Source organism: Pseudomonas sp. BMW13 (genome assembly GCF_013357275.1).
In the GTDB taxonomy this organism is placed as follows: Bacteria; Pseudomonadota; Gammaproteobacteria; order Pseudomonadales; family Pseudomonadaceae; genus Aquipseudomonas; species Aquipseudomonas khazarica.
In genome coordinates this window covers 1-56,078 of the sequence record NZ_SUKD01000028.1, presented here as the reverse complement: position 1 = coordinate 56,078, position 56,078 = coordinate 1, and the positions used below count along the sequence as shown (strand labels likewise).

At 65.3% G+C, this 56,078-nt stretch carries 52 protein-coding genes and 1 pseudogene (1 of these 53 running past the window's edge); 29 read left to right on the top strand and 24 right to left on the bottom strand.

Translation table 11 applies throughout. From position 1 onward, the window contains the following. Positions 1-80, bottom strand: partial view of a glycerol-3-phosphate 1-O-acyltransferase PlsY gene (plsY, locus tag E4487_RS20100; protein WP_037055037.1) — the 5' end (the start) only. 490 nt of this gene lie to the left of the window's left edge; only the first 80 of its 570 coding nucleotides appear in the window; the start codon lies at positions 78-80; its stop codon lies off the left edge, out of view. 75 nt (positions 81-155) lie between these two features. On the opposite strand from plsY, the gene folB reads away from it, so the two are divergent. Both folB and folK read left to right on the top strand, forming a co-directional pair. Next, positions 156-512 (top strand): dihydroneopterin aldolase, encoded by a 357-nt coding sequence (folB, locus tag E4487_RS20095; RefSeq protein WP_037055034.1) that lies wholly within the window; start codon positions 156-158, stop codon positions 510-512. After that, positions 503-1,030 carry a 2-amino-4-hydroxy-6-hydroxymethyldihydropteridine diphosphokinase gene (folK, locus tag E4487_RS20090; RefSeq protein ID WP_175254209.1) on the top strand — a complete coding sequence of 176 codons (528 nt, stop codon included), beginning with the start codon at positions 503-505 and terminating at the stop codon, positions 1,028-1,030. The genes folB and folK overlap by 10 nt, the downstream gene beginning before the upstream one ends. Before the next feature lie 117 nt (positions 1,031-1,147). On the opposite strand, the gene E4487_RS20085 is transcribed toward folK, so the two are convergent. The 12 genes from E4487_RS20085 to E4487_RS20030 all read right to left on the bottom strand — a co-directional run bounded on the left by E4487_RS20085 (position 1,148) and on the right by E4487_RS20030 (position 15,958). Next, on the bottom strand, positions 1,148-2,377 hold the full coding sequence (locus E4487_RS20085; RefSeq protein WP_175254208.1) for a multifunctional CCA addition/repair protein: 1,230 nt from the start codon (positions 2,375-2,377) through the stop codon (positions 1,148-1,150). Positions 2,378-2,465: 88 nt separating this feature from the next. Beyond that, positions 2,466-2,978, bottom strand: a complete 513-nt coding sequence (locus E4487_RS20080; RefSeq protein ID WP_134676491.1) for a DUF4136 domain-containing protein — start codon at positions 2,976-2,978, stop codon at positions 2,466-2,468. Between the two features lie 61 nt (positions 2,979-3,039). Continuing rightward, on the bottom strand, positions 3,040-4,605 hold the full coding sequence (locus E4487_RS20075; protein ID WP_175254207.1) for a SpoVR family protein: 1,566 nt from the start codon (positions 4,603-4,605) through the stop codon (positions 3,040-3,042). Positions 4,606-4,615: 10 nt separating this feature from the next. After that, entirely contained in the window at positions 4,616-5,887 is a 1,272-nt protein-coding gene (locus E4487_RS20070) for a YeaH/YhbH family protein (RefSeq protein WP_037055025.1), read from the bottom strand. Between the two features lie 111 nt (positions 5,888-5,998). After that, the gene (locus E4487_RS20065) at positions 5,999-7,921 is read right to left on the bottom strand and encodes a PrkA family serine protein kinase (RefSeq protein ID WP_037055023.1); all 1,923 of its coding nucleotides are present in this window, start codon (positions 7,919-7,921) and stop codon (positions 5,999-6,001) included. Positions 7,922-8,205: 284 nt separating this feature from the next. Then, the gene (gene glpE / locus E4487_RS20060) at positions 8,206-8,535 is read right to left on the bottom strand and encodes a thiosulfate sulfurtransferase GlpE (RefSeq protein WP_037055022.1); all 330 of its coding nucleotides are present in this window, start codon (positions 8,533-8,535) and stop codon (positions 8,206-8,208) included. Positions 8,536-8,576: 41 nt separating this feature from the next. Then, on the bottom strand, positions 8,577-9,395 hold the full coding sequence (locus E4487_RS20055) for a symmetrical bis(5'-nucleosyl)-tetraphosphatase (RefSeq protein ID WP_175254206.1): 819 nt from the start codon (positions 9,393-9,395) through the stop codon (positions 8,577-8,579). Next, positions 9,395-9,775, bottom strand: coding sequence for a Co2+/Mg2+ efflux protein ApaG (gene apaG / locus E4487_RS20050; RefSeq protein WP_037055019.1), 381 nt, complete (start codon positions 9,773-9,775; stop codon positions 9,395-9,397). Before apaG ends, E4487_RS20055 begins: the two co-directional genes overlap by 1 nt. 29 nt (positions 9,776-9,804) lie before the next feature. After that, positions 9,805-10,614: a 16S rRNA (adenine(1518)-N(6)/adenine(1519)-N(6))-dimethyltransferase RsmA gene (gene rsmA, locus E4487_RS20045; protein WP_152489734.1), complete on the bottom strand. Its 810-nt coding sequence runs from the start codon at positions 10,612-10,614 to the stop codon at positions 9,805-9,807. 117 nt (positions 10,615-10,731) lie between these two features. Further along, a complete protein-coding gene (gene pdxA / locus E4487_RS20040; protein WP_175254205.1) occupies positions 10,732-11,742 on the bottom strand; it encodes a 4-hydroxythreonine-4-phosphate dehydrogenase PdxA in 1,011 nt (336 codons plus the stop codon). A 99-nt stretch (positions 11,743-11,841) separates the two neighbouring features. Continuing rightward, on the bottom strand, positions 11,842-13,134 hold the full coding sequence (locus tag E4487_RS20035; RefSeq protein ID WP_150606763.1) for a peptidylprolyl isomerase: 1,293 nt from the start codon (positions 13,132-13,134) through the stop codon (positions 11,842-11,844). Further along, positions 13,115-15,958, bottom strand: coding sequence for an LPS-assembly protein LptD (locus tag E4487_RS20030; protein ID WP_175254204.1), 2,844 nt, complete (start codon positions 15,956-15,958; stop codon positions 13,115-13,117). Before E4487_RS20030 ends, E4487_RS20035 begins: the two co-directional genes overlap by 20 nt. 124 nt (positions 15,959-16,082) lie before the next feature. On the opposite strand from E4487_RS20030, the gene E4487_RS20025 reads away from it, so the two are divergent. From E4487_RS20025 to E4487_RS20015, 3 genes are read left to right on the top strand one after another with little or no spacing between them, the layout of a single operon-like run. After that, positions 16,083-17,108 carry an aminoglycoside phosphotransferase family protein gene (locus E4487_RS20025; RefSeq protein ID WP_150606759.1) on the top strand — a complete coding sequence of 342 codons (1,026 nt, stop codon included), beginning with the start codon at positions 16,083-16,085 and terminating at the stop codon, positions 17,106-17,108. Further along, complete coding sequence (gene murU, locus E4487_RS20020) at positions 17,105-17,776, top strand: N-acetylmuramate alpha-1-phosphate uridylyltransferase MurU (protein ID WP_175254203.1); 672 nt, start codon at positions 17,105-17,107, stop codon at positions 17,774-17,776. The genes E4487_RS20025 and murU overlap by 4 nt, the downstream gene beginning before the upstream one ends. Next, positions 17,776-18,534 (top strand): DnaJ domain-containing protein, encoded by a 759-nt coding sequence (locus E4487_RS20015; protein WP_037055004.1) that lies wholly within the window; start codon positions 17,776-17,778, stop codon positions 18,532-18,534. The genes murU and E4487_RS20015 overlap by 1 nt, the downstream gene beginning before the upstream one ends. Here the strand turns inward: E4487_RS20015 and E4487_RS20010 are convergent. Further along, positions 18,531-19,514, bottom strand: a complete 984-nt coding sequence (locus E4487_RS20010) for an alpha/beta hydrolase family protein (protein ID WP_175254202.1) — start codon at positions 19,512-19,514, stop codon at positions 18,531-18,533. The genes E4487_RS20015 and E4487_RS20010 overlap by 4 nt on opposite strands. Positions 19,515-19,629: 115 nt before the next feature. Here E4487_RS20010 and E4487_RS20005 point away from each other — a divergent pair, with 115 nt between their 5' ends. From E4487_RS20005 to trpC, 17 genes and pseudogenes are all read left to right on the top strand, one after another. Then, complete coding sequence (locus E4487_RS20005) at positions 19,630-22,035, top strand: PAS domain S-box protein (RefSeq protein WP_175254201.1); 2,406 nt, start codon at positions 19,630-19,632, stop codon at positions 22,033-22,035. Next, entirely contained in the window at positions 22,032-22,661 is a 630-nt protein-coding gene (locus tag E4487_RS20000) for a response regulator transcription factor (protein ID WP_047589111.1), read from the top strand. Before E4487_RS20005 ends, E4487_RS20000 begins: the two co-directional genes overlap by 4 nt. Positions 22,662-22,991: 330 nt before the next feature. Beyond that, positions 22,992-24,089, top strand: a complete 1,098-nt coding sequence (locus E4487_RS19995; RefSeq protein ID WP_037054998.1) for an ABC transporter ATP-binding protein — start codon at positions 22,992-22,994, stop codon at positions 24,087-24,089. 52 nt (positions 24,090-24,141) lie between these two features. Further along, positions 24,142-25,173, top strand: coding sequence for an ABC transporter substrate-binding protein (locus E4487_RS19990; RefSeq protein ID WP_047589108.1), 1,032 nt, complete (start codon positions 24,142-24,144; stop codon positions 25,171-25,173). A 66-nt stretch (positions 25,174-25,239) separates the two neighbouring features. Further along, on the top strand, positions 25,240-26,487 hold the full coding sequence (locus tag E4487_RS19985) for an ABC transporter permease (protein ID WP_175254200.1): 1,248 nt from the start codon (positions 25,240-25,242) through the stop codon (positions 26,485-26,487). 172 nt (positions 26,488-26,659) lie between these two features. Continuing rightward, a complete protein-coding gene (locus E4487_RS19980; protein ID WP_037054990.1) occupies positions 26,660-27,487 on the top strand; it encodes an ABC transporter permease in 828 nt (275 codons plus the stop codon). Between the two features lie 105 nt (positions 27,488-27,592). Then, the gene (locus tag E4487_RS19975) at positions 27,593-28,636 is read left to right on the top strand and encodes an ABC transporter substrate-binding protein (protein WP_175254199.1); all 1,044 of its coding nucleotides are present in this window, start codon (positions 27,593-27,595) and stop codon (positions 28,634-28,636) included. Positions 28,637-28,693: 57 nt separating this feature from the next. Beyond that, positions 28,694-30,064, top strand: a complete 1,371-nt coding sequence (locus tag E4487_RS19970; RefSeq protein ID WP_150606745.1) for a sigma-54-dependent Fis family transcriptional regulator — start codon at positions 28,694-28,696, stop codon at positions 30,062-30,064. A gap of 177 nt (positions 30,065-30,241) precedes the next feature. After that, positions 30,242-31,390, top strand: a complete 1,149-nt coding sequence (locus tag E4487_RS19965) for an iron-containing alcohol dehydrogenase (protein ID WP_175254198.1) — start codon at positions 30,242-30,244, stop codon at positions 31,388-31,390. Between the two features lie 79 nt (positions 31,391-31,469). After that, the gene (locus E4487_RS19960; protein WP_037054986.1) at positions 31,470-32,849 is read left to right on the top strand and encodes a membrane protein; all 1,380 of its coding nucleotides are present in this window, start codon (positions 31,470-31,472) and stop codon (positions 32,847-32,849) included. A gap of 54 nt (positions 32,850-32,903) precedes the next feature. Further along, the gene (gabD, locus tag E4487_RS19955; protein WP_175254197.1) at positions 32,904-34,358 is read left to right on the top strand and encodes an NADP-dependent succinate-semialdehyde dehydrogenase; all 1,455 of its coding nucleotides are present in this window, start codon (positions 32,904-32,906) and stop codon (positions 34,356-34,358) included. Between the two features lie 193 nt (positions 34,359-34,551). Next, positions 34,552-35,226, top strand: coding sequence for a ribulose-phosphate 3-epimerase (gene rpe, locus E4487_RS19950; RefSeq protein ID WP_013717380.1), 675 nt, complete (start codon positions 34,552-34,554; stop codon positions 35,224-35,226). Further along, a pseudogene (locus E4487_RS19945) lies at positions 35,223-36,187 on the top strand (phosphoglycolate phosphatase). Before rpe ends, E4487_RS19945 begins: the two are co-directional and overlap by 4 nt. Positions 36,188-36,253: 66 nt before the next feature. Beyond that, positions 36,254-37,744, top strand: a complete 1,491-nt coding sequence (gene trpE, locus E4487_RS19935) for an anthranilate synthase component I (protein ID WP_037054981.1) — start codon at positions 36,254-36,256, stop codon at positions 37,742-37,744. 13 nt (positions 37,745-37,757) lie between these two features. Then, the gene (locus E4487_RS19930; protein WP_134676509.1) at positions 37,758-38,354 is read left to right on the top strand and encodes an aminodeoxychorismate/anthranilate synthase component II; all 597 of its coding nucleotides are present in this window, start codon (positions 37,758-37,760) and stop codon (positions 38,352-38,354) included. Further along, positions 38,351-39,397 carry an anthranilate phosphoribosyltransferase gene (gene trpD / locus E4487_RS19925; RefSeq protein ID WP_175254196.1) on the top strand — a complete coding sequence of 349 codons (1,047 nt, stop codon included), beginning with the start codon at positions 38,351-38,353 and terminating at the stop codon, positions 39,395-39,397. The genes E4487_RS19930 and trpD overlap by 4 nt, the downstream gene beginning before the upstream one ends. Further along, positions 39,394-40,233, top strand: coding sequence for an indole-3-glycerol phosphate synthase TrpC (gene trpC, locus E4487_RS19920; protein ID WP_037054975.1), 840 nt, complete (start codon positions 39,394-39,396; stop codon positions 40,231-40,233). The genes trpD and trpC overlap by 4 nt, the downstream gene beginning before the upstream one ends. Before the next feature lie 51 nt (positions 40,234-40,284). Here trpC and crp read toward each other — a convergent pair whose 3' ends face one another. Continuing rightward, positions 40,285-40,929 (bottom strand): cAMP-activated global transcriptional regulator CRP, encoded by a 645-nt coding sequence (gene crp / locus E4487_RS19915; protein ID WP_037054974.1) that lies wholly within the window; start codon positions 40,927-40,929, stop codon positions 40,285-40,287. Positions 40,930-41,164: 235 nt separating this feature from the next. Here crp and E4487_RS19910 point away from each other — a divergent pair, with 235 nt between their 5' ends. Further along, positions 41,165-41,587, top strand: coding sequence for an OsmC family protein (locus tag E4487_RS19910; RefSeq protein ID WP_037054973.1), 423 nt, complete (start codon positions 41,165-41,167; stop codon positions 41,585-41,587). 49 nt (positions 41,588-41,636) lie between these two features. On the opposite strand, the gene coq7 is transcribed toward E4487_RS19910, so the two are convergent. Together coq7 and E4487_RS19900 are read right to left on the bottom strand one after the other, a co-directional pair. After that, the gene (gene coq7 / locus E4487_RS19905; RefSeq protein WP_037054971.1) at positions 41,637-42,284 is read right to left on the bottom strand and encodes a 2-polyprenyl-3-methyl-6-methoxy-1,4-benzoquinone monooxygenase; all 648 of its coding nucleotides are present in this window, start codon (positions 42,282-42,284) and stop codon (positions 41,637-41,639) included. Between the two features lie 64 nt (positions 42,285-42,348). Continuing rightward, on the bottom strand, positions 42,349-43,182 hold the full coding sequence (locus tag E4487_RS19900; protein ID WP_175254195.1) for a formylglycine-generating enzyme family protein: 834 nt from the start codon (positions 43,180-43,182) through the stop codon (positions 42,349-42,351). 123 nt (positions 43,183-43,305) lie between these two features. Between E4487_RS19900 and E4487_RS19895 the strand changes: the two genes are divergently transcribed. Beyond that, on the top strand, positions 43,306-44,787 hold the full coding sequence (locus E4487_RS19895; RefSeq protein ID WP_037054968.1) for an AAA family ATPase: 1,482 nt from the start codon (positions 43,306-43,308) through the stop codon (positions 44,785-44,787). A 21-nt stretch (positions 44,788-44,808) separates the two neighbouring features. Here E4487_RS19895 and E4487_RS19890 read toward each other — a convergent pair whose 3' ends face one another. The 5 genes from E4487_RS19890 to hemJ all read right to left on the bottom strand — a co-directional run bounded on the left by E4487_RS19890 (position 44,809) and on the right by hemJ (position 49,327). Then, entirely contained in the window at positions 44,809-45,597 is a 789-nt protein-coding gene (locus E4487_RS19890; RefSeq protein ID WP_175254194.1) for an SDR family oxidoreductase, read from the bottom strand. Between the two features lie 35 nt (positions 45,598-45,632). Continuing rightward, a complete protein-coding gene (locus E4487_RS19885; RefSeq protein WP_175254193.1) occupies positions 45,633-46,568 on the bottom strand; it encodes a DUF805 domain-containing protein in 936 nt (311 codons plus the stop codon). Between the two features lie 98 nt (positions 46,569-46,666). Next, a complete protein-coding gene (locus E4487_RS19880; protein ID WP_175254192.1) occupies positions 46,667-47,929 on the bottom strand; it encodes an alanine racemase in 1,263 nt (420 codons plus the stop codon). Beyond that, positions 47,926-48,888, bottom strand: coding sequence for a nitronate monooxygenase family protein (locus tag E4487_RS19875; protein WP_175254191.1), 963 nt, complete (start codon positions 48,886-48,888; stop codon positions 47,926-47,928). Before E4487_RS19875 ends, E4487_RS19880 begins: the two co-directional genes overlap by 4 nt. A gap of 10 nt (positions 48,889-48,898) precedes the next feature. Next, on the bottom strand, positions 48,899-49,327 hold the full coding sequence (gene hemJ / locus E4487_RS19870; RefSeq protein WP_175254190.1) for a protoporphyrinogen oxidase HemJ: 429 nt from the start codon (positions 49,325-49,327) through the stop codon (positions 48,899-48,901). 133 nt (positions 49,328-49,460) lie between these two features. Between hemJ and argC the strand changes: the two genes are divergently transcribed. The 4 genes from argC (at position 49,461) to erpA (ending at position 52,058) form a co-directional block, all read left to right on the top strand. Next, the gene (argC, locus tag E4487_RS19865) at positions 49,461-50,495 is read left to right on the top strand and encodes an N-acetyl-gamma-glutamyl-phosphate reductase (RefSeq protein WP_037054957.1); all 1,035 of its coding nucleotides are present in this window, start codon (positions 49,461-49,463) and stop codon (positions 50,493-50,495) included. Positions 50,496-50,497: 2 nt separating this feature from the next. After that, the gene (locus E4487_RS19860; protein ID WP_231499336.1) at positions 50,498-51,235 is read left to right on the top strand and encodes a DUF6776 family protein; all 738 of its coding nucleotides are present in this window, start codon (positions 50,498-50,500) and stop codon (positions 51,233-51,235) included. After that, complete coding sequence (locus E4487_RS19855; protein WP_037054952.1) at positions 51,225-51,635, top strand: polymer-forming cytoskeletal protein; 411 nt, start codon at positions 51,225-51,227, stop codon at positions 51,633-51,635. The genes E4487_RS19860 and E4487_RS19855 overlap by 11 nt, the downstream gene beginning before the upstream one ends. A gap of 72 nt (positions 51,636-51,707) precedes the next feature. Beyond that, on the top strand, positions 51,708-52,058 hold the full coding sequence (gene erpA, locus E4487_RS19850) for an iron-sulfur cluster insertion protein ErpA (protein WP_004373465.1): 351 nt from the start codon (positions 51,708-51,710) through the stop codon (positions 52,056-52,058). 48 nt (positions 52,059-52,106) lie between these two features. Here the strand turns inward: erpA and E4487_RS19845 are convergent, their stop codons facing one another. Then, positions 52,107-53,198, bottom strand: coding sequence for an anhydro-N-acetylmuramic acid kinase (locus E4487_RS19845; protein WP_175254189.1), 1,092 nt, complete (start codon positions 53,196-53,198; stop codon positions 52,107-52,109). Between the two features lie 3 nt (positions 53,199-53,201). Further along, complete coding sequence (locus tag E4487_RS19840) at positions 53,202-54,629, bottom strand: peptidoglycan DD-metalloendopeptidase family protein (RefSeq protein ID WP_037054947.1); 1,428 nt, start codon at positions 54,627-54,629, stop codon at positions 53,202-53,204. Positions 54,630-54,810: 181 nt separating this feature from the next. Here E4487_RS19840 and tyrS point away from each other — a divergent pair, with 181 nt between their 5' ends. After that, positions 54,811-56,010, top strand: a complete 1,200-nt coding sequence (gene tyrS, locus E4487_RS19835; RefSeq protein ID WP_175254188.1) for a tyrosine--tRNA ligase — start codon at positions 54,811-54,813, stop codon at positions 56,008-56,010. Positions 56,011-56,078: the final 68 nt, after the last annotated feature.

The window sequence follows — 56,078 nt, the reverse complement described above, 5'->3', positions numbered from 1 at the left end:
CCGCCTGCGAGGCGACTGAGCAGGATGGCGAAGGACAACGAGCCGAGCAGATAGGCGAGGATCGCCAGAAGCCAGAACATGGTGGCCATTCCAGGGCATGGGGTGGGCCGATTCTAACGAGGTACGGCGCCCTTGTCGTGGCGCGGAGAGTGTGGGTGGACAGAGTATTTATCGAGGGGCTGGAGGTCGACACGGTGATCGGCGCCTACGATTGGGAGCGCGAGATTCGCCAGTGCCTGCTGCTGGATCTGCACATGGCCTGGGACAACCGCCCGGCTGCGGCCGGTGACGACCTCAACCTGGCGCTCGACTACGCCAGCGTTTCCACGCGCATTCAGGCGTTCGCCGCCGAGTCGCAGTTCATCCTGGTGGAAACCTTCGCCGAACGCCTGGTGCAGACCCTGATGGCCGAGTTCGACATTCCCTGGATACGCCTGAAGCTGACCAAGCCCGGCGCCGTGCCGGCGGCGCGTGGTGGCGTGGGTGTGGAGATCGAGCGCGGATGTCTCTGACTCGGGTCTTTCTCGGTCTCGGTAGCAATATCGAGCGCGAGACGCATCTCGTCGCCGGGCTCGAGGCGCTGGCCGCAATGCTCGGCAACATGCGCTGCTCGCCCGTGTTCGAGAGCCATGCCGTGGGCATCAAGAGCGGCAATTTCTTCAACCTGGTGGTGGCCGGGGACACCGAGCTGCCGCTGCTGGAACTGGACCGCCGGCTGAAGTTCATCGAAGCCGACAACGGTCGCTATGCCCCGGACCGCAAGGGCTTGCCGCTGGATATCGACGTGCTGCTGTATGGCGAGCAGGTGGGCAACTTCAACGGCCTGATCCTGCCGCGTGCCGAGATTCTCAAGAATGCCTTCGTGCTCTGGCCGCTGGCGCTGCTGGCTCCCGAGACCTGCCACCCGCTCGACGGCCGCTCGTTCGCCGAGCTCTGGGGCTCGGCGCAGATCGACCAGCAGCTCTGGCCGGCCGCCTTCCAGTGGCGTGACAGCGCGCTGACACCGGCCGAACTGCTGGCGTCCGCGTAGCACCGAACCCGGCTGCAAGTGCCTGGAGATGCCGTGCCTTGAGGCTACGGCGGGCGTTCGGTCGTAGCCGAATGGAATCCGCGACCTGCTCGCATGCCGCCCCGGATTGCATCCGGGCTAGGCTTGCTCGCGTTCCTTGTAGGCCTTGAGTGCGTTAAGGCGTTCGCGATTGAGCGCTTCACCCAGTTCAGCACCCTTGTAGCCCTTCTCCAGCAACGGCTTCACCGCTACCTGGCGCGCGACTTCGGCAGCGCCCAGCAGGTAGGCGGCCTGCGGATAGTCGCGTTGCTCCAGGCCCAGGCGCCCGCGTGCGTCCATCTCGCAGGCCGCGACGAATTCGGCGAAACGTTGCGGGCGGCGGAACACATCGAAGCGTTGCAGCAGCTCCAGCAGTGTCGAGGCGCGCAGTTCCCGCGCACGGTGGCCATGGGTATGGAACTCGCCAACCAGCAAGGCCAGCTCGGCGCAGTCGCGCGGCACCTTGCAGCGTTCGTTGATCGCCTGGATCAGGTTCAGCCCCAGGTGCTCATGGGCGATATGCCGTGGCCATTGCTCGGCCGGCGTCAGGCCCTTGCCGACATCGTGCAGCAGGCTGGCCCAGCGCACGCTCAGCGGCTGCTCATGCTCGGCACACTGTTGCAGCACGCTGAGTACGTGCACGCCGGTGTCGATCTCCGGGTGGTGCGCGGCTGGTTGCGGCACGCCGAACAGGGCGTCGACCTCAGGCAGCAGGGCCGCGAGGGCGCCGCAGTCACGCAGTACCTGGACGAACACATCCGGGCGCGGCTCCATCAGGGCGCGGGAAATTTCCTTCCAGCTGCGCTCGGCGGTGAGGTGCGCCAGTTCGCCGGATTCGGCCAGCTGGCGCATCAGGGCCAGGGTCTCCTCCGCCACGCTGAAGCCCAGTGGCGCATAGCGTGCGGCGAAACGGGCGACGCGCAGGACCCGCAGCGGATCTTCGGCGAAGGCCGGGGAAACGTGGCGCAGTACGCGCGCGGCAAGATCCCGCTGACCGCCGTAGGGGTCGAACAGCGTACCCTGATCGTCCTCGGCCATGGCGTTGATGGTCAGGTCGCGGCGGATCAGGTCCTCTTCCAGGGTGACGTCGGGGCTGGCATGAAAGGTGAAACCGCCGTAACCGCGCCCGCTCTTGCGCTCGGTGCGGGCCAGGGCATATTCCTCCCCGCTCTGCGGGTGGAGGAATACCGGGAAGTCCTCGCCGACCGGCCGATAGCCGAGCGCGAGCATCTGCTCGGCATCGGCGCCGACCACCACCCGGTCGATATCGGTGACCGGTCGCCCGAGCAGGCGGTCGCGCACGGCGCCGCCGACTTTGTAGATCTGCATGTCTGATCCTCCACTGAGCGCAGAGGATATCGAAGATTGGCCCGGGCTGCGTGGGCCCGAGCCGATTGGCTGCTGCTTGCGGCGCTGCCTATGGCGTGGCCAGGGGGATCTGCTCGGTCAGCGCCTGGGTGGCACGCTCCAGCAGCTCGGCGCTGTCGTGCGCCGGGCTCAGCCCGGTGCTGATCACGCCTTCCCAGAGGATGTCACCGTCCAGGTCGGTCAGACGCAGGCGCAGCACGCCGGTCTCGTCACGCAGGCGATGCATGGCCTGGTACGGGCCCAGAGGGTTGGGCGCAGGCGTGTCGACCTTGAACGTCAGCGGGCTGTCCTGCACGGCCAGCCAGTAGTAGACGCGCAGCTGGGGTGGACGGCTCTGGTGATAGCCGCGGGCGGACAGGCCGTGACGCAGCAGCTGAGGCAACTGGCGATAGCGCTCGGGAAAGGGAGGCTCACCCTCCAGGCTGCGCTGTGGGTCGATCAGTTCGTAGCTGTGTTGCCCGGCGAGCGAGGCATCGGCCGGGCTGAGGATGCGCGCCTGCGGCACGTGGCTGGCGCAGGTGGCCAGCCCCAGGCACAACAGGAGCACCAGAAAGATTCGCATGCGCTGTCTCTCGCGGAGTCTGCCTGCGATGCTGGTATCTGCTGCGATCTTCGGCAACCGATCAAATGGGTGGTATCACCAGATCCAGACGTGGGTACTCGCTGTCCCCCTCGGCGCTGCTGCGTGGCGGCACGTGCTGGGTGGTGATCAGCTGGTCGCCCTGGCAGACCTCCAGGTGGATATCGAAGCCCCACAGCCTGTGCAGGTGCTTGAGCACTTCCTCGGTGGAATCGCCCAGTGGCTTGCGGTCGTGCTGCTGGTGGCGCAGGGTCAGCGAGCGGTCGCCGCGCCGGTCGATGTTCCAGATCTGCACGTTGGGCTCGCGGTTGCCCAGGTTGTACTGCGCGGCGAGCAGTTCGCGGATGGTGCGGTAGCCGGACTCGTCGTGAATGGCCGGCACCAGCAACTCGTCCTTCTGGTCGTCGTCGAGGATGCCGAACAGCTTGAAGTCGCGGATCACCTTGGGCGAGAGGAACTGCAGGATGAAGCTCTCGTCCTTGAAGCTGGTCATGGCGAACTTGACGGTGGTCAGCCAGTCGCTGCCGGCGATGTCGGGGAACCAGTGCTTGTCCTCGTCGGTGGGCTCCTCGCAGATGCGGCGAATGTCACGGTACATGGCGAAGCCCAGGGCATAGGGGTTGATGCCGCTGTAGTAGGGGCTGTCGAATGGCGGCTGGTAGACCACGCTGGTGTGCGACTGCAGGAACTCCATCATGAAGCCGTCGGTGACCAGGCCCTCGTCGTACAGGTCGTTCATCAGCGTGTAGTGCCAGAAGGTGGCCCAGCCTTCGTTCATCACCTGGGTCTGGCGTTGCGGGTAGAAGTACTGGGCGATCTTGCGCACGATGCGGATCACCTCGCGCTGCCAGGGCTCCAGCAGTGGCGCGTGTTTCTCCAGGAAGTAGAGGATGTTTTCCTGCGGTTCGGCCGGGAAGCGTTTGCTGTCTTTCTCGCCGCCTTTGTCGGCGCTGCGCGGGATGGTGCGCCAGAGGTCGTTGATCTGTTTCTGCAGGTGCTCTTCGCGGTCCTTCTGGCGCTTGCGCTCCTCCTCGGCGGAGATCGGATAGGGCCGCTTGTAGCGGTCGACGCCGTAGTTCATCAGGGCATGGCAGGAGTCGAGCAGCTCCTCCACCGCGTCGATGCCGTAGCGCTCCTCGCACTGCATGATGTACTGCTTGGCGAACACCAGGTAATCGATGATCGAGCTGGCATCGGTCCAGGTGCGGAACAGGTAGTTGCCCTTGAAGAAGCTGTTGTGGCCGTAGCAGGCATGGGCGATCACCAGCGCCTGCATGCAGATGGTGTTCTCCTCCATCAGGTAGGCGATGCACGGGTCGGAGTTGATCACGATCTCGTAGGCCAGGCCCATCTGCCCGCGCTTGTAGCCTTTCTCGGTGGCGAGGAAGTGCTTGCCGTAGGACCAGTGGTGGTAGCCCAGCGGCATGCCGACCGAGGCGTAGGCATCCATCATCTGTTCGGCGGTGATGACTTCGATCTGGTTCGGGTAGGTGTCCAGCGCATAGCGTTCAGCGATGCGCGAGATTTCGCGGTCATAGGCGCGAATCAGCTCGAAGGTCCATTCCGAACCGGTGGACAGCGGTTCACGTTTCTTGGCAGTGGCACTCATGACTCGGCCCTCAGCTCACCAGACGACGCTGGAAGAGTTCGCGGAACACCGGGTAGATGTCCGCTGCGGAAACCAGTTGCTGCTGGGCGAAGCTGTCGGCGAACGCCTCGGCCACTTGCTCGTACTCGAACCACAGCGCCTGGTGCTCGCGTGGGGTGATCTCGACGTAGGTGAAGTACTGCACGAACGGCATGATCTGATTGATCAATATATCCCGGCAGATCGGCGAATCATCGTTCCAGTTGTCGCCGTCCGACGCCTGGGCGGCGTAGATGTTCCACTCGTTGATCGGGTAGCGCTCGGCCATCACTTCCTGCATCAGTTTCAGGGCGCTGGAGACGATGGTGCCGCCTGTCTCGCGGGAATAGAAGAACTCCTCCTCGTCCACTTCCTTGGCACTGGTGTGGTGGCGGATGAACACCACGTCGATCTTGTCGTAGTTGCGCTTGAGGAACAGGTACAGAAGGATGAAGAAGCGCTTGGCGATGTCCTTGGTGGCCTGGGTCATGGAGCCGGACACGTCCATCAGGCAGAACATCACGGCCTTGGAGCTGGGGTTGGGCTGCTTGGTCAGCAGGTTGTACTTGAGGTCGAAGGTGTCGAGGAAGGGCACGCGGTGGATGCGCGCGCTGAGGCGCTCGATCTCCGCCTCCACTTCCTGGATGTCGCCGAAGTTGTCCGGTTCTTCGCGGCGCAGGCGCTCCAGTTCGGCCTTGGCCTCGCGCAGCTTGGCGCGGCTTGAGCCGGATAGCGCGATGCGCCGGGCGTGGGCCGAGCGCAGGGTACGCACGATGTTGATGCGCGACGGATTGCCTTCGTTGCTGATGCCGGCGCGGACGGTCTTGAAGGTTTCGGCCCCGGTGAGGTGGCGCTTGACCAGGTTGGGCAGTTCCAGGTCCTCGAACATGAAGTCGAGAAACTCCTCCTGGGTGATCTGGAAGACGAACTCGTCCATGCCCTCGCCGGAGTTGCTCGCCTTGCCGCTGCCACGACCGCCTCCACCGCCCTGCGGCCGGGGGATGCGTTCGCCGGTGGTGAATTCCTTGTTGCCGGGGTGGACGATGGTCTGCTTGCCACCGCGCCCATGGTGCAGCACCGGCTCGTCGATGTCGCGGCCGGGAATGCTGATCTGCTCGCCATGCTCCATGTCGGTGATGGAGCGCCGGCTGACGGCTTCCTCCACCGCCTTCTTGATGTGCTCACGGTAACGCCGCAGGAAACGCTGGCGGTTCACCGTGCTCTTGTTCTTGCCATTCAGGCGCCGGTCGATCACATAGCTCATAGGCCCCTCCGGGGCTGCTTCAAGCTGCAAGCCACAAGCTGCAAGCAAGCGCCGGGCGACCAGCGCTTGCGTTCGTTCCGCCAGCTCGAAGCCTGGCGCTTGCCGCTGCCGTTATTGCGATTTGCGAACCCGAAGGTACCACTCCGACAGCAGGCGCACCTGCTTCTCGGTGTAGCCACGCTCGACCATGCGTTTGACGAAGTCGTTGTGCTTCTGCTGTTCCTCCTTGCTGCCCTTGGCGTTGAAGCTGATGACCGGGAGCAGGTCCTCGGTGTTGGAGAACATCTTCTTCTCGATGACCACACGCAGCTTCTCGTAGCTGAGCCAGGTGGGGTTCTTGCCGTTGTTGTTGGCACGGGCGCGCAGCACGAAGTTGACGATTTCGTTGCGGAAATCCTTCGGATTGCTGATGCCCGCCGGCTTCTCGATTTTCTCCAGCTCCTCGTTGAGGGCCACGCGATTGAGGATTTCGCCGGTTTCCGGATCGCGGTACTCCTGGTCCTGAATCCAGAAGTCGGCGTACAGCACGTAGCGGTCGAAGATGTTCTGGCCGTACTCGCTGTAGGACTCCAGGTAGGCGGTCTGGATCTCCTTGCCGATGAACTCGATATAGCGCGGCGCCAGGTATTCCTTGATGTAGCGCAGGTAGCGCTCGCGCACTTCGGCCGGGAACTGTTCCTGCTCGATCTGCTGCTCCAGCACGTAGAGCAGGTGCACCGGGTTGGCGGCCACCTCGTGCGGGTCGAAGTTGAACACCTTGGAGAGAATCTTGAAGGCGAAGCGCGTCGACAGGCCGTTCATGCCCTCGTCGACACCGGCGGCGTCGCGGTATTCCTGGATCGACTTGGCTTTCGGGTCGGTGTCCTTGAGGTTCTCGCCGTCGTAGACGCGCATCTTCGAGTAGATGTTGGAGTTTTCCGGCTCCTTCAGGCGGCTGAGCACAGAGAACTGGGCGAGCATCTTCAGAGTGTCCGGCGCGCAGTGGGCCTTGGCCAGCGAACTGTTGATCAGCAGCTTGTCGTAGATGCGCACCTCATCGCTGACGCGCAGGCAGTAGGGCACCTTGACGATATAGATGCGGTCTATGAAGGCCTCGTTGTTCTTGTTGTTGCGGAAGCTGTGCCACTCGGACTCGTTGGAGTGGGCCAGCAGGATGCCGCTGTAGGGAATGGCGCCGAGGCCCTCGGTGCTGTTGTAGTTGCCCTCCTGGGTGGCGGTGAGCAGCGGGTGCAGCACCTTGATCGGTGCCTTGAACATCTCGACGAACTCCATCAGGCCCTGGTTGGCCCGGCACAGCGCGCCCGAGTAGCTGTAGGCGTCGGCGTCGTTCTGCGGGAAGTCCTCCAGCTTGCGGATGTCCACCTTGCCGACCAGCGCGGAGATGTCCTGGTTGTTCTCGTCGCCCGGCTCGGTCTTGGCCACGGCGATCTGGTTGAGGATCGACGGGTAGAGCTTGACCACGCGGAACTGGCTGATGTCGCCGCCGAATTCCTGCAGGCGCTTGGTCGCCCAGGGCGACATGATCGAGCTGAGGTAGCGGTGCGGGATGCCGTAGTCCTCCTCGAGGATCGCGCCGTCCTCGGTGGCATTGAACAGCCCCAGGGGCGATTCGAATACCGGTGAGCCCTTGATGGCGTAGAAGGGCACCTTCTCCATCAGTTGCTTGAGCTTTTCGGCCAGCGACGACTTGCCGCCGCCCACCGGGCCCAGCAGGTAGAGGATCTGTTTCTTCTCTTCCAGGCCCTGCGCCGCGTGGCGGAAGTAGGAGACGATCTGGTCGATGCACTCTTCCATGCCGTGGAAGTCGGCGAAGGCCGGGTAACGACGGATGACCTTGTTGGAAAAGATTCTGGACAGTCGCGAGTTGCTCGAGGTGTCGAGCAGCTCGGGTTCGCCGATGGCCATCAGCAGGCGCTCGGCCGCAGTGGCGTAGGCGCTGCGATCCTGCTTGCACAGTTCGAGGTACTCCTGCAGCGAGTACTCCTCCTGGCGGGTCGCCTCGAAACGCTGTTGGAAGTGACTGAAAATACTCATGACTTCACCTCGCTCGATGCTGAAAGCTGGCTCGGGATCGGTCGTGCGTACAGGTGCTGGGTAACCCCGGCTCAGAGACAAGTCGGGAAGAATCCCCCAAAACCTAAAAGTCGTTACCGATGGCCCGATGCCGGTTGACCGGCTCTACCTTCAGTGGGATGGCCTGAGTAACAGGATAGTTCGTTCTGCGAATGGTCAAGGGCGGGACAACGATAACTGAATGTTACCGTGCCTCGGGAAGTGGCGGCAGGCCAGAGCGGGCGGGGCTTGCCGCTGGGCGAAATTTATTCTTCGACGCTTTGCGCGGTTTCGTCCGGGTAGGTGGCGCGCCACAGCTCGAAACCACCGTCGAGGCTGTAGACGTCGGAGAAGCCCTGGCCGACCAGATAGGCGGCGGCGCCCTGGCTGGAGTTGCCGTGGTAGCAGGAGACGATCAGCGGTGCATCCAGGTCTGCATGGGTGATGAAGTCATGCAGGGAGTGGTTGTCCAGGTGACGCGAGCCGCTGATGTGGCCGTTGGCGAAGCTGTGCGGGTCGCGGATGTCGACCACCACGGCGCCCTGGGCGCGCAGTTCTTGTGCCTGTTGCGGGGAGATTCGCTTGAATTCGCTCATGTTCGGGGCCTTTGCGTGATTCGTGGGAGCGCTGCTGGCGCTCATGCCTTGGGGCAGGTGCAGCGATGGAGTTCGCCGCTGTCGACGTCGAGCAGGGTCATCGCACCGCCCCAGACGCAGCCGGTGTCGAGGGCATGCAGGCCGGGTTCCCGGCAGTTGCCTTCCAGTGCGGCCCAGTGGCCGAAGATGATCTTCTCGCCGCGCATCTTGCGCTGTGGATGGCTGAACCAGGGGGCGAAGCCGGGGGGCGCATTGCCGATGCCTTCCTTGGTCTTCAGGTCCAGGGTGCCGTCGGCGGTGCAGAAGCGCATGCGGGTGAAGTAGTTGGTGATCACCCGCAGGCGCGTCACGCCACTCAGCTCCCGGTTCCACTTTGCCGGCTCGTTGCCGTACATGCCGTCGAGAAACAGCGGCAGGCGCGCGTCATCGCGCAGGACTTCCTCGACCTCGGCCGCGCGGCGCAGGGCCTTGCTCAGGGTCCATTGCGGCGGAATGCCGGCATGCACCAGGGTGACCTGGCGTTCGGCGTCGTGGTGTACCAGTTTCTGCAGGCGCAGCCAGTCGAGCAGGTCGGCGCGGTCCGGGGCGTCGAGGATCTCGCGCAGGGTGTCGCCCTTCTTCAGGCGCTCGATATTGTGCGCCACGGCCAGCAGGTGCAGGTCATGGTTGCCCAGGACGCAGGTCACGGCCTGGCGGATGCTATAGAGGAAACGCAGGGTCTCCAGCGACTGCGGGCCACGGTTGACCAGGTCGCCGACCAGCCAGAGGCGGTCCCTGGTCGGGTCGAAGGCGACTCGTTCGAGCAGGCATTGCAGCGGTTTCAGGCAGCCCTGCAGATCACCCACGGCATACACGGCCATCAGTGCAGGGCTCCCGGCATTGCCAGGCGGAAGGGGGCGATGATGGCGTCGAAGCGTTTGCCGTCCTCGGCGAGCATCTGGTAGCTGCCCTGCATGGTACCCACCTGCGTGGCCATGACCGTGCCACTGCTGTAGGTGTGGCTGGCGCCCGGCGCGATGTGCGGCTGCTGGCCGATGACGCCGGCGCCGCGCACTTCCTGCACGCGGCCGTCGCCGTCGGTGATGATCCAGTGGCGCGACAGCAGCTGCGCCGGCAACTCGCCGTTATTGACGATGGTCACCTTGTAGGAGAACGCGTACCGGCTCTGCTCCGGCTGCGATTGCGCGGGCAGGTAGCGAGTGGTGACGCTGACGTCGATCTGATAACGAGGGTCGGACATGCAGGAAACCCGTTGAGCGTGATTGCAGTTTAGTCCTGAGCCGCGCCGGGCTGCAGGGCCAGCTGGTCGGCCAGGCGGACGAAGGCGGCCAGGTCCAGCTGTTCGGGGCGCAGGCTGCCGTCCACCCCGGCGGCCTCGATGGCCTCGGCCGGCAGCAGCTGCTTGAGCGTGTTGCGCAGGGTCTTGCGGCGCTGGTTGAAGGCCTCGCGGACGACGCGCTCCAGCAGGCGATGATCCTTGGCCGGGTGCGGCAAGGTCTCATGCGGGACCAGGCGCACGATGGCCGAGTCGACCTTCGGCGGCGGATTGAAGGCGCCGGGGCCGACGTTGAACAGATGCTCCACGCGGCAGTGGTACTGCACCATGATCGACAGGCGGCCCCAGTCACCGCCGCCAGGACCGGCGGCCATGCGCTCGACCACTTCCTTCTGCAGCATGAAGTGCATGTCGCGAATCAGTGGCGCGTTGTCCAGCAGGTGGAAAATCAGCGGCGTAGAGATGTTGTAGGGCAGGTTGCCAACCACGCGCAGGCTGTGCGGCGCGGCCTCGAGGCGGGAAAAGTCGAACTTCAGCGCATCGCCCTGATTCAGGCGAAAGCGCGGGTTGTCGCCGAACTTGTTCTGCAGGATGGGAATCAGGTCGAGGTCCAGCTCGATCACATCGAGTTGCGCGCCGCTGCCCAGCAGGCCTTCGGTCAGGGCGCCCTGGCCCGGGCCGATCTCCAGCAGGCGCTCGCCTTCCTTGGCGCGGATGGCGCGCAGGATACGGTCGATCACGCCGGCATCATGCAGGAAGTTCTGGCCGAAGCGCTTGCGCGCGCGGTGTTGGTATTCGGACATGGAGCAGCTCCAGGCTTCAAGCTGCAAGCGTCAAGCAAGAGCGTAAAGCGAAAAGGTAAAGAGGAGAAGCTTATCAGCTGGGGCCGCCCCCGGCATCCATGCGGACGGCTTGAGCCTTCAACTTGCAGCTTGTGGCTTGCCGCCCCTGGCTGCTGCCATCTGGTAGGCAGTTTGCAGGGCAACCTGCAGGCTGCCGATGTCCACCTTGCCAGTGCCGGCCAGGTCGAGCGCGGTGCCATGGTCCACCGAGGTGCGGATGATCGGCAGCCCCAGGGTGACGTTCAGCGCGGCGCCGAAGCCCTTGAACTTGAGCACCGGCAGGCCCTGATCGTGATACATGGCCAGCACCGCGTCGGCCTGGTCCAGGTACTTGGGGGTAAACAGGGTGTCGGCTGGCAACGGGCCGATGAGGTTCATGCCCTCGGCACGCAGGCGCTGCAGCGTCGGCTCGATGATGTCGATCTCCTCGCGGCCCAGGTGGCCGCCTTCGCCGGCGTGCGGATTGAGCCCGCAGACCAGGATGCGCGGCGCGGCGATGCCGAACTTGCTGCACAGGTCGGCGTGCAGGATGCGGGTGACACGCTCCAGGCGCTCCGCGGTGATCGCGGCCGCGACATCCTTGAGCGGCAGGTGGGTGGTGACCAGGGCCACGCGCAGGCCGTGGGTCGCCAGCATCATCACCACCTGCGAGGTCTGGGTGAGGTCGGCGAGAAACTCGGTGTGGCCGGAGAAGGCGATGCCCGCCTCGTTGATCACGCCCTTGTGCACGGGGGCCGTGATCATCCCGGCGAAGGTGCCATCCAGGCAGCCCTGGGCTGCGCGGGTGAGGGTCTGCAGGACATAGCCGGCGTTGGCGGGTGCCAGCTTGCCCGGTTCTGCGGCGACAGCCAGGGGCGTGTCCCAGACATACAGGCTGCCCGCCGCTGCGGGAGCGTCCGGCCAGCGCTGCGGCTCGACCGCCAGCAGCTCGATGGACAGGCCCAGCTGCCTGGCGCGCTCGGCCAGCAGTTCACGGCTGGCGATCGCCACCAGTGGCGCCGGTTGCGCCTCGCGTGCCAGCAGCAGGCAGAGGTCGGGGCCGATGCCGGCTGGCTCGCCTGGGGTGAGGGCAAAGCGGGGGAGCGTCATGGCGGATCTCTGTGCGGGCGACGGGGCGTCAGTGTACGCCGCCGGGCCGATAACGAAAAAGCCCGGCACAGGGCCGGGCTCGTTCAGACAGCGTCGCTGTTACAGCTTGGTCTCGACGTAGGCTTCGTCGCGGATCTGGCGCAGCCAGGCCTGCAGCTCTTCGTCGTACTTGCGGTTGCGCAGCAGGTTGGCGGCCTGTTGCTCACGGAACTGCTCGCTGGTGTCGGTAGCGCGACGGCCCAGCACCTGCAGCACGTGCCAGCCGTAGGGGCTCTTGAACGGCTTGGACAGTTCGCCGCTCGGCGTGTCGTTCATGACCTTGCGGAACTCGGGCACCAGCGCGTTCGGGTCGATCCAGTTGAGGTCGCCACCGTTGAGGGCGGAACCCGGATCTTCCGAGAAGTTCTTCGCCAGTTCGGCGAAGTCTTCGCCCGCGAGGATGCGCTGATAGAGACGCTCTACCAGGCGACGGGTCTCGGCTTCGCTGCGGATCTCGCTCGGTTTGATCAGGATGTGGCGCACATGCACTTCGTCACGTACCTGGGTGTCACCACCACGCTTCTCGGTCAGCTTGAGGATGATGAAGCCGCCGGGCGTACGTACCGGCTCGGTCACTTCGCCCGGGTTGAGGGCGCTGACCATGCTATCGAACGGTGGCGGCAGCTGGCCGGCCTTGCGCCAGCCCATCTCGCCGCCTTCCAGGGCGTTCTCGCTGGCCGAGCGAGCCACGGCCAGCTGGGCGAAGTCCGCACCCTGTTGCAGTTGCTGATACAGCTCCTGCGCCTGGCGGTCGGCGGCCTGGATCTCGTTGGACGATGCGCCTTCGGATACCGGAATGAGGATGTTGGCCAGGCGGAATTCTTCCGACAGCTGCATCTTGCCCAGGTCGGAGGCGAGGAAGTTCTGCACTTCCTGGTCGGTGACCTGGATGCGCTCGGCGACGCGACGCTGGCGTACGCGGCTGATGATCATCTCGCGGCGCACCTGGTCACGGGCGTCGTCGTAGGACAGGCCGTCGCGCGCCAGTGCCTGGCGGAACTGCTCCAGGGACATGCCGTTGCGCTGGGCGATGGTGCCCATGGCCTGGTTCAGCTCCTCGTCGGTGATGCGAATGCCGGAGCGTTCGCCGATCTGCAGCTGAATGTTCTCGATGATCAGGCGCTCGAGCACCTGCTGGCTGAGCACGTGCTCGGGCGGCAGGGTGCCGCCACGCTTGTCGATGGTCTGCTGGACTTCACGCAGACGCGCGTCGAGCTGGCTCTGCATGACCACGTCGTTGTCGACGATGGCCACGACGCGATCCAGCGGGCGAACCTGGGCCTGAGCCGTTGCCGCCAGCAGTGCTGCGCCCAACAGCAGGGGGCGCAGGCAATCAGAAAGCTTGGTCTTCACGTTCACGGTAACCTTGAATGCCTTGGTCGAGGAAAGATTCCACCTTGTTGCCTACGACGCCGCCGAGGCCCTTGAGGACGATCTGCAGGAAGATGCCGCGGTCCGCCTCGTCGTTGCGCGAGGGGTCGAGGCTGACTTCGTCGTAGTCGATCCAGTAGCGGTTGATCAGGCGCAGCTTCCAGCAGCAACTGTCGTACTCGAAACCACCGAAGGCTTCGAGGGTGCGGTTGCGGCCGTAGTCGTACTGCCAGCGCGAGATCAGGCTCCACTGCGGAGCCAGCGGCCAGATGACGGAGAAGTCATGCTGGTCGATCTTGTAGTAGTCCTTGATGTAGTTCGGGTTCGGCGTGCCATTGGCAAGGGTCGGGTTGCCGTAGTCCGGGTTGGTGGTCCAGGTGCCGCTGTCACGGTCGTAGCGCACGGTGTCGTTACGATAGCGGTAGCCGAAGTTGACCACCTTGTTCGGGTTGGCCTCAGGCTGGTAGTGGAACATCGCGCTGCCCGAGCGGGTCGCGTGCTGGTCCGGGTCCCAGTTGAAGGTCGAGGCGAAGCGCCAGTCGCGGTTGAAGCGATACAGGTACTCCAGGGCGTACGGCGAGACGTCGGCGGTCGACTCGGCGCGGGCGCGGTAATCGATACCGGCCAGCTGTACCTTGCGGTCTTCGAAATAGAAGGCCTGGCCGATACTGACACGCTGGCGCTCGAAACCGTTCGGCTCGATCCAGCGGCTGGTCAGGCCCAGCGACAGCTTGTTCTCGTCACCGATGCGGTCCTTGCCACTGAAGCGGTTCTCGCGCCACAGCGAGGCGTAGCTGAAGGTCGGTTCGCCGGTGTCGAAGATCGGGATGTCGGTCTGGTCTTCTTCCGGTACGTAGAGGTAGAACGCACGTGGCTCCAGGGTCTGGCTGAATTCCTTGCCGAACAGCTGGGTGTTGCGGTCGAAGTACAGGCCGCTGTCGACACTGAACAGGCCGACGCCTCGGCTTGGCGAACGCTTGTAGTCCACGCCAAACCACTGGCGATTCGGATCGTTGAGAGCGTTTGTCGCGCCAGCAATCTGCGATCTGCCCAGGCCGTCCAGGTCCACCTGGTATTGCGTGTGCAGGTACTTGACCTGAGGCTTGAGGAAGCCCCAGCTCCAGTTCAGCGGCAGGCTGACGCCCGGCTCCAGGTGCAGGCGCTCGCCATCGGCACGGTTCAGGCCGGTCAGGCGCGCGTCGTACCAGAGGTCCTGCGGCCGGCCGGTCAAACCGTCCTTGTCGATGAAGTAGCCCGAACGCAGGTTGCGGTCGAAGCGTACGTACTCGGTGCCGTAGGTGAAGTCGAGACCGCCCGGGTTGAAGGGCAGCTTGCCGTCCAGGGTGATCTGCGGCAGGCGGTCGTACGGCGTCACGTCGGTGATGTTGGCCAGCTCGTACGCATGCAGGTTCAGGCGTGCACGGTAGCTGTCACCGCGATAGGTCAGGGTGCCACGCTGGTTGACGTAGGTCTGCTTGTCGATACCCAGGTCGGTATCCAGATCCTGGAAGTAGTAGGGGTCGCTGATATCGGTGTAGTCGACTTCAGCCAGCAGGCGCGAATTCAGGCCCTGCTTGTGCTGCCAGCTGTACATCCAGCGCTGGTCTTCGTACTCGGACTGCAGCTTGCGCTCGTCTTCGCTGTCGTTCAGCCAGGCGCCGCCGACCTGACCCTCGCTGCTTTCCGTCAGGTAGCGGAACTCGCCTTCCATCAACAGGCCGCGCTTGGCCATGTAGGTGGGGTACAGGGTGGCGTCGTAGTTCGGCGCAAGGTTGAAGTAGTAGGGCGTCTGCAACGCAAAACCGTTGCTGCTCGAGCTGCCGAGGCTGGGCGGCAGGAAGCCGGACTGGCGACGGTCGTCGATCGGGAAGTAGATATACGGTGTATAGAACACCGGGATGTCCTTGACCCGCAGCGTCACGTTGGTCGCAGTACCGAAACCGGTCGCCGGGTTCAGCGTGATGTTGTTGCCTTTCAGGTGCCAGGCATTGTCACCCGGCTCGCAGCGGGTGTAGGTGCCGTCCTTGAGGCGGATGATCGCGGTCTCTTCGCGCTTGGCGTAGAGCGCGCTGCCGCGTACGTGAGCCTGATGCATGACGTACTCGGCGTTGTCGATCTTGGCTTCGCCGTTGTCGAGTTGCAGTTCGGCGCGGTCACCGACGACCAGCGTACCCTTGTCGCGCAGGCGTACGTTGCCGACCAGTTCGCCACGGTTTTCCGTCTGGTGCAGGCTGGCCTCGTTGGCTTCGACCTGCAGGCCGGACTGGCGCAGCACCACGTCGCCAGCGAGGGTGGCGATCTGCTTTTCCTGCTCGAAGCGCGAGGCCTTGGCCGACACGTACATCGGCGCTTCGTCCAGCGGCGTGGTGTCATCCATGCCCGGGCGCAAGGGCTCGACATAGGCGCCTGCGCAGTACGGACCGGCTTCGGCCAGCTGCGCGGCGGTCAACTTGTCACGCGGGACCCAGTCCAGGTGGCTGTAGTCGGCACTGCGCGAGGCGAGTGCGCGGCCCGCGCTTTCGGTGACCAGCACCACGGCGGCGTCCTGCTTGGCGACAGCCTCGCTGGTCGTACCTGCGGTCGTGCCAGCAGTCGCGCTGACCGCGTTGCGGCTGTGCTGCGGGCGAGGTGGCAGGGCACTGGTGGCTGTCTTCGGCGCACAGGCCCAGCCGCCCGCAGGCGACACCTGGCAATCGTATTGCTCGGCGGCAAAGGACTGTAGGCTGAACACGGGCTGTAGGGCCAGAAAGCTGCCGGTAACCAGCAGTGGAAATTTCTTGCGGAACGCGGGGTGTTTTACTGCCATCTTGTTAGTCCGGGCTTCCTGCGCGCTATCGGCCCGGGGGCCGCACGCCTCTCGATGGGCTGAAAAAGATGCTGGATAATAAAGCATGACCCGCGCAACGGCTAGCGCCGTCGGAGACCCCTTGATGTCTGAACACGATGTACGTCTGCAACAACTGCACGCCTGGCTCGCCGGGCAACTGCCAAAGCTGTTCGCCGAGCGCGGCTGGGGAGCGGTACCGCCCGCCGAGCTGAGCCCCGCCAGCAGCGACGCCAGCTTCCGGCGTTACTTTCGCTGGCAGGCGGGCGAGCGCAGCCTGATCCTGATGGATGCGCCGCCCCCTCAGGAGAACTGCACGCCCTTCGTGCGTATCGCCGGATTGCTGGCCAGCGCCGGCGTCCATGTGCCGCAGGTACTGGCGGCCGATATCGAGCAGGGCTTCCTGATTCTCGATGATCTGGGGCGGCAGACCTATCTGGATGTGATCGACCCGGACAACGCCGATGCGCTGTTCGACGATGCCATCGAGGCGCTGCTGCTGCAGCAGCGCCTGCCGCTCGACCAGGACCTGCCACATTACGACGAGGCCTTGTTGCGCCGGGAGTTGCAGCTGTTTCCCGAGTGGTACGTGCAGCGGCAGCTGGGGCGCGAGTTCACTGCCGAGCAGGAGGCCGCCTGGCAGCGCATCAGCCGCTGCCTGATTGACAGTGCCCTGGCGCAGCCCAAGGTGCTGGTGCACCGCGACTTCATGCCGCGCAACCTGATGCAGAGCAGTCCCAACCCCGGGGTGCTGGATTTTCAGGATGCGGTCTACGGTCCGGTGACCTACGACATCACCTGCCTGTTCAAGGATGCCTTCCTCAGTTGGCCCGAGGCGCGTGTGCAGGCCTGGCTGGAGGGCTACTGGGAGCGGGCGCGGGCGGCCGGCATTCCGGTGCAGGCGTCGCTGGAGGATTTCCTGCGTGCCAGTGACCTGATGGGCGTGCAGCGTCACCTCAAGGTCATCGGTATCTTCGCGCGCATCTGCCACCGCGACGGCAAACCCAAGTACCTCGCCGATGTGCCGCGCTTCTTCGCTTACATCCAGGCGGTGCTGGCACGCCGGCCGGAGCTGGCCGAACTCGGCGAGCTGTTCGCCAGCCTGGAGTCCGTGGAGGCCGTGGGCGCATGAAAGCGATGATTCTGGCCGCAGGCAAGGGGGAACGACTGCGCCCGTTGACGCTGCACACGCCGAAGCCGCTGGTGCGTGCGGCCGGCGTGCCGTTGATCGAGTATCACCTGCGTGCGCTGGCGGCTGCCGGTTTCAACGAGCTGGTGATCAACCACGCCTGGCTCGGCCAGCAGATCGAGGACCATCTCGGCGACGGCTCGCGCTTTGGCGTGAGCATCCGCTATTCGCCGGAAGGCGAGCCGCTGGAGACCGGCGGCGGTATCTTCAAGGCCTTGCCGTTGCTGGGTGATGAGCCGTTCCTGGTGGTCAATGGCGATATCTTCACCGACTACGCCTTCGCCCAGTTGCGCAAGCCGCTGGCCGGGCTGGCTCATCTGGTGCTGGTGGACAATCCCGAACACCACCTGCAGGGCGACTTCCTCCTGGCTGACGGACAGGTCTCTGACGGCCAGGGGGCTGGCGAACGTCTCACCTACAGCGGGCTGGCGGTGCTCAGTCCACAGCTGTTCGAGGGCTGTGAGCCGGGGGCGTTCAAGTTGGCACCGTTGCTGCGCCAGGCGATGGCGCGAGGGCTGGTCAGTGGCGAGCGACATGCGGGGCGCTGGATCGATGTCGGCACGCATGAGCGTCTGGCCGACGTCGAGCGCGTGCTGCAGGAGTCGCCCTAGTGCTGTGGCCGGCCACTCTGCTCGGTGCGGCGGCGGGGCTTGCCCTCGCCAGCATTCCCGGCGCGTTGCTGGGTGGCCTGCTTGGCCAGGTGCTGGATCGACGCCTGCGTCTGCAGGGGTGGGACAACCTGCGTGAGCGCCTTGGCCGCGCTACGCCTGGCGACGACCAGCTGTTGTTCCTGATGCTCGGGCGCCTGGCCAAGAGTGACGGGCGGGTGGTGCAGAGTCACATCCAGCAGGCCCGTTCGGAAATGCAGCGCCTGGGCCTGGACGAGGCGGGCCAGCGCCGCGCCATCGAGTCCTTCGCGCGCGGCAAGACCGGGCGTGACAACCTGCGCACGCCGCTGCAGCGTCAGCGCGAGCGGGCCGATGCGCTGTTGCGGGCCTGCTGGCGCATGGCCTGGGTCGACGGGCGGGTGTCGCCCAGCGAGCACGAGCTGATCCTGCTGTGGGGCAAGTGGCTCGGCTGGGACAGTGCACGCCTGGAGCGCCTGGGCGAGGAGTATGCGCCGCGCCGCAGCCAGCAGCCGGCCCCGGCGGGTGGCAGCTACCAGGAGGCGCTGCGCCTGCTCGGGGTCAGCGAGAGCAGCGAGCCCGAGCAGATCAAGCGCGCCTATCGTCGTCTGCTCAGTCGCCATCACCCGGACAAACTGGCCGGTTCCGGCGCCTCGCCAGAGCGGATTCGCGAAGCGACCGAGACCACGCGCCAGCTGCATCAGGCCTATGCGCTGATTCGTCAGCGCCGGGACCTGCGCTAGCCGCCGCTGGCACGGATGTGCAGTTGCAGCCAGCCGCGCAGGCGGCGGTACAGCTGTTCGTCCTGCACGGCCAGGTTGCCCGGCAGGGCCTTCATCGCCACCTGTATATAGGTGGGCAGCTTGGCGCGCTTGCTGGCCTGCAGGCGTTTCAGGGCGGCGCTGCGTTCGCTGGCCCGGTCCTTGTAGTAGAAGTCGCCGGTGGCCACGGGCAGCTCCGGCACCAGTTCATCCAGTGGCGGTGCGAACCCGGCGGGTAGCTCGGCTGCCACCATCAGCAGGTTGTGCACGTTGGCCGGCTTGCGCTCGTTGAGATAGCGCGCTGCCCAGTACGCCCCGCTGCCATGGCCGAGCAGCACGATCTCCTTGGCCTGGCGTTGTTCGGCGAAGGCGATCGCGGCATCGATGCGCGCCATGACGCGCTCGACATGCTTCTGCCGTCGTTGCTCCGGGCTGATCTCGGGGGCTGCCGCACCTTCTGCCGGCTGGACGCTGTCGGGAGTGGCCGGCTCGGTGCTCGGCGACGTTTCCGTGCCGTCTGCCGCCGGTGGGGTCGTTTCTGTGGCTTCATCGCGCAGGGGAACGGGGTCGCCATCCGGGTCCGGCAGGGTGAGGCTCAGGCTGTGCCAGCCCGCATCGGGGAACTTGCGCCGCAACGGGCCGACGGCGGCCGCGCCGTCGGCGTTTTCCACGTCACCGGGCACCAGGATCACGACGCCACTGGGCTCTCCGACGTTGGCCGGGAGCCACAGTGCCAGGAAGCTTTCGTCGCCGGCCTGCAGCATCTGCTGCTCGCGCTTGTCCAGGCGTTGTTCCAGGGCCAGTGCTTCGCTGACGCTGCGTTCCGGCAGGGCCGGGCGCTCGTTGCCGGGCCCGGCGCCCTCGGGATTTTCGCTTGCCGCTGCATCGGTGGTTTCCTGTGCCCAGGTCGCGGGGCTGCAAGACAGGCAGAGTCCGAGCAGAAAGAGAGAGAGGGGACGCATCGTTCGAGCTCCTGATGATCTGCTACAGAGCCTAATGCCGGGCTCCGCTTTTGTCAGGCGACGGCTGCAAGACTGGAGTAAGGTAGGGGATCGCGTCATCGGATCGTCCCCTCGCATGAAGTCCGCTCTCTCCTCCCTCTGCCTGCTGCTGATGCTGTGCGCCTCGACCACCTGGGCAGATGCGACGCGCCTGCCGTTGCGGCCGGCCTACGATGCCGAACAGCGCGCCTGGCTGAAGGCGCATCCGGTGTTGCGGGTGGGGCTGATCCAGCAGGCACCCTGGGTCCAGCGCGTGCAGAACCGGCAACTGGTCGGCGCCAACATCGACCTGATGAAGCGCCTGCTCGAAGGCATGGGCGTCACGCCCGACTGGCACCTGTACCCGGATTTGCCTGCGCTGGAGCGGGCGGCCGCAGCAGGTGAGGTGGACCTCGCCCCCGGGCTGCAACAGACCCCGGCGGGACTGCGCATCTGGCATTACTCCATGCCCTATCTGCGGGTGCCGCATCTGGTCGTCGGTGAACGCAGCGGCAGTGGCTCGGTGGACCTCGACCAGTTGCCGCTGGAGCAGATCGTGGCGGTGCGCGTGCCGAGCCAGGCGGCCGAATACCTGGAGCGTACCCATACCAACCTGCGCCTGAAGCCCACCAGCAGCGAACGCGCCGCGCTGCTGCAGGTGCTGAACCAGGAAGTCAGCTATGCGGTGCTCGACGAGGCCAGCCTGAGCCTGCAACTGCGCGAATCGCGCTTCACCAACCTGAGCATCGTCGGTGATATCGGGCTGCCGCAGCTGTTGCGCCTGGCCACGCGCCGCGACCAGCCGCTGCTGTCGGACATCGTCGACCGCACCTTGCAGGCGCTCCCGGCTCGCGAGCTGGAGGAGCTGCGTGACACCTGGCTGCCGCTGCGCTATCCGCAGTCCACGGATTTCGTCGGTTTCTGGAAGACCCTCACGCTGTTCCTCTTTCTGCTGCTGACCCTGGTGGCGACCGCGCTGTACCGGCAACGCCAGCAGACCCGCCTGCTGGAGCGCGGCCTGCTCGGTGCGCGGGCGCAGCTCGACTCGCATCAGCAGGCCGCCGAGGCGCTGCGCCTGAGCCAGTTCTCCATCGACAACAGCACGGTCGGCATTCTCTGGGTCAACTGGGACAGCCACTTGCGCTATGCCAACGGCGCAGCCGAACGCATGCTCGGCTATCGCCCCGGCGAGTTGGTGGACAGGCCGCTGAGCCAGGTGGAACCGAGCCTCGACATGGATCGCTGGCTGCGCCTGTGGAAGCGCGTACGCGAGCAGGAAGACGGATCGTCGAGTTTCGAGATCGACTGCCTGCGCGCCGATGGCAGCCGCATGCCGGCGGATGTGTCGTTGAGCTTTTTGCGCTATCGCCAGGCCGAGTACCTGGTGGTCTTCCTCAGCGACGTGACCGAGCGCCGCCGCGCGCGGGCTGCACTGGAGGAAAGCGAGGCGCGCTTCAAGGGCATCGCCGGCAACGTGCCGGGCCTGGTGTTCCGCCTGGAGCGCGCGGCCCCGGGGCAGGTGGTCAACTTCGCCTATATCAGCGAGGCCAGCCAGGAGATGGTCGGCTGGCCGGCCCGTGAACTGCAGCGTGAGGAGCGTGGCATCCGCAGCCTGGTGCATCCGCAGGACCTGGCCAGCTACCTGAACAGCCAGACGCTGGCGCTGGAAGGCGAGAGCGACTGGTATTGGCAGGGGCGCATCCTGACCCGCGACGACGAGGTGCTCTGGGCCGACATTCGCACCACCGCGCGGCCTTTGGGCGGCGGGCGCATGGTCTGGGACGGGATTCTCTGGGACATCACCGAGAACAAGCTGGCGGAGCTGGCCCTGGCCGATTCGCGGGCGCGCCTGCGGGAACTGTCGGCGCATCTGGAGAGCGTGCGCGAAGAGGAAAAGGCGCGCATCGCCCGCGAGGTGCATGACGAGCTGGGCCAGGTGCTGACCGTGCTCAAGCTGGAAACGGCGATGTGCGAGCTGGCCTGTGCCGGGCAGATACCGGCGCTGGACGAGCGCCTGGCCAGCATGAAGCGCCTGATCGCACAGCTGTTCCAGCTGGTGCGCGACGTGGCCACGGCGTTGCGTCCGCCGATTCTCGATGCCGGCATCGCCTCGGCCATCGAGTGGCAGGTGCGCCGCTTCGAGGAGCGGACGCAGATCCCCTGCCTGGTCGAGGTGCCGGAGCATCTCATGCAACTGCCGGATGCCCAGGCCATCGGCCTGTTCCGCATCCTGCAGGAGGCCCTGACCAACGTGATGCGTCATGCCGGCGCGCACAGCGTCGAGGTGCACCTGTGGCAGGAGGACGACAGCTTGTGCCTGTCGGTGGCCGACGATGGCAAGGGCTTCGATCCGGCGCAGCGCAAGCCGGGACAGTCTTTCGGCCTGGTCGGCATGCAGGAGCGCATGCTCATGCTCGGCGGGCAGTTGCAGATTGACAGCAGGCCCGGCGAGGGCACTACCCTTTACGCGCGCATAACTTTGGATGAGGAGGTCACGGCGTGATCCGGGTACTCGTGGCCGAAGACCACACCATCGTACGGGAAGGCATCAAGCAACTGATCGGCATGGCCCGCGACCTCGAGGTGGCGGGGGAGGCGAGCAACGGTGAGCAGCTGCTCGAAGTGCTGCGACGCACGCCCTGCGATGTGGTCCTGCTGGATATCTCCATGCCTGGCGTCAACGGCCTGGAGGCCATCCCGCGGATTCGCGCGCTCAGCGCGTCCCCGGCCATCCTGGTGCTGTCGATGCATGACGAAGCGCAGATGGCCGCCCGCGCCCTCAAGGCCGGCGCCGCCGGCTACGCCACCAAGGACAGCGACCCGGCACTGCTGATCACCGCCATCCGCAAGGTGGCTTCGGGTGGACGCTACATCGACCCGGCGCTGGCCGACCGCATGGTCTTCGAGGTCGGCCTGACCGATTCGCGCCCGCCCCATGCGCAACTGTCCGAACGCGAGTTCTCGGTGTTCGAGCGCCTGGTGCGTGGCGAGGGCGTCAACGACATCGCCCTGCACCTGGCGGTGAGCAACAAGACCGTGAGCACACACAAGGCGCGCCTGATGCAGAAGCTGGGCGCGCATTCGGTGGCCGACCTGGTGCGCTACGCCATGGAGCACCGCCTGGTCTGAGCGATCAGCGGTGCCGGAGTAGGGTGGATGACGCTCTTTTCATCCACCGTTTCGAGATCGACGCGCTCGCATCGGTGGACATGAAAAGCGCTGTCCACCCTACCTGTGGACCAGCTGTTGGCGCGCAGTGCTGATCGCGGATAGATCGCGTCTGCAGGCGCAGCCTGCGCCTTCGATAGCCGAGGCAATCACTCGGAATTTGTAGGGCTATCCCTACACGAGATTCTCTCCGCGCCTGATATCAGCTTGTCATCCCGCCCGATTTTTCGCCCTTTCTCGCCGCCCTACTCTGTGGTCATCGGCCTGAGACAAGAACAAGGGTGTGGTGTGATGGCAAACGATGTACTGGTGAGCTTCCGCGGCGTGCAGAAGAGCTACGACGGCGAAACGCTGATCGTCAAAGACCTCAACCTGGATATCCGCAAGGGCGAGTTTCTGACCCTGCTCGGCCCGTCCGGTTCCGGCAAGACCACCAGCCTGATGATGCTGGCCGGTTTCGAAACGCCGACCGCCGGCGAGATCCTCCTCGATGGCCGCTCGCTGAACAAACTGCCGCCACACAAGCGCGACATCGGCATGGTGTTCCAGAACTATGCGCTGTTCCCGCACATGACCGTGGCGGAGAACCTGGCCTTCCCGCTGAGCGTGCGCGGCATGTCGCGCACCGACATCAGCGAGCGGGTCAAGCGGGCACTGTCGATGGTGCAGCTCGACAGCTTCCGCAACCGTTATCCGGGACAGCTTTCCGGTGGCCAGCAGCAGCGTGTGGCGCTGGCCCGCGCGCTGGTGTTCGAGCCGCAGCTGGTGCTGATGGACGAACCGCTCGGCGCGCTGGACAAGCAGCTGCGCGAGCACATGCAGATGGAGATCAAGCACCTGCACCAGCGCCTGGGCGTGACCGTGGTCTACGTGACCCACGACCAGGGCGAGGCGCTGACCATGTCCGACCGCGTGGCGGTGTTCCACCAGGGCGAGATCCAGCAGATCGCCCCGCCGCGCGAACTCTACGAAACCCCGCAGAACACCTTTGTCGCCCAGTTCATCGGTGAGAACAACCGCCTCGCCGGGCAACTGGTCAGCCGCGACGGCGAGCAGTGCGTGGTGCGCCTGGCGCGCGGCGAACAGGTGAAGGCCACGGCGGTGAACGTCGGCGCCGTCGGCGAGCCGGTGAGCCTGTCGATCCGCCCGGAGCGTATCCGTCTCAACGGCCACAGCGAGGCCTGCCCGAACCGGTTCTCCGGGCGCATCGCCGAGTTCATCTACCTGGGCGACCACGTGCGCATCCGCATGGAGGTCTGCGGCCAATCCGATTTCTACGTCAAGCAACCCGTGGCCGAGCTCGATCCGGGCCTGGAGGTTGGTGACCTGGTTCCGCTCGGCTGGTCTGTCGAGCATGTCCGCGCGCTCGACCCACTCCTGGCGGAGTGAGCGTTGCGCGCAGTGCTTCACCTTACCCCGTAACACAGAGGAGCTGATAAGAATGACGAAATCCCTGAAGCTCGCGGCATTGGCCCTGGGCGTGAGCTGTGCCATGCCGGCGCTGGCGGTGGATCTGACCGCGGTGTCCTTCGGCGGCGCGAACAAGGCGGCGCAGGTCAAGGCCTTCTACGAACCCTTCGAGAAGGACACCGGCAACAAGGTACTGGGCGGCGAATACAACGGTGAGATGGCCAAGGTCAAGGCCATGGTCGACACCCGCAGCGTGAGCTGGGACCTGGTCGAGGTGGAGTCCCCGGAACTGGCACGTGGCTGTGACGAAGGCCTGTTCGAGGAGCTCGATCCGGCGCAGTTCGGCAGCGCCGACAATTTCATCGACGGCGCCATCCAGCCCTGCGGCGTGGGCTTCTTCGTCTGGTCGACGGTACTGGCCTACAACGCCGACAAGCTGAGCAGCGCACCGACCAGCTGGGCCGATTTCTGGGACGTGCAGAAATTCCCGGGCAAGCGCGGCCTGCGCAAGGGCGCCAAGTACACCCTGGAATTCGCCCTGATGGCCGATGGTGTGCCGGTCAAGGACGTGTACAAGGTGCTGGCCACCAAGGATGGCCAGGATCGTGCGTTCAAGAAGCTCGATGAGCTCAAGCCGAACATCCAGTGGTGGGAAGCAGGTGCCCAGCCGCCGCAGTACCTCGCCTCCGGCGACGTGGTGATGAGCTCCGCGTACAACGGCCGCATCGCTGCCGTGCAGGCCGAGAGCAACCTGCAGGTGGTGTGGAACGGCGGTATCTACGACTTCGACTCCTGGGCGATTCCGCGTGGCGCGAAGAACGCCGAAGTGGCCAAGCAGTTCATTGCCTACGCGGTCAAACCCGAAGCGCAGAAGACCTACTCGGAAAACATCGCCTACGGCCCGGCCAACAAGCAGGCCATCGAGCTGCTGGCGCCGGAGCGCCTGAACCTGATGCCGACCACGCCGGAAAACATCGCCAACCAGGTGGCCATCGACGTGACCTTCTGGGCTGACTACGGCGAGCAGCTGGAGCAGCGTTTCAACGCCTGGGCCGCGCGTTAAGTCGCCTATCCGGCCCCGCCCGCTGGCGGGGCCGTCTGAATTCTCTTCCTGCTTGCGGAGTTGTCCATGGCCGCCGTACTGCCTGCCACCGATATGCCAGGGCCCAGCCTGAAACAGCGTCTGGCCCGTGCCGAGCGTTTCAATCGCCTGAAGTCGAAGGCGCTGATCCTGCCGCTGTTGCTGTTTCTCCTGCTGACCTTCCTGTTGCCCATCGGCGCCCTTCTGCTGCGCAGTGTCGACAACCCGGAAGTGGTCGGCAGCCTGCCGCGTACCGTCGAGGCACTCGCCTCCTGGGATGGCCGTGGCCTGCCCGCCGAGCCGGCCTATCGGGCGATCGCCGAGGATCTTGCCGAGGCCCGTCGCAATCAGCAGCTGGGTGACCTGTCCAAGCGCCTGAACATGGAGCTGGCAGGCTTCCGCAGCCTGGTCAGCAGCACCGCACGCAAGCTGCCGCTACGTGAGGAGCCGGCCTCCTATCAGGCGGCCTTCCTCGACCTCGACGAGCGTTGGGGTGACCCCGCCTACTGGCAGGTGATCCGCCGCAACGCGTCGGCGGCCACCCCCTACTACCTGCTGGCCGCGCTCGATCACCGCATCGACGACCTCGGTGAGCTGGCCAAGGCCACGCCGGACCAGGCCATCTACCTGGACATCTTCGCCCGTACCTTCTGGATGAGCCTGGTGATCACTGCCATCTGCCTGGTGCTGGCGTACCCGCTGGCGTACCTGCTGGCCAACCTGCCGACCCGTTCCGGCAACCTGCTGATGATCCTGGTGCTGTTGCCGTTCTGGACCTCGATCCTGGTGCGGGTCGCGGCCTGGATCGTGCTGCTGCAGTCGGGCGGCCTGATCAACAGTGCGCTGATCTCGCTGGGCATCATCGAGCAGCCGCTGCAACTGGTGTTCAACCGCAGCGGCGTGTACGTGGCGATGGTGCACATCATGCTGCCGTTCATGATCCTGCCGATCTACAGCGTGATGAAAGGCATCTCGCCCAGCTACATGCGCGCGGCGGTGTCGCTCGGCTGCCACCCGTTCGCCAGTTTCTGGCGGGTGTACTTCCCGCAGACCCTGGCCGGCGTCGGCGCAGGCTGCCTGCTGGTGTTCATCCTGTCGATCGGCTACTACATCACCCCGGCGCTGCTGGGCAGCCCGAACGACCAGATGATCAGCTACTTCGTCGCCTTCTACACCAACACCACCATCAACTGGGGCATGGCCACGGCCCTCGGCGGCCTGCTGCTGGCGGCGACCCTGGTGCTCTACGTGGTGTACAGCTGGCTGGTCGGCGCGAGCAAGCTGCGGCTTGGCTGAAAGCGGCCTGCGTAGCAGGCCATCCGATGATCTTCGCCCATTCATGGGCGAGGGTGCCCGAAGGGCGGGAGAGGGTGCTTGTGTCGGCACCGCTGCTCTACGTCTCTGATGTTCACCAGACCTTCTCCCGCCAGCGGGAGAGGGGAGCTAAACGCTAAATGGAGTCACAGCCATGCTCAGCCCCTACATGTCACCCGTCGAGCGCCTCTGGTACTACGGCCTGCGCATTCTCTGCGGCCTGGTGCTGCTGTTCCTGATCCTGCCGGTGCTGGTGATCGTGCCGCTGTCGTTCAACTCCGGCACCTTCCTCGTCTACCCGCTGCAGGGGTTCTCGCTGCGCTGGTACGAGGACTTCTTCATGTCCGCTGACTGGATGCGCTCTCTGAAGAACAGCCTGATCATCGCCCCGGCGGCGACGATGCTGGCGATGGGCTTCGGCACCCTGGCGGCCATCGGCCTGACCCGTGGCGAGTTTCGCGGCAAGGCGCTGGTCATGAGCCTGCTGATCTCCCCGATGATCGTCCCGGTGGTGATCATCGGCGTGGCCAGCTACCTGTTCTTCGCGCCCCTGGGCCTGGGTAACAGCTACCTGTCGCTGATCCTGGTGCATGCGGTGCTCGGCGTGCCCTTCGTCATCATCACCGTGTCGGCGACCCTGCAGGGGTTCAACCACAACCTGGTACGTGCCGCCGCCAGCCTCGGCGCCTCGCCGATCACCACCTTCCGCCGCGTGACACTGCCGCTGATCGCGCCAGGCGTCATCTCCGGTGCGCTGTTCGCCTTCGCCACCTCGTTCGATGAAGTGGTGGTGACGCTGTTCCTCGCCGGCCCCGAGCAGGCGACCCTGCCCCGGCAGATGTTCAGCGGCATCCGCGAGAACCTGTCGCCGACCATCGCGGCCGCTGCCACCTTGCTGATCGGCTTTTCCGTGCTGCTCCTGCTGACCCTGGAGTGGCTGCGCGGCCGCAGCGAGCGCCTGCGCACCCAGCAAGTGGAGTGAGTTCACCCGTGCGGCGCAAGGGGCCGCATGCCTGAGTCATCATTAGCGAATGCGTGCCGGCATGGCCCGTGAGGCTGCGCCGGCCGTTCACAGGGAGAATCAAGGATGCTGTGGAAACGTAATTGGCCCTGGGCGCTCGCCCTGTGCTGCGTGGCTTCGATCGATGCGGCCCAGGCCGCATCGCAGTTGCGGGTCGTTTCATTCGGTGGTTCGGTGCGCGATGCCCAGCGCGAAGCCTTCTATCGCCCGTTCCGCGAAGCCTCCGATGTCGTGGTGGTGAGCGGCTCCTACAACGGCGACTTCGGCAAGCTGCGCAAGATGCAGGCGATGCAGCACGTCAGCTGGGACGTGATCGAGGTCGAGGCGCCCGAGCTGGTGCGGGGCTGCGAGGAAGGGCTGTTCCAGCCGATCGATGCCAGCGCGCTGGGCGATACCTCCAGCTATCTGCCGGGGGCGATACGGCCCTGCGGCGTGGGCATCTTCGTCTGGTCCATGGCGCTGGCCTACGACAGCAAACGCTTCGGCCAGGCACCGACCGGCTGGGCCGATTTCTGGGACGTGCAGAAATTCCCGGGCAAACGCGGCCTGCGCAAGGGGGCCAAGTACAACCTCGAATTCGCCCTGCTGGCCGATGGCGTGCCGGCGCAGCAGATCTATGCGCGCCTGGCCAGCGAGGCCGGTGTGCGCCAGGCCTTCGCCAAGCTCGAGCAGATCAAGGCCGATATCCACTGGTGGGAAGCCGGGGAGGAGCCGGTGCGGCGCCTGCGCGATGGCTCCGTGGCGATGAGTGCGGCCTACAGCGGACGTATCGCCACGGCGCAGGATCAGGGTGACCCGCTGCAGCTGATCTGGGCCGGCAGCGTCTATGACTTCGATTACTGGGCGATTCCCCAGGGCAGCTTCAACACGCCGCAGGCGCAGGCGTTCATCCGCTTCGCCAGCCAGGCCGACGCCCAGCGTGCCTTCTCCGAGCAGATTCCCTACGGGCCGATCCGCCAGGACGCCCAGGCCGGGCTCGACGCGCAGCGCCTGGCCAGGCTGCCGACCGCGCCGCAGAACCTCGAGCAGGCACTGCCGATGGGGGTGGAATTCTGGATCGAACACGGTGCCGACCTGGAAGCGCGCTTCGAGCAATGGGCGTCACGCTGAGGCAGGCGGCGGCAGGCAGCGATAGAATTCGTGCTTTAAGCCAGCCGAGGATGCCTGATGGATTTCGATGCCCCGGGGTTTCGCGAACTGCTCGATGCCCTGCATGACGGTGTCTACATCACCGATGCCGACGGCATTACCCTCAAGGTCAACAGCGCCTACGAACGCCTGACCGGACTGCGCAGCGAGGACGTGGTCGGCCAGCACATGCAGGCGCTGGTGGAGCAGGGGGTGATCTCGCAATCGGTTTCCCTGCGCGTGCTCAAGGAGGGCAAGGCGCTGTCGCTGATGCAGAGCGTCAGCCAGGGCAAGCGCCTGCTGGTCAGCGGTACGCCGATCTTCGCCGAGGACGGGCACGTGCGTTATGTGGTCAGCACCGTGCGTGACATGACCGAACTGCTGCGCATGAAGCACGAGCGCGACGAGCTGCAGCAACTGCGCAAGCTGCGCAGCAGCACCGCCAAGCTGCATGCCGGCCAGCGCGATGACCTGCTCGACACCTCGCCCGTGGCCAACCTGCCCGCCTCGGGCAGGGTCTTCGCCCTGGCCCGCCAGGTCGCCGCCAGCGATGTGAAGGTGCTGCTGCAGGGCGAAACCGGTGTGGGCAAGACGCTCATCGCGCAGTACATCCACAAGAGCAGCCCGCGGGCGGCACAGCCGTTTCTGGCGCTCAACTGTGGCGCGCTTCCCGAGAACCTGATCGAGGCCGAACTGTTCGGCTACGTCGCCGGGGCCTTCACCGGTGCCGGCAGCAAGGGCAAGCGCGGCCTGCTGGAGCTGGCGCACCAGGGCACGGTGTTCCTCGACGAAATCGGCGACCTGCCGCTGGCGCTGCAGGTGAAGCTGCTCAAGGTGATCGAGGAGAGCCGCTTCATTCCGGTCGGCGGGCTGGAACTCAAGGAGGTGGACGTGCGCATCGTCACCGCCACGCACCACGACCTGCGCGCGATGGTCAGCGAAGGGCGTTTTCGCGCCGACCTCTATTACCGCCTCAACGTGGTGCCGATTCATGTGCCGGCGCTGCGTGAACGGCGCGAGGAGATCCAGCCGCTGCTGGATTTCTACCTGGCCGAGTTCAACCAGCGCTACGGCCGCGAGCTGAACTGGGGGCTGGAGGCCCTCGATGCACTCACCGACTACGACTGGCCCGGCAATATCCGCGAGCTGATCAACCTGGTCGAACGCCTGGTGGTCACCTGCAGCGCCGGGAGCGTGGAGCTGTTCGACCTGCCCGAGGAGATGCGCGCCGCCCGTGGCGCGCGTGACGATGAGCACCTGCTGCCGCTGCGCAAGCAGGTCGAGCAGCTGGAGCGCCGCCTGATCCGCCAGGCGCTGGTGCAGCACAAGACCACGCGAGAGGCTGCCAGGGTGCTGGGCCTGAGCCAGGCGACCCTGGTGCAGAAGATGAAGCGCTGGGAACAGGGCTGATTGGAAAATGGATCGTAAGGCGGCTTTTTGATTGGTTTTCCGATCAATGCTGCCTTGAAAAACACTGTGGCAAATCGACGCAAGCCCTCTGCGGCGGTGCTTTGCGCGAAGTGGCACAGGAATCGCTATTGCAGCGCCCGACCCCGTTTCGCAAAACAACGCATAAAGGGCCTGCTGATGAGTATTGCTGCATTCAAGATCGCCAATAAGCTGCTGACCGGCCAGGGTGCCGTCGAACAGCTGGCGAGCGAACTGCCCCGCCTGAAGATCAGCAACCCGCTGATCGTCACCGACACCATCCTGATCAAGTCCGGTACGGTCGAGCACGTCCTCGGGCAACTGGGAGAAATGGCCTACGGCATCTTCGACGGTGTCGAGCCGGAGCCGGAGATCGCCATCGTCGAGGCCTGTGCCAAGGCCTATCGCGAGGGTGGCCACGACGGCCTGATCGGCGTGGGCGGTGGCAGCGCCATCGATATCGCCAAGGCCGTGGCCGGCTATGTGGGCCATGACGGCGCGCTGGAAGAGCTGTTCGGCGTCGACCAGGTCAAGCGCAAGGGCCCGCCGCTGATCGCCATCCCGACCACCGCCGGCACCGGCTCGGAAGTGACCAATGTGTCGATCCTGTCCGACAAGCAGGCGCAGCTGAAGAAGGGCATCGTCAGCGACTACCTGCTGCCCGACGTGGCGCTGGTCAGCCCGGTGATGACCCTGACCTGTCCGCGCGGCGTCACTGCGGCCAGCGGTGTCGACGCACTGGTGCATGCGGTGGAGTCGTACCTGTCGGTCAATGCCTCGCCGATCACCGACGCGCTGGCCATTGGCGCCATCAAGCTGATCGCCAGGGCTCTGCCCAAGGCCTACGCCAACCCCGCCGACCTGGCCGCGCGCGAGGGCATGGCCACCGCCAGCCTGATGGCCGGCATGGCCTTCGGCAATGCGGGGGTCGGTGCGGTGCACGCCCTGGCCTATCCGCTGGGTGGGCGTTTCAACATCGCCCACGGGGTCAGCAATGCCTTGCTGCTGCCTTACGTGATGGCCTGGAACAAGCTGGCCTGCGTCGAACGCATGGCGGAAATCGCCACCGCCCTGGGCGTGCAGACCCACGGCCTGAGCGACAAGGCGGCCGCCGATCTGGCGGTCGAGGCCGTGGCCGAGCTGTGCGCCAGCGTCGACATTCCCAAGGGCATGCGCAGCTTCGGTGTGCCCGAAGACGCCATCCCGGCCATGGCCGAAGAGGCCAGCCGGATCGACCGCCTGATGCGCAACAACCCGCGTCGCCTGACTGCCGGCGACATCGAGCAGATCTACCGCGCCGCCTACTGAGCGCTGCGCGACAACCGCTGAAAGGCCCCAGCCTGCTGGGGCCGGCTGACTACAACTCTAATAAGGCTGGGTGACTCACATGTCCGAACTGCATCAATCCGAACTGGGCGCGGAAGCTCCTTACTGGCCGCTGGGGCCATTCAAGGTGCGTCTGCCGTTCATTCATTACCGCTTCGAAGCCTCCGACTACATGCAGGGCCTGCTCATGTGTGCGGTGGACCTGGCGGCGATCCCGCTGATGACCGAATTCCTCGGCATGCCGTTCGAGGTCGCACTGGCGGTGGTCATGCTCAATGGCTTGCTCTATCTCGTGCACCACCTGCTCGGTGATCCGGTGGTGCCAGGCTGGATCACCCCGGCGATTCCCCTGCTGATGGCCTATTGCAGCCAGTTCCCGGAGGGGCCGGAGCGGGTTCACGCGTTGATCGCCTTCCAGTTGATGCTGGGGGTGTTCTCCATCGGCCTGGGGATGACGGGCATGGCGCGCAAGGTGGTGTCGCTGGTGCCCTCGGCGCTCAAGGCCGGCATCATCATGGGCGCCGGCCTGAGTGCGGTGGTCACGGTGTTCAAGGAAGGCGGCCGCTTCGACAGCTTCCCCTGGACCATCTCCATCGCGGTGGGCATCGCCTTCTACCTGGTGTTTTCCATGCACTTCCAGGAGCTGAAGAAGCGCAGCCGCTTCTGGTGGAACTTCGCCAAGCTGGGCATCTTCCCGATCATCCTGCTGGCGGTGTTCGTGGCGCCGATCTTCGGCGAGGCACCGTGGCCGAAGATCGAGTGGGGCATCAGCCAGCCGGACTTCGCCACGCTGTGGCGCGAGTACACTGTGTTCGGCCTCGGCATGCCGCCGCTGATGATGTTCGTCACTGCCATCCCCACCGTGCTGGCCGCCTACCTGGTGGTGTTCGGCGACGTGCTGGGGGCCAGGGCGATCCTCTCCGAGGCCGACCATGTGCGCCGTGACGAGAAGGTCGATTTCGACCCCGACCGCTCGCACCTGATCTTCGGCGGGCGCAACGCCTTCATGAGCATCCTCGGCCCGGACGTGGCCATGTGCGGCCCGCAGTGGTCGGCGATGCAGGTGGTGATCACCGAGCGCTTCAAGGGCGGCGCCAAGGCGATGAAATCCATCTACGGTGGCGTCGGCTGGTTCCGCTGGGGCACCAACACCGGCTTGCTGCTGCTGCCGGTGGTGACCCTGTTGCAGCCGATTCTCGGTGTGGCGCTGGCGCTGACCCTGCTGATCCAGGGCTACGTCAGCGTACGCCTGGGCATCATGGAGGCCCGCAGCCAGCGTGACCTGGGGATCGCCGGGGTGATCGGTGCGGTGCTGGCGATCAAGGGCGCCGGCTGGGCCTTCGCCATCGGCGTCGGCCTCTGCGCGCTGATCTACGGCGCGCGGATGTTCCGTGGCGAGAACGACCAGACCTTCACCAAGGATCTGCCACCGGCCGAGTGATTCCTTCCTAACCGACCTGCCGGAGGCGTGCGCCTCCGGCTGCAGGAGCCATGCATGAAACTGATCGATGCTGATTTGCTGCGTCACCAGGCCTACGTCAATGGCCAGTGGTGCGATGCCGACGAGGGCGCGACCAAGGAAATCTTCAATCCCGCCAGCGGCGCGTCGCTGGGCCGTGTGCCCAACATGGGCGCGGGCGAGACCCGTCGCGCCATCGACGCGGCGCAGGTCGCGCAGCTGGCCTGGCGCGCACTGACCGCCAAGGAGCGCGCGGCGCGTTTGCGCGCCTGGTACGAGCTGATGCTGGCCAACCAGGAAGACCTGGCGCAGATCATGACCGCCGAGCAGGGCAAGCCGCTGAGCGAGGCGCGGGGCGAGGTGCTGTATGCCGCGTCCTTCATCGAATGGTTCGCCGAGGAGGCCAAGCGTGTCTATGGCGACACCATCCCCGGCCACCAGCCGGACAAGCGCCTGATCGTGACCAAGGAGCCGGTCGGCGTGGCGGCGGCGATCACCCCCTGGAACTTCCCGGCGGCGATGATCACCCGCAAGGCCGGGCCGGCACTGGCCGCCGGTTGCGCCATGGTGCTCAAGCCGGCGCCGCAGACTCCTTTCAGTGCCCTGGCCCTGGCGGTGCTGGCCGAGCGCGCGGGTATCCCGGCGGGCCTGTTCAGCGTGCTGCCGGCCGATGCCGAGCGCTCCCGTGAGGTCGGTGGCGAGCTGTGCGCCAACCCGGTCGTGCGCAAGCTGTCGTTCACCGGCTCGACCGGCGTCGGCATCAAGCTGATGGAGCAATGCGCGCCGACGTTGAAGAAGCTGTCGCTGGAGCTGGGGGGCAACGCGCCGTTCATCGTCTTCGACGATGCCGACCTGGATGCGGCGGTCGAGGGGGCCATGGTCGCCAAGTACCGCAATGCCGGGCAGACCTGCGTCTGTGCCAACCGCATCTACGTGCAGGACGCCGTGTACGACGTCTTCGCCGAGAAGCTGGCGGCAGCGGTGGCCAGGCTCAAGGTCGGACAGGGCGTCGAGGCGGGGGTGACCACCGGGCCGCTGATCGATGGCAACGCCGTGGCCAAGGTGCAGAGCCACCTGGCGGATGCGCTGGAGAAGGGCGCCAGGGTGGTGCAGGGCGGCAAGGCGCTGGGTGGCAACTTCTTCGAGCCGACCGTGCTGGTCGACGTGACGCCGCAGATGCGCGTGGCCCGCGAGGAAACCTTCGGTCCGCTGGCGCCGCTGTTCCGCTTCAGCGACGAAGCCGAGGTGGTGCGCCAGGCCAACGACACCGAGTTCGGCCTGGCCGGTTACTTCTATACCCGCGATCTGGGCCGCGCTTTCCGTGTGGGCGAGACGCTGGAGTACGGCATGGTCGGCATCAACACCGGACTGATCTCCAACGAGGTGGCGCCGTTCGGTGGCATGAAGGCCTCCGGGCTGGGCCGCGAAGGCTCCAGGTACGGGCTGGATGAGTACCTGGAAATCAAATACCTCTGCCTCGGCGGTATCTGAGCCGGGGCGCGCAGCTGGGAGGGGCTTCGGCCGCGGCGGCTACCGGCCCGAACGTCCAGCGCTCGCCGCTGAAGCGCCTCCCGGCGTGCAGTGCTTGTGACTATCTGGCAGCGCCGTTCTCGGGCGGCGCTGCCAGATGAGGCTCGAGCCGCTACAATGCCCGCCACCGTGATCAAGCACTCAGAGGTGCGCCATGCAACCCTTCGCCATCGCCCCGTCGATCCTGTCCGCCGACTTCGCCCGCCTGGGCGAGGAAGTGGATAACGTGCTCGCCGCCGGGGCGGACATCGTCCACTTCGATGTCATGGACAATCACTACGTACCCAACCTGACCATCGGCCCGATGGTCTGCTCGGCGCTGCGCAAGTACGGCATCACTGCGCCGATCGACGCCCACCTGATGGTCAAGCCGGTGGATCGCATCATCGGTGACTTCATCGAGGCCGGCGCCTCGTACATCACCTTCCACCCGGAAGCCAGCGAGCACATCGACCGCTCGCTACAGCTGATCAAGGCCGGTGGCGCCAAGGCAGGCCTGGTGTTCAACCCGGCCACGCCGCTGGACGTGCTCAAGTACGTGATGGACAAGGTCGACATGATCCTGCTGATGAGCGTCAACCCGGGCTTCGGCGGGCAGAAGTTCATCCCCGGCACCCTCGACAAGCTGCGCGAGGCGCGCGCGCTGATCGACGCCAGCGGTCGTGAGATCCGCCTGGAGATCGATGGCGGCGTCAACGTGCAGAACATTCGCGAAATCGCCGAGGCGGGCGCTGATACCTTCGTCGCCGGCTCGGCGATCTTCAACCAGCCGGACTACAAGGCCGTGATCGACGCCATGCGTGCCGAACTGGCCCAGGTGCGTGGATGAAACCGCTGCGCGAGCTGTGCGGCGGCGAGCTGCCGCGGCTGGTGATGTTCGACCTGGACGGCACCTTGATCGACTCGGTGCCGGACCTGGCTGCTGCCGTCGACCGCATGCTGGTCGAGCAGGGGCGTGCTCCGGCGGGTATCGAGAAGGTTCGTGACTGGGTCGGCAACGGTGCCCGGGTGCTGGTGCGACGCGCCCTGGCCGATGGCCTGGAGCATGCGGCGGTGACCGAGGCTGCGACGGAAGAGGCGCTGGCGCGCTTTCTCGAGATCTACGCCGATTGCCATGCGCTGACGGCGCTCTATCCCGGCGTGCACGAGCTGCTCGAGGCCCTGAGCACGGCTGCCGTGGAACTGGCGGTGGTGACCAACAAGCCGGAGCGCTTCGTTGCACCGCTGCTGGAGCAGGTCGGTCTGGGGGGGTACTTCCGCTGGATCATCGGCGGCGACACCCTGCCGCAGCAGAAGCCCGACCCGGCCGCGCTGCTGCAGGTGATGCACCTGGCGGGTGTCGACGCCGGGCAGTCGTTGTTCGTCGGGGATTCGCGCAGCGACGTGCTGGCCGCGCGTGCTGCCAGCGTACCGTGCGTGGCGGTGAGCTACGGCTACAACCACGGGCGCCCCATCGACGAGGAGCAGCCGAGCCTGGTCGTGGATAGCCTCGCCGAACTGCTGTAGGGGCGCCGCATCGATCCTCTGCGGTGAGCTTGCCGGTGGGCGGTTGGGCCGTGGCGGGTGAGGCGGCTGTCCGGCTTGCGCAGGCGCGGATTCATCGCTGATTCCGTGGAGGTATCCGCTCCTGCAACGCTATCGCCTTGCCCGGCTTGCAGCCTGTAGTGTGTAGCTGCTACCTTGGCCGCTCTCCTTATTCCCCCGCCTGTCGAGATCGCACCGTGGTGGTTAGCTGCAAACTCTGGATGAAAGTCATCAAGGCTCTGGCCCGCTGGCGCTGGCGCGCCTGATTTTTTCCTGCCGCTGCGCGCGGCCCGTTTGCACCCGACCGTTTTCCCCGAGCCATGAGGCTGATCATGACCCATGAAGAATTCCTGCGTTTAGCCGGCGAAGGCTACAACCGCATTCCCCTGGCCTGCGAAACCCTGGTGGATTTCGACACGCCCCTGTCCATCTACCTGAAGCTGGCCGACGCGCCGAACTCCTACCTGCTCGAATCGGTGCAGGGCGGCGAGAAGTGGGGGCGTTATTCGATCATCGGCCTGCCGGCGCGCACCGTGTTGCGCGTACACGGCCATGACGTCGTGGTGAGCACCGATGGCGTCGAGGTCGAGCGTCAGCAGAGTGCCGACCCGTTGGCGTTCGTCGAGCAGTTCAAGGCGCGCTACAAGGTGCCGACCATCGCCGGCCTGCCGCGTTTCAACGGTGGTCTGGTGGGCTACTTCGGCTACGACAGCGTGCGCTATGTCGAGCAGAAGCTGGCCAGCTGCCCGAATCCGGACCCGCTGGGTACGCCGGATATCCTGCTGATGGTGTCCGACGCCGTGGTGGTGTTCGACAACCTGGCGGGCAAGATGCACGCCATCGTCCTGGCCGACCCCGATGAGGCGGATGCCTTCGAACAGGGCCATGCGCGCCTGCGCGAGATCCTGCACAAGCTGCGTCAGCCGATCACCCCGCGCCTCGGCGTGGACCTCGCTGCGCCACTGGGCGAGGAGCCGGCGTTCCGCTCCAGCTACAGCAAGGGTGACTACGAATCGGCGGTCAGTGCGATCAAGGAATACATCCTGGCCGGCGACTGCATGCAGGTGGTGATCTCCCAGCGCATGACCATCGGCTTCCAGGCCGCGCCCATCGATCTGTATCGCGCGCTGCGTTGCATCAACCCGACGCCGTACATGTACTTCTTCAACTTCGGCGACTTCCACGTGGTCGGCAGCTCGCCGGAAGTGCTGGTGCGGGTCGAGGATGGCCTGGTCACCGTGCGCCCGATCGCCGGTACCCGGCCGCGTGGTGCCACCGAAGAGGCCGACCTGGCGCTGGAGCAGGACCTGCTCGGCGATGCCAAGGAGGTCGCCGAGCACCTGATGCTGATCGACCTGGGTCGCAACGATACCGGCCGCGTGTCGCAGATCGGCTCGGTCAAGCTCACCGAGAAGATGGTCATCGAACGTTATTCCAACGTCATGCACATCGTCTCCAACGTCACCGGCCAGCTCAAGCCCGAGCTGTCGGCGATGGATGCGCTGCGCGCGATCCTGCCGGCGGGCACCCTGTCCGGGGCGCCGAAGATCCGCGCCATGGAAATCATCGACGAGCTGGAGCCGGTCAAGCGCGGCGTCTACGGCGGTGCGGTCGGTTACTACGCCTGGAACGGCAACATGGACACTGCCATCGCCATCCGCACTGCGGTGATCAAGGATGGCGAGCTGCATGTACAGGCTGGCGCCGGTATCGTCGCCGACTCGGTGCCTGCCCTGGAGTGGGAAGAAACCCTGAACAAGCGCCGCGCGATGTTCCGCGCCGTTGCGCTGGCTGAACAGACCGCTCCCCAGGCTCAGGAATAAGAGGCGCCGCACCATGCTTTTGATGATCGACAACTACGACTCCTTTACCTACAACGTCGTGCAGTACCTGGGTGAACTGGGCGCCGATGTGCATGTGGTTCGCAACGACGAACTCAGCGTGGCCGAGATCGAGGCGCTCAAGCCCGAGCGCATCGTGGTCTCGCCGGGGCCGTGCACGCCCAGCGAAGCGGGGGTGTCCATCGAGGCCATCCTGCATTTCGCCGGCAAGCTGCCGATCCTGGGCGTGTGCCTGGGTCACCAGAGCATCGGCCAGGCCTATGGCGGCGACGTGGTGCGTGCGCGCCAGGTGATGCACGGCAAGACCAGCCCGGTGTTCCACGAGGACAAGGGGGTGTTCGCCGGCCTCAACAAGCCGCTCACCGTGACCCGCTATCATTCCCTGGTGGTCAAGCGCGAGACCTTGCCTGACTGCCTGGAAATCACCGCCTGGACCCAGCACGACGACGGCTCGGTCGACGAGATCATGGGCCTGCGCCACAAGACCCTGAACATCGAAGGCGTACAGTTCCACCCCGAGTCCATCCTGACCGAGCAGGGCCACGAACTGTTCGCCAACTTCCTCAAGCAGACCGGAGGCGTGCGCGCATGAATATCAAGGAAGCCCTCAACCGGATCGTCGCCCAGCTCGATCTGACCACCGAGGAAATGCAGGCGGTGATGCGTGAGATCATGACCGGCCAGTGCACCGACGCCCAGATCGGCGCCTTCCTCATGGGCATGCGCATGAAGAGCGAGACCATCGACGAGATCGTCGGCGCCGCCAGTGTGATGCGTGAGCTGGCCTCCCCGGTGGTGATCGACGCCGAGCGCATGGTCGATACCTGCGGCACCGGCGGCGACGGCATGAACGTGTTCAACGTCTCCACCGCCGCGGCATTCGTCGTCGCGGCTGCCGGTGGCAAGGTGGCCAAGCATGGCAACCGCGCGGTGTCCGGCAAGAGCGGCAGTGCCGATCTGCTCGAGGCCGCCGGGGTCTACCTGGGACTCAAGCCCGAACAGGTGGCGCGTTGCGTGGAAAGCGTCGGGGTCGGCTTCATGTTCGCCCCTGCCCATCACGGGGCGATGAAGCATGCCATCGGCCCCCGTCGCGAGCTGGGGCTGCGGACCATCTTCAACATGCTCGGCCCGATGACCAACCCGGCGGGCGCCCGGCATCAGGTGATCGGCGTGTTCAGCCAGGCGCTGTGCCGGCCGATGGCCGAAGTGCTGCAACGTCTGGGCAGCCAGCACGTACTGGTGGTACATGCGCAGGACGGCCTGGACGAGATCAGCCTGGCCGCACCGACCTTCGTCGCCGAGTTGAAGGATGGGGCTGTCAGCGAGTACCGCATCCAGCCGGAGGATTTCGGCATCAAGAGCCAGAGCCTGATCGGTCTGATCGTCGACAACGCCGAGCAGTCGCTGGAGCTGATTCGCGACGCGCTGGGCCGACGCAAGACCGAGAATGGACAGAAGGCGGCCGACATGATCGTCCTCAATGCCGGCGCGGCGCTGTACGCCGCCGACCATGCCAGTACCCTGAACGAAGGCATGCAGCTCGCGCATGACGCCCTGCACACCGGGCTGGCGCGCGAGAAGCTGGAGGAGCTGGTGTCCTTTACCGCGGTATTCAGACAGGAGAACGAAGGGTGAGCGTACCAACCGTACTGGAGAAGATCGTTGCCCGTAAGTTCGAGGAAGTGGCGGCGCGCCGCGCGCAGGTCAGCCTCGCCGAGCTCGAGGTTGCGGCCCGCAGCGCCGACGCACCGCGCGGTTTCGCCCGTGCACTGCTGGAGCAGGCTGCGCGCAAGCAGCCGGCAGTGATCGCCGAGGTGAAGAAGGCATCGCCGAGCAAGGGCATCCTGCGCGAGGACTTCATCCCGGCCGACATCGCCCGCAGCTACGAGGCCGGCGGCGCCACCTGCCTGTCGGTGCTGACCGATATCGATTTCTTCCAGGGGGCCGACCAGTACCTGCAGCAGGCCCGTGCGGCCTGCACGCTGCCGGTGATCCGCAAGGACTTCATGGTCGACCCCTACCAGATCGTCGAAGCCCGCGCCCTGGGCGCCGACTGCGTACTGCTGATCGTTTCCTGCCTGGATGACGTGCGCATGGCCGAACTGGCCTCGGTGGCCAAGGACGTCGGTCTCGATGTGCTGGTGGAAGTGCATGACGGCGACGAACTCGAGCGCGCCCTGAGCACCCTCGATACGCCCCTGGTCGGTATCAACAACCGCAACCTGCACACCTTCGAGGTCAGCCTGGAAACCACGCTCGACCTGCTGCCGCGCATCCCCCGGGATCGCCTGGTGGTGACCGAGAGCGGCATCCTCAACCGGGCCGATGTCGAGCTGATGGAGATCAGCGAGGTGTACGCCTTCCTGGTCGGCGAAGCCTTCATGCGCGCGCAGGAGCCGGGCGTGGAGCTGCAGCGCCTGTTCTTTCCCGAGCGCGGACGGGCCACGGTGATCGGCAAGGATCCCGACTAGGACGCATGAAAAAAGCCGGCTCAGAGCCGGCTTTTTTCATTGCGTGGCGCCTCAGCGAGTGCCGAACACCACCATGGTCTTGCCCTTGACGTGCACCAGCCCCTGTTCTTCCAGGGACTTGAGCACGCGACCGACCATCTCGCGGGAGCAGCCGACGATGCGGCCGATTTCCTGGCGGGTGATCTTGATCTGCATGCCGTCCGGGTGGGTCATGGCGTCCGGCTGCTTGCACAGGTCGAGCAGGGTGCGCGCGACACGGCCGGTCACGTCGAGGAAGGCCAGGTCGCCAACCTTGCGCGTGGTGTTGCGCAGGCGCTCGGCCATCTGGCTGCCAAGGGCGAAGAGAATGTCCGGGTCTTGCTGGGTCAGTTCGCGGAACTTGGTGTAGCTGATTTCCGCGACCTCGCATTCGGTCTTGGCGCGTACCCAGGCACTGCGCTCCTTCTCCGTGCCTTCTTTCTCGAACAGGCCCATTTCACCGAAGAAGTCGCCGGCATTGAGGTAGGCGATGATCATCTCGCGGCCGTCGTCGTCCTCGATGAGGATGGTGACCGAGCCTTTGACGATGAAGAACAGGGTTTCGCAGCGATCACCAGCGTAGATGATGGTGCTTTTCGCGGTGTAGCGACGGCGATGACAGTGCGCAAGCAACTTGTCGAGATGTTTGATTTTTGGTGTAAGGGTTATAGCGACCATGCCCGAGTCCCGAATATAGAAAAGTAGGCCTTTATCCAACAGGCAATTTCTTATTAGTTATCCGGCCAAGTGTGCCAGCATTCCGGCGCCAGCTTAACAGACGCACAAAATGAAGGGTGTTTTTTGTGACCTGCCTAACACAGCCTAGTGGAACTTTGACGCTTGGCGCCTGCATCAGGATGCCGCGGGGCTGTGCTAACCTGCGTGCCTTTGCAAAGCAACGGAGCCTGGATAGATGAAAGCGCGCGTGCAGTGGGCCGGTGAAGCCCTGTTTCTCGGGGAATCCGGTAGTGGCCATGCCGTGGTCATGGACGGCCCGCCCGAGGCCGGAGGTCGCAACCTGGGCATCCGTCCGATGGAGATGCTGCTGATCGGCCTGGGTGGCTGCAGCAACTTCGATGTCGTCAGCATCCTGCGCAAGGGGCGCCAGCCGGTGGAGAGCTGCGAGGTGTTCCTCGATGCCGAGCGTGCCGGCGAGGAGCCCAAGGTCTTCACCAGGATTCACCTGCACTTCGTGGTCAAGGGGCGTGGCTTGAAAGAGGCTCAGGTCAAGCGTGCCGTGGAGCTGTCGGCGGAGAAATACTGCTCGGCTTCGATCATGCTGGGCCGTGCCGGTGTCGACATCAGCCACGACTACGAGATCGTCGAGCTGGGCTGAGCGGGTTTCGCGTGATACGACGAGGGCGCCCATGGGCGCCCTCGTTCATTCAGATGCGGTAGGTGCTCTTGGTCATGACCTTCGATAGCAGGGTCATGCCGAACTTGACCGGCGCCGGGAAGCGTACACCGCCGGCTGCGAGCGCGCTGTTGGCGTGCTGCTGCTCGTCGATGCGCATCTGCTCGAGAATGGCGCGCGACTTGGCGTCATGTTCGGGAATCTGCTCCAGGTGTTCGTCCAGGTGCTTGCAGACCTGATCCTCGGTGGCGGCGACGAAGCCCAGGCTGACCCGGTCGCTGACCAGGCCGGCAACGGCGCCCACGCCGAAGGACAGCCCGTAGAACAGCGGGTTGAGCACGCTCGGGTGGCTACCCAGCTCGCGGATACGCTGCTCGCACCAGGCCAGGTGGTCGATTTCCTCATCGGCCGCATGCTCCATGGCGCTGCGCACCTCCGGCAGCTTGGCCGTCAGCGACTGTCCCTGATACAGCGCCTGGGCGCAGACTTCGCCGGTGTGGTTGATGCGCATCAGGCCGGCGACGTGGCGCGACTCCTCGCTGCTCAGCTCCGCCTCGTTCTGCACCACGGCGGGTGAGGGGCGAGCCGATGCGCCGCTGAAGGGCAGCAGGGTGCGCAGGGCGGCATCGGCCTGCAGCAGCAGGCGATCGACGGGGGAATACTGGCGTTCGCTGGCCATGGGGCACCTCCAGAAGGAACAACGCGCCTAGTCTACTGCAAAAAAGTGGCCGGGGCGTCCGGGGTCAGGGCAACTCGCGCAGGACGCGAAAGCCCAGGGCATAGTCGCGGTGGTGCGGCTGCTTGAGGTCGCGCATGCTGCTGCGCAGGTAGCTCGGGCCGCTGTTCCAGGCACCGCCGCGCACCACACGCGGGCTGTCGTCGAGCAGGCTGGCACTCTGCGTTTCGCTGCCGTCGAAGCGCTGGGTGAAGCGCGATGCGGTCCATTCCCAGACATTGCCCGCCGTGTCGCTCAGGCCGAAGCCGTTGGCGGGGAACTGGCCCACGGCGGCGGTCTTGTTGCGCAACAGGCGTGATGTCGCGCAGCCGCGGCAGTGGGCACGCGGCGCCTGCTCGCTGCTGTCCAGTTCGTCGCCCCACCAGTAATAGCTCGGGCTGCCGCCGCGAGCGGCATATTCCCATTCCGCCTCGGTCGGCAGGCGGTAGCGGGCGCCGCTCTGGCGCGACAGCCATTGCGTATAGGCATGCGCGTCGCGCCAGGACACGTGGATCACCGGGCGCCGGGCGGAGAGGCCCCAGCCCTCGTTGTCGGGCATGGGCAGGTTGGCGGCTTCGGCATAGCGCTGCCAGTCGGCGAAAGTGACCTCGTAGCGGCCGATGGCGAAGGGCGCGGCGAAGGTCACCGTGCGTGGCGGGCGCTCGTTGTCGTTGCCCCGGCCGCTGCCATCGCCCAACTGGAACTGCCCGGCGGGGATGACCACCAGTTCGGGCCCGGTGCCGCCGCTGGCGAGCGCGTCGCTGATCGACTCGCTGGCGACCGCCGGCAGGGCCAGTAGCGCCAGGCCGGCGAGGCCGAGCGACAGCTGCCGTGTCACAGCGCGTGCGATCAGCACTTGCATGGCAGGTTGCCTGCGGCGACGATCTGCGTGTTTAGACGGTCCATGCGGCGAGCTCCCGATTCTGCCAAATCGCGGATGTTAACCTTGCTCGCCGGGTAGACCCAACCTCACAAGGAGCAGGTGTTGAAGAACGATATTCACGATCTGGGGCTGGTGCTGGACTCGAAGGTCAAGCTGATCGTCATCGAGTCCTGGGACGAGCTGCGCGTTCTGGAAACCCTGACTGGGCTGGCGATCAAGCGCGGCCTGGGCTTGCACACCTGGTCGGTGACCGAAGGCCTGCAGCGTCTCGGCTTCGGTGGCGCGGCGGTGGACGAGTCGCCCACCCTGGAGCCGGATGCCGCGTTGCGCCTGATCAAGGTCGATCCGCAGCCCAACCTGTACGTGATGTGTGATCTGCACCCGTTCCTCGATGACAACCCTCGCCTGGTGCGCCTGCTCAAGGAGATCGCCATGAGCGAGGGGGCGCACAAGCCGACGCTGGTACTGGTGTCGCACGCGCTCAAGCTGCCGGCCGAGGTACAGCGTTATGCCGCGCGCTTCAGCCTGGCGCTGCCCTCCGAGGACGAACTGCTCGGCATCGTGCGTGACGAGGCGACGCGCTGGAGCGAAGGGAACCGCGGGGCGCGGGTACGCACCGACAATCGCACGCTGCAGCAGGTGGTCAAGAATCTGCGCGGCCTCAGCCATGCCGAGGCGCGTGCGCTGGCGCGCAACGTGATCTGCGACGACGGGGCGATCACCCAGGAAGATATCCCCGAGCTGAACAAGACCAAGTTCCAGCTGCTCGATCTGGAAGGCGTGCTCAGCTTCGAGTACGACACCGCACGCTTCGCGGAAGTCGGCGGCCTGGTCAACCTCAAGCGCTGGCTGGCGGAGCGGCAGGCCGGTTTCCTCGAGGGCAAGCAGCTCGACGCGCCCAAGGGGGTGATGCTGGTCGGTGTGCAGGGCGGCGGCAAGAGCCTCGCGGCCAAGGCGGTGGCCGGCCTCTGGGGGCTGCCGTTGCTGCGCCTGGACTTCGCCTGCCTGTACAACAAGTTCTTCGGCGAAACCGAGCGCAACCTGCGTGAGGCGCTGCGCCTGGCTGAACAGATGGCCCCTTGCGTGCTGTGGATGGACGAGGTGGAGAAGGGCCTGGCCAGTGGTGACCATGACGGCGGGGTCAGCCAGCGGGTGCTCGGCACCCTGCTGACCTGGATGTCCGAGCGCAAGGCACCGGTATTCGTCGTGGCCACGGCCAACGCCATCGACCGCCTGCCGCCCGAGCTGGTGCGCAAGGGGCGTTTCGACGAGCTGTTCTTCGTCGACCTGCCGAGCGCCGAGGTCCGCGCCGAGATCTTCCGCATCCACCTGCAGCGCCGCGAGCTGGATCCTGCCGGCTTCGACCTGGCACAACTGGCGGCGGCCAGCGAGGGCTACTCCGGTGCGGAGATCGAGCAGGCGGTGGTCAGTGCGCTGTACGCCGGTCAGGCACAACAGCAGTCGGTCGACCAGGCGCTGGTGGTGCGTGTGCTGCAGGGCACGGCGCCGCTGTCGGTGGTGATGGCCGAGCGGCTGGCGGCGCTGCGTGACTGGGCGGACGGCAGAACGGTCAACGCGGGCTGACGGCGGGGCGCCGCGAACGGCTCAGGCGCCAGTGAAGGGGCGGGTCAGGCGTGCGCTGATCTTGCGCACCAGCCAGCGCGGCGCCAGGCGCGGGCTCATTGCCAGCAGGCGGTTGCGCCAGCCGGGAATGATCAGGGCGCGGTCCTTCTGCAGGGCGCGCACGGTGAGCAGCGCCACTTCCTCGGCGCTCATCATCAGGCTGCTGCCGGTGAGGCGGCTGACGTCCATCCGCGCCGAGCGGAAGAATGCACTGTGCGTCGGCCCGGGGCAGAGGACGGAAACCCGGACGCCACGCGCGCGCAACTCCTCGCGCAGACCCTCGGAAAAGTGCAGGACATAGGCCTTGCTGGCGTAGTAGCTGCTCATCCATGGGCCCGGCTGGAACGCCGCGACCGATGCCACGTTGAGAATCTGTCCGCCGCCCTGTTCGGCCATGCGCTGACCGAGGGCATGGCACAGGCGGGTCAAGGCCAGGACGTTGACTTCCAGCTGCTCCTGCTCGCGGCCCCAGTCCTGTTCGAGGAACGGGCCGGCACAGCCCAGGCCGGCGTTGTTCACCAGCAGGTCGATGTGCCACTCGCCCTGTTCCAGTTCGATCAGCAGCCCGGACAGCTGCAGGGGCTCGCTCAGGTCGCAGAGCCGGAACAGCACCTCGACGCCGAAGCGCTGTGCCAGCTCGCAGGCGATGTTTTCCAGGGCTTCACGCCGGCGCGCCACCAGGATCAGGTTGCGCCCACGACGCGCCAGGGCTTCGGCCATGGCCAGGCCGATGCCGCTGGATGCGCCGGTAACCAATGCATAGCTGCGCATGATGGGGCGTCAACGATCCCGTCTGTCGGCCGGCACTAGCCGAGGTAGCCCTGGTAGGCAGGCAGGGCGATGGCCGCGACGATGCCCGCGATCGGTACCAGCAGGAACAGCCAGGCCAGGACCTTGACCCCGGTGCTGTTGGGCGGTGGCGGCGGACCGTAGCGGTTGACGCCCTGAGTACCCGGAATGATCAACATGAGCAGGGCAAACACGCTGCCGACGACGGGAACGAAGTTGAGCAGCCAGAGCCAGCCCGACCAGCCCATGTCATGCAGGCGCTGCACGCCGATGAACACGCTGATCACGATCATGGCAATGACCGCGATACCCAGCAGCAGCCCGCCAAGGGTGCTGGAAACGGCCGATGCGCCTGCGAACAGCGCCATCAGCGGCAGGGAGCAGAGCAGCATGGCCATGGTCCAGCCGAGGTAGCGCACGCGGCCGATACGGCCGTTGACGCTGAATACCTTGAGTTCGGAATACTCGGGCAGTGCCTCCGCGACATTGGCCTGCGGCGGTGCGTAAGGGGAGGCGCCAGTGGCGTCCGCGACCTGCGCCGGGGCGGCTTCGGCCAGCTGGGCCTGGCGAGCGAGGTACTTCTCGATGATGATGCCGCAGGCGGAGCATTCGCTGGCCTTGGCCTGTTCATGCCCGCATTTGGGGCAGTTCATGCGGGCGCTATCCACCGGCTCCGCCTCGGATTCCTCCTCGGTGGGCACCAGGCTCAGGCTGGCGCTCTGGTCCAGTTCCTTGCGCACATTGGCGCCGGCCTTCTGCAGGGCGTTGAGGTACTGGTTCGCCTCGTGCTCCTCGAGGTGGCGCTTGAGTGCCACCGGGGTGCCGCTGAACAGGCTGTCGATGCGGGCCGCATCGCTCTTGAACAGGCGGGCCAGATTGTCCTTGACCGTTTCCAATGTGGTCTCCGGCATCAGTTGGCCATCGAACACTATCTTGTAGCGCGGTTGGTTCATGCGAGCTTCCTTGTCTGCTGGAAGGTAGAAGTGGGCTAAGCCTAGAGCGACGCGAGGCCAATATACAAGCGGCCTGAGCTGCGAGCGACGGGCAATGTTCAGGCGTTGCCTATTGTGCTCCAGCGGCCCACCAGCTGGCCGCGGCGTAGTAGACGTATTTCGCTGAAGTCGGCCAGCAGGCCCTCGCTGACGGCGGGGCGCAGGAACACCCAGTCGCCACTGCCCAGTTGCGTGCCTGCGCTGCCGATCAGGCGTTCCTGGTTGGCGCTGCGGCCATACAGGGGGTCGTAGTCGAGGCCCTGTGGCGAGACGGGTTGCGCTGGCCAGCGGCCACCGTACAGGTAGTAGGCGCTCTGCCGGTTCGGGTTCCAGGCGCTGATCGCCGGCTGCAGCGGCTGCAGGTAGGGCAGGGCGCCGTCAACCGCCTTGAGTACCGGCGCGGCGATCCACAGGGCGGGCTGGTGCGCCTGTAGCAGCGCGGTATCGAAGTCCGCAGGCTTGAGCAGGGCGGAGCCGACGGCGACTTCATTGAGCACACTGGCCTGCTGGCTGTGGAGGGGGTAGGTCAGGCTGCCGCCGCCGTTGAACAGGGGCTGCGCCGGCCACCGCTTGTCGAGCGAGCGTACGCTGTCGATGAACGCGCGATAGCGTGCATCGCTATCAGCGAAGGCTTGCTGCTGGCGCACCCAGGGCGGGCGGTGGGCAACATGGGCGTCATAGCCCATCAGGCCGCGGCACTGCAGCAGCGGGTAGCGGGCAAGTTGCTGCACAGCCTGGTTCAGTGCCTGCGGGCTGGCGAAGCCGCCACGCTGCAGGCCTACATCGATTTCCAGCGCGATGCGCAACGGCTGGTTCAGCGCCTTGGCCAGCTCGGCGTACTGCACCAGGCGCTGTTCGCTGTCGATCAGCCAGGTCACCTGGCGCGCCGCGTCGAAAGTCAGGTGCTGTGGCAACTGGCGGTGGAAGTTCAGGGCCGCCTCGACGGGCAGCGGCTTGCCCAGCAGCAGGTCAGCCTGGGGGAAACTCCTGGCCAGACGATTCAGCTGAGGTTGCTGAAAGACCATGAAACGCTGGGTCTGCAGGCGTTTGCCCAGGTACTCCAGCAGGCCACTGCTGGCCAGCGACTTGGTCACCAGGCGTAACGCGAGGCGTTCCGGCAGGCGCGCGGCGAGCAGGTCGGCATTGGCGTCCAGCCGGTCGAGGTCGAGCAACAGGGTGGGCAGGCCATCGCCATCCTGCTGCAGCTGCCGATTGAGCGCGGCGAAATAGGCGTCATGCACCTGCCCCCGGTCATGCGGGCGCAGCGCCCAGCCGCCGAGCAGGCCCAGCGCTCCCAGGCCGAGCAGGTGACGGCGTTTCATCGTGGCCAGTGTTGCCCCAGTTGCTGGCTGCGGGCCACTGCCGCGCGGTACTCGCTGTCGAGTCGTGCCACCAGCTCCTGTACCGATGGCAGGTCATCGATGGCGCCAACCCCCTGGCCGGCCGACCATACGGTTTTCCACGCCTTGGCCTCGTCATCCATCGGCTTGAGTTTCTCGCCGTAGTTGATGCTGGCCTTGTTTTGCAACTGATTCAGGTCGTAACCCGCCTGTTCCAGGCTCTGGCGCATGAAGCTGGCCGGCACGCCGGAGACGGCGGGTGTGTGGATGATGTCGGCGGCGCGGGCGCCGAGGATCATATCCCGGTAGGCGGCGGGGGCGTCGTTCTGCGTGGTGGCGATGAAGCGTGTGCCCATGTAGGCCAGGTCCGCCCCCAGCAACTGGGCGGCGAGAATCTCGTGGCCGTGGTTGAGGCAGCCGGACAGCAGCACGGTCTTGTCGAAGAACTGACGGATCTCGGCCAGCAGCGCGAAGGGGCTCCAGGTGCCCGCATGGCCACCAGCGCCCGCAGCCACCGCGATCAGCCCGTCGACACCGGCCTCTGCGGCCTTCTCGGCGTGGCGGCGGGTGGTCACGTCATGGAATACCAGGCCGCCATAGCCATGCACGGCGTCGACCACTTCCTTCACCGCGCCCAGGCTGGTGATGACGATCGGCACGCGGCGCTCGACGCAGATGGCCAGGTCGGCCTGCAGTCGCGGGTTGCTCTGGTGCACGATCAGGTTGACGGCGAAGGGTGCGGCGTCGGGCTGCAGGCTGGCGCTAATCTCGTCGAGCCAGGCGGAGAAACCGCTGCTTTCACGCTGGTTGAGCGCCGGAAAGCTGCCGACGATGCCGCTGTTGCAGCAGGCGCTGACCAGTGCCGGGTTGGATACCAGAAACATCGGAGCGGCTACCAGGGGCAGACGCAGGCGTTGCTCGAGCAGAGTAGGCAGAGACATGGTGGTTTCCTCAGAAGGGGCGGACGACGACCAGAATGACGATGCCCAGCAGAGCCAGCACCGGCGCTTCGTTGAACCAGCGATAGAACACATGGCTGCGGCTGTTCTCACCCCGCGCGAAGCGCTTCAGCTGAGCGCCGCACAGGTGGTGATAGACGACCAGGGCGACCACCAGTGTCAGCTTGACGTGCATCCAGCCCTGGGAGAAATAGTAGGAAGGGTTGAGGCTCAGCAGCCAGATGCCCAGGCCCAGTGTCGCGATCATCGACGGCAGCATGATGCCGCGGTAGAGCTTGCGCTCCATCACGCAGAAACGTTCATGGCTGGCGCTGTCGTCGCTCATCGCGTGATAGACGAACAGGCGCGGCAGATAGAACAGGCCGGCGAACCAGCAGACCACGGCGATGATGTGCAGGGCCTTGAGCCAGAGATAGAGCATTTGCGCGTCTCATGCTGAAAATTGCCCCGATAGTAGAGGCAGGCAACGCTTTACGTCACCTCTGCGGTTGGAGCTTGGCCGATGCGGCTTTATCATCGGCAACTTTCCAATGGCTTTTGTGAAGGGGCATGTGATGATCAAGGTCGGTATCGTCGGCGGCACGGGTTACACCGGTGTCGAACTGCTGCGTCTGCTGGCGCAACACCCGCAGGCTGAAGTGACCGTCATCACTTCCCGTTCCGAAGCCGGCCTGCGTGTCGACGAGATGTACCCCAACCTGCGCGGCCACTACCCGGACCTGGCATTCAGCGTGCCGGACGTCGCCACCCTGGGCGCCTGCGATGTGGTGTTCTTCGCCACGCCTCACGGTGTGGCCCATGCCCTGGCCGGCGAGCTGCTGGCTGCCGGCACGCGAGTGATCGACCTGTCCGCCGACTTCCGTCTGCAGGATGCCGAGGAGTGGGCCAAGTGGTACGGCCAGCCGCATGGCGCGCCGGAGCTGCTGAGCGAGGCGGTGTATGGCTTGCCCGAGGTCAACCGCGAGGCGATCAAGGCGGCGCGTCTGATCGCCGTGCCGGGGTGCTACCCGACGGCCACCCAGCTTGGCCTGATCCCGTTGCTGGAGGCCGGGCTGGCAGACACCGGCAGTCTGATTGCCGACTGCAAGAGTGGCGTCAGCGGCGCCGGGCGTGGCGCCAGCGTCGGCTCGCTGTTCTGCGAGGCCGGCGAAAGCATGAAAGCCTACTCGGTCAAAGGCCATCGCCACCTGCCGGAAATCCGCCAGGGGCTGCGCCTGGCCGCGGGCAGCGACGTCGGCCTGACCTTCGTCCCGCACCTGACACCGATGATCCGTGGCATTCACGCCACCCTGTATGCGCGCGTGGCCGACACCTCGGTGGATCTGCAGGCACTGTTCGAGAAGCGCTATGCGGGCGAGCCGTTCGTCGACGTGATGCCGGCCGGCAGCCACCCGGAAACCCGCAGCGTGCGCGGCGGCAATGTCTGCCGGATTGCGCTGCATCGGCCTCAGGGCGGTGACCTCGTGGTGGTGCTGTCGGTCATCGACAACCTGGTCAAGGGGGCGTCCGGCCAGGCAGTGCAGAACATGAACATCCTCTTCGGCCTCGACGAGCGCCTCGGTCTGTCGCACGCGGCTCTGCTGCCGTGACAGTGGGTTGGGAAGTTCGCCTCAGCGATCCGCGCCGTGATCGTCGACGTCGCTGGTCGCTGTTGCTGCTGGTGCTCGCGCTGCCAGCGGCATTCGCCCTGGGCTGGTACTGGCCGCAGGCTGCGCCGCAGCAGAGCCCGGAGCAAACGCAGGCGCTGCTGACACGCCTGGCCGAGCAGGACCAGGAACTGGAGCTGCTGCGCCAGCGCCTGGCGGTGGTGGGCAGTAGCGACAAGGTGAGTCAGCAGGCGATCGAACAGAACCGTCTGACCATCAAGCTGCTCGAGGAGCAGATCTTCAAGCAGCAGCAGGACCTGGCCTTCTACAAGGGCGTGCTGGCGCCTGCCAGTCGCCGCGAAGGCCTGCGCATTCGCACGTTTGAGCTGCAAGCCACGGACGTACCTCGGCGTTTCCGCTACAAATTGCTGATGAGCCGAGTTGGCGCCAGTGACGAGGCGCTGCAGGGGAAAATGCGTGTCACCGTCGAAGGTCGGCAGGGGGGTAAAACCGCCTCTCTGGCGCTGTCGACGTTGTCCGATGACGTGAGTGAAAACCCCATCCCATTTTCCTTCAAGCATTTCCAGTCCTTTCCCGAGGCTGGCCGCTTCGGTGAATTGCAGCTGCCTGAAGGCTTCGAGCCGCTTCAGGTCAAGGTTCAGGCGGAAGTCGAAGGCGACAAGCCGCTGAACCGTACGTTCGAATGGATCAAATCAGGAGTTATGACCCCCCATGTGGAGTAAAGACAAGGCCAAACCCGACCTGCAGCGTTTCAGCGGCAAGACCAGCCTGATCGCTGCCGGTGCCGAGCTGGTGGGCGACATGCGCTTTCAGGGCGCGGTGCAGGTGGACGGCAAGGTCACCGGAAACCTGCTGGCCACCGAAGGGCTGGTTCGCGTCAGTGTGGGGGGGCTGGTTGAAGGAGAGGTGCGGGCGCCCCATATCGTCATCGACGGCGAAGTGATCGGCGACGTGTTCGCCAGCGGCCATCTCGAACTGGGTGCGCGTTCGCGTGTGCGCGGCAATCTGCACTATGCCCTGATGGAAATGGCCATGGGGGCGCAGATCGAAGGTCGCCTTCACCATCTCAAGGACGGCGACAAGCCGCTTGAGCTGCCAGCCTTGGTAGATGCCGAGCAATAGTTGACCGATTTTGTAGGGCAAGCGGATAATGCATGCCCAACGCAGTATGGCGCATGGCGCCGGGAGTTCAGCATGAGCGTCGAAACCTTCACCCCTGCCCCTTTGCACTTCACCCAGGGTGCGGCCAGCAAGGTGAAGACCCTGGTCGATGAAGAAGGCAATCCGCGTCTGAAGTTGCGCGTGTTTGTCACGGGCGGTGGCTGCTCGGGCTTTCAGTACGGTTTCACCTTCGATGAAGACGTCGCCGAGGATGACACCATCGTTGAGCGCGAGGGTGTCAGCCTGGTGGTCGATGCCATGAGCTTCCAGTATCTGGTCGGCTCCGAGGTCGATTACCAGGAAGGGCTCGAGGGTTCGCGCTTCGTGATCAAGAACCCCAATGCCACCACGACCTGTGGCTGTGGTTCGTCCTTCTCGATCTGAGCACCTTGGCAGATGAAAAACGCCGCGCTCGATGCGCGGCGTTTTCGTTCAGGCGGGATAGATCGCGCCGAGGATGCGCAGCCCTGCGGCTCCGGTAACGCTCGGCCGGTTACCCGGAATCCCCTCCAGGGCGCAGTGGGCGAGCCAGGCGAAGGCCATGGCCTCGACCCAGTCCGGGTCGATACCCTGCGCAGCCGTGCTCCGCACGTCGGCTCCTTGCGTCAGCGCGCTCAGGCGCTGCATGAGGCAGGTGTTGTGCGCGCCGCCGCCGCATACCAGCAGGACATCGGTACGGGCCTGCGCAGTGCGCAAGGCACTGGTGATGCTGCGGGCAGTGAGTTCGACCAGAGTCGCCTGAACATCCTCGCCCGCTATCGCAGGCAAGGTCTGCAGGTGGCCGAGCAGCCAGTCGAGGTTGAACAGCTCGCGGCCGGTACTCTTGGGGCCGGCCGTCGCGAAGAACGGATCGCTCAGCAGTCGGCTCAGCAGGCCGGGGTGCACGGTGCCAGTGGCAGCCCAGGCACCGTCGCGGTCATAGTTGAGCCCCTGGCAGTGATGAATCCAGGCATCGAGCAGGACATTTCCAGGGCCGCTGTCGAAGCCCAGTACCTCTCCATTCTGATCCAGCAGGCTGAGATTGCTGAAACCGCCGACGTTGAGCACGGCCACCTGATGCTCGCCATCAGCAAACAGACTCTGATGGAAGGCAGGCACCAAGGGCGCGCCCTGGCCACCCGCCGCAACGTCGCGGCGGCGGAAGTCCGCGACCACGCAGATGCCGGTCAGCTCGGCGAGTAGCGCGGGGTTGCCGATCTGGATGGTGAAACCACGGGCAGGTTCATGGCGCACGGTCTGGCCATGGCTGCCAATGGCGCGAATCTGTTGTGCGGTCAGGTTCTGCTGTTTCAGCAGCTCGTCGATGCCCTGTGCGGCGAGCTCGACCCAGCGTTGTTCGGCAATGGCGGCGCGAGCCAGCTCATTCTCGCCAGGTGCGCAGAGTGCCAGCAGATCGCTGCGCAGCGTCTCGGGCATTGGCCGGTAGAGGGTCGCGAGGAGGCGAGGGGAGTGGTCTTGCTCGATCAGTGCGATGTCCAGGCCGTCCAGGCTGGTACCGGACATCACACCTATATAAAGAGACATGGATTACTGCTTGTTGCTGGCCAGCATGGTGGCCTTTTCCTGATCCATGCGTGCCATCAGCGGCTTGCTCAGTTGCATGAAGCGTTGCTTCTCGCTCGCAGCAATCGGGTCGGCCATTGGCAGCTTCTGGCTCAGCGGGTCGACGTGCACACCATTGACCTGGAACTCGTAGTGCAGGTGCGGGCCGGTCGACAGGCCGGTGGTGCCGATATAGCCGATGATCTGCCCTTGCTTGACGTTGACGCCGTTGCGAATGCCCTTGGCGAAGCCCTGCATGTGCGCATAGAGCGTCCGGTAGCGCTGTCCGTGCTGGATGATCACCGTATTGCCATAACCGCCATTACGACCGGCCAGGGCGATCTTGCCGTCGCCGGCCGCCTTGATCGGTGTGCCGCGTGGCGCTGCGTAGTCGACACCCTTGTGCGCGCGAATCTTGTTCAGGATCGGGTGCTTGCGTCCGGTGGAGAAGCGCGAGCTGATGCGGGCAAAGTCCACCGGCGTGCGGATGAAGGCCTTGCGCATGCTTTCGCCGTTGGCGCTGTAGTAGCTGGTCGCGCCCTGCTTGTTGGTGTAGCGCACGGCGGTGTAGGTCTTGCCGCGGTTGGTGAAGCGTGCGGACAGGATGTCGCCGGTGCCGACGCGCTTGCCGTTGACCACCTTCTCCTCGTAGATCACCTCGAACTCGTCGCCTTCGCGAATATCCATGGCGAAGTCGATGTCGTAACCGAAGACGTTGGCCAGGTCCATGGTCAAGCCATGAGACAGCCCGGCACGCTTGGCCGAGAGGAACAGCGAGCTGTTGATCACGCCATGGCTGTAGGCCGTCACGACTTCCGGCTTGACCTGGTCACGCTGGAAATCGAAGCCATCGGCGTCACGGCTCAGGCGAATGGTTTCCAGTTCACTGAGCTTGCTCTGCAGGCTTTTCAGCTTGCCGTCGTCACCCAGTTGGAAGTCGAGTACCTGGCCGACCTTGAGGCGGCTGAACTGCTTGGCTTCCTTGCTGCTGTTGAGCGCCTCGTGCAGGTCGTTCGCGTTCAGCCCGACCTTGGCAAAGACCGTGGACAGCGTATCGCCGTTGCTGACGGTGACGCTGTGCTGGTTGGGATCGGAAGGAGTGGTGTCGGCTGTTGCTGGATTCTTTTCATCAGCGCCATCTCCGACGCTGTTTTCGGCGCTATCTGCGCTCGGTCCGATCTTGGCGAACGGCGAGGCAGCGCCAGAGGCTGGCTGTCCCGCTCGGAGGTCGTCCTTTTCCTGCAGCACCAGCTCGGCGTCGCTGCCGAGGTCCAGATCGAGAAAGGTCTTCTGCGCTTCGACTTCACGCGAAGGAAACACCAGCAGAGCCAGGCTCAGCAGCGCAGCTACACCACTCGCAGCCAGGATATGGCTCTTGGGGTAGGGCGGGGCTTTAGGGATATTTTGCGTCATGGCGTGAGGCGTTTTCTTGGAATGTGCATTAACTGTATAAAATATAACCAAAATCGGCTCGGGGCAACCCTTGAGATGCCCTGTCTGCGACCGCCGGGCTAACCATGGGCAAAACTTGTAATTAGTTTGCGATCTTGTATGGTTGGTTCCCTTTCAATTTCCAGTGGTTGCGGGTTCTGTCATGAAGTCGGTCGAAGAGCAGCTGGCGCTGATCAAGCGCGGTGCGGAAGAGGTTCTGGTTGAGGCGGAGCTGGTCGAAAAGCTCAAGCGTGGTCAGCCGCTGCGGATCAAGGCGGGGTTCGATCCTACCGCGCCGGATCTGCACCTCGGTCATACCGTGCTTATTAATAAGCTGCGTCAGTTCCAGGAGCTGGGGCATCAGGTGATCTTCCTGATCGGTGACTTCACCGGAATGATTGGTGATCCCAGCGGCAAGAGCGCTACCCGTCCGCCGCTGACCCGCGAGCAGGTACTGGACAACGCCGAGACCTACAAGCAGCAGGTGTTCAAGATCCTCGATCCGGCCAGGACCGAGGTGGCGTTCAACTCCACCTGGATGGATCAGCTCACACCGGCCGACTTCATTCGCCTGGCGTCGCAGTACACCGTGGCGCGGATGCTCGAGCGCGATGACTTCGACAAGCGCTACAGCAGCAACCAGCCGATTGCCATTCACGAGTTCCTCTACCCGCTGGTGCAGGGCTACGACTCCGTTGCGCTCAAGGCCGATGTGGAACTTGGCGGTACCGACCAGAAGTTCAACCTGCTGATGGGGCGCGAGCTGCAGCGTGCCTACGGTCAGGAGTCGCAGTGCATCGTCACCATGCCTCTGCTCGAAGGGCTCGATGGCGTGAAGAAGATGTCCAAGTCCCTGGGTAACTACGTGGGTATCCAGGAAGCGCCTGGCGTGATGTACAACAAGCTGGTGTCCATGCCGGATGCATTGATGTGGCGCTACTTCGAGCTGCTCAGCTTCCGCTCCATGGAGGAGATCGAGCAGTTCAGACGCGATGTCGAGCAGGGTGCCAACCCGCGTGACATCAAGATCAAGCTGGCCGAGGAACTGGTTGCGCGTTTCCATGGTGAAGAGGCGGCTGCCAATGCGCATCGCTCGGCCGGTAACCGCATGAAGGATGGCGAGCTGCCGGACGACCTGCCCGAGGTCGAACTGGTTTCGGCTGAAGATATGCCGATCTCGTCCGTCCTTAATAAGGCAGGCCTGGTGAAGAACGCTGCGGTAGCGCGTGATCTGCTGGGCTCCGGCGGTGTGCGGGTCGATGGCGAGGTGGTCGATCGTTCCTTCCTGTTCAAGGTAGGTGCGGCCCATGTCTGCCAGGCGGGCAAGAAAGCCTTTGCGCGGGTTGTGCTCAAGGCCGAGTAATAAAAGTGCAATTTAAGCTTGACGCGCGTTCTGTGGGTTGTAGAATGCGCGCCACTTCAGCGATGAAG

What these genes read in the sequence shown, in the direction of transcription:
- folK (WP_175254209.1), top strand. Translation starts at nt 503, where the DNA reads ATGTCTCTGACTCGGGTCTTTCTCGGTCTCGGTAGCAATATCGAGCGC.
- E4487_RS20085 (WP_175254208.1), bottom strand. Translation starts at nt 2,377, where the DNA reads ATGCAGATCTACAAAGTCGGCGGCGCCGTGCGCGACCGCCTGCTCGGG.
- E4487_RS20080 (WP_134676491.1), bottom strand. Translation starts at nt 2,978, where the DNA reads ATGCGAATCTTTCTGGTGCTCCTGTTGTGCCTGGGGCTGGCCACCTGC.
- E4487_RS20075 (WP_175254207.1), bottom strand. Translation starts at nt 4,605, where the DNA reads ATGAGTGCCACTGCCAAGAAACGTGAACCGCTGTCCACCGGTTCGGAA.
- E4487_RS20070 (WP_037055025.1), bottom strand. Translation starts at nt 5,887, where the DNA reads ATGAGCTATGTGATCGACCGGCGCCTGAATGGCAAGAACAAGAGCACG.
- E4487_RS20065 (WP_037055023.1), bottom strand. Translation starts at nt 7,921, where the DNA reads ATGAGTATTTTCAGTCACTTCCAACAGCGTTTCGAGGCGACCCGCCAG.
- glpE (WP_037055022.1), bottom strand. Translation starts at nt 8,535, where the DNA reads ATGAGCGAATTCAAGCGAATCTCCCCGCAACAGGCACAAGAACTGCGC.
- E4487_RS20055 (WP_175254206.1), bottom strand. Translation starts at nt 9,395, where the DNA reads ATGGCCGTGTATGCCGTGGGTGATCTGCAGGGCTGCCTGAAACCGCTG.
- apaG (WP_037055019.1), bottom strand. Translation starts at nt 9,775, where the DNA reads ATGTCCGACCCTCGTTATCAGATCGACGTCAGCGTCACCACTCGCTAC.
- rsmA (WP_152489734.1), bottom strand. Translation starts at nt 10,614, where the DNA reads ATGTCCGAATACCAACACCGCGCGCGCAAGCGCTTCGGCCAGAACTTC.
- pdxA (WP_175254205.1), bottom strand. Translation starts at nt 11,742, where the DNA reads ATGACGCTCCCCCGCTTTGCCCTCACCCCAGGCGAGCCAGCCGGCATC.
- E4487_RS20030 (WP_175254204.1), bottom strand. Translation starts at nt 15,958, where the DNA reads ATGGCAGTAAAACACCCCGCGTTCCGCAAGAAATTTCCACTGCTGGTT.
- E4487_RS20025 (WP_150606759.1), top strand. Translation starts at nt 16,083, where the DNA reads ATGTCTGAACACGATGTACGTCTGCAACAACTGCACGCCTGGCTCGCC.
- murU (WP_175254203.1), top strand. Translation starts at nt 17,105, where the DNA reads ATGAAAGCGATGATTCTGGCCGCAGGCAAGGGGGAACGACTGCGCCCG.
- E4487_RS20010 (WP_175254202.1), bottom strand. Translation starts at nt 19,514, where the DNA reads ATGCGTCCCCTCTCTCTCTTTCTGCTCGGACTCTGCCTGTCTTGCAGC.
- E4487_RS20005 (WP_175254201.1), top strand. Translation starts at nt 19,630, where the DNA reads ATGAAGTCCGCTCTCTCCTCCCTCTGCCTGCTGCTGATGCTGTGCGCC.
- E4487_RS19995 (WP_037054998.1), top strand. Translation starts at nt 22,992, where the DNA reads ATGGCAAACGATGTACTGGTGAGCTTCCGCGGCGTGCAGAAGAGCTAC.
- E4487_RS19990 (WP_047589108.1), top strand. Translation starts at nt 24,142, where the DNA reads ATGACGAAATCCCTGAAGCTCGCGGCATTGGCCCTGGGCGTGAGCTGT.
- E4487_RS19985 (WP_175254200.1), top strand. Translation starts at nt 25,240, where the DNA reads ATGGCCGCCGTACTGCCTGCCACCGATATGCCAGGGCCCAGCCTGAAA.
- E4487_RS19980 (WP_037054990.1), top strand. Translation starts at nt 26,660, where the DNA reads ATGCTCAGCCCCTACATGTCACCCGTCGAGCGCCTCTGGTACTACGGC.
- E4487_RS19975 (WP_175254199.1), top strand. Translation starts at nt 27,593, where the DNA reads ATGCTGTGGAAACGTAATTGGCCCTGGGCGCTCGCCCTGTGCTGCGTG.
- E4487_RS19970 (WP_150606745.1), top strand. Translation starts at nt 28,694, where the DNA reads ATGGATTTCGATGCCCCGGGGTTTCGCGAACTGCTCGATGCCCTGCAT.
- E4487_RS19965 (WP_175254198.1), top strand. Translation starts at nt 30,242, where the DNA reads ATGAGTATTGCTGCATTCAAGATCGCCAATAAGCTGCTGACCGGCCAG.
- E4487_RS19960 (WP_037054986.1), top strand. Translation starts at nt 31,470, where the DNA reads ATGTCCGAACTGCATCAATCCGAACTGGGCGCGGAAGCTCCTTACTGG.
- gabD (WP_175254197.1), top strand. Translation starts at nt 32,904, where the DNA reads ATGAAACTGATCGATGCTGATTTGCTGCGTCACCAGGCCTACGTCAAT.
- rpe (WP_013717380.1), top strand. Translation starts at nt 34,552, where the DNA reads ATGCAACCCTTCGCCATCGCCCCGTCGATCCTGTCCGCCGACTTCGCC.
- trpE (WP_037054981.1), top strand. Translation starts at nt 36,254, where the DNA reads ATGACCCATGAAGAATTCCTGCGTTTAGCCGGCGAAGGCTACAACCGC.
- E4487_RS19930 (WP_134676509.1), top strand. Translation starts at nt 37,758, where the DNA reads ATGCTTTTGATGATCGACAACTACGACTCCTTTACCTACAACGTCGTG.
- trpD (WP_175254196.1), top strand. Translation starts at nt 38,351, where the DNA reads ATGAATATCAAGGAAGCCCTCAACCGGATCGTCGCCCAGCTCGATCTG.
- crp (WP_037054974.1), bottom strand. Translation starts at nt 40,929, where the DNA reads ATGGTCGCTATAACCCTTACACCAAAAATCAAACATCTCGACAAGTTG.
- E4487_RS19910 (WP_037054973.1), top strand. Translation starts at nt 41,165, where the DNA reads ATGAAAGCGCGCGTGCAGTGGGCCGGTGAAGCCCTGTTTCTCGGGGAA.
- coq7 (WP_037054971.1), bottom strand. Translation starts at nt 42,284, where the DNA reads ATGGCCAGCGAACGCCAGTATTCCCCCGTCGATCGCCTGCTGCTGCAG.
- E4487_RS19900 (WP_175254195.1), bottom strand. Translation starts at nt 43,182, where the DNA reads ATGCAAGTGCTGATCGCACGCGCTGTGACACGGCAGCTGTCGCTCGGC.
- E4487_RS19890 (WP_175254194.1), bottom strand. Translation starts at nt 45,597, where the DNA reads ATGCGCAGCTATGCATTGGTTACCGGCGCATCCAGCGGCATCGGCCTG.
- E4487_RS19885 (WP_175254193.1), bottom strand. Translation starts at nt 46,568, where the DNA reads ATGAACCAACCGCGCTACAAGATAGTGTTCGATGGCCAACTGATGCCG.
- E4487_RS19880 (WP_175254192.1), bottom strand. Translation starts at nt 47,929, where the DNA reads ATGAAACGCCGTCACCTGCTCGGCCTGGGAGCGCTGGGCCTGCTCGGC.
- E4487_RS19875 (WP_175254191.1), bottom strand. Translation starts at nt 48,888, where the DNA reads ATGTCTCTGCCTACTCTGCTCGAGCAACGCCTGCGTCTGCCCCTGGTA.
- hemJ (WP_175254190.1), bottom strand. Translation starts at nt 49,327, where the DNA reads ATGCTCTATCTCTGGCTCAAGGCCCTGCACATCATCGCCGTGGTCTGC.
- argC (WP_037054957.1), top strand. Translation starts at nt 49,461, where the DNA reads ATGATCAAGGTCGGTATCGTCGGCGGCACGGGTTACACCGGTGTCGAA.
- E4487_RS19855 (WP_037054952.1), top strand. Translation starts at nt 51,225, where the DNA reads ATGTGGAGTAAAGACAAGGCCAAACCCGACCTGCAGCGTTTCAGCGGC.
- erpA (WP_004373465.1), top strand. Translation starts at nt 51,708, where the DNA reads ATGAGCGTCGAAACCTTCACCCCTGCCCCTTTGCACTTCACCCAGGGT.
- E4487_RS19845 (WP_175254189.1), bottom strand. Translation starts at nt 53,198, where the DNA reads ATGTCTCTTTATATAGGTGTGATGTCCGGTACCAGCCTGGACGGCCTG.
- E4487_RS19840 (WP_037054947.1), bottom strand. Translation starts at nt 54,629, where the DNA reads ATGACGCAAAATATCCCTAAAGCCCCGCCCTACCCCAAGAGCCATATC.
- tyrS (WP_175254188.1), top strand. Translation starts at nt 54,811, where the DNA reads ATGAAGTCGGTCGAAGAGCAGCTGGCGCTGATCAAGCGCGGTGCGGAA.